General features: G+C 71.5%; 40 protein-coding genes. 26 read left to right on the forward strand and 14 right to left on the reverse strand.

What is annotated here, in order from left to right; translation table 11 throughout:
• From ACFUK0_RS23975 to ACFUK0_RS24005, 7 genes are all read left to right on the forward strand, one after another.
• The coding region (locus ACFUK0_RS23975; RefSeq protein ID WP_380253467.1) for a WD40 repeat domain-containing protein at positions 1-1,148 on the forward strand (1,148 nt) is incomplete at its 5' end.
• Between the two features lie 810 nt (positions 1,149-1,958).
• Positions 1,959-2,645, forward strand: coding sequence for a hypothetical protein (locus ACFUK0_RS23980; RefSeq protein WP_380253469.1), 687 nt, complete (start codon positions 1,959-1,961; stop codon positions 2,643-2,645).
• A 56-nt stretch (positions 2,646-2,701) separates the two neighbouring features.
• Positions 2,702-5,050, forward strand: coding sequence for a Helicase associated domain protein (locus ACFUK0_RS23985; RefSeq protein WP_380253471.1), 2,349 nt, complete (start codon positions 2,702-2,704; stop codon positions 5,048-5,050).
• A 32-nt stretch (positions 5,051-5,082) separates the two neighbouring features.
• Complete coding sequence (locus ACFUK0_RS23990; protein ID WP_380253473.1) at positions 5,083-5,445, forward strand: hypothetical protein; 363 nt, start codon at positions 5,083-5,085, stop codon at positions 5,443-5,445.
• A 52-nt stretch (positions 5,446-5,497) separates the two neighbouring features.
• Complete coding sequence (locus tag ACFUK0_RS23995) at positions 5,498-5,755, forward strand: hypothetical protein (protein ID WP_380253475.1); 258 nt, start codon at positions 5,498-5,500, stop codon at positions 5,753-5,755.
• A gap of 68 nt (positions 5,756-5,823) precedes the next feature.
• The gene (locus ACFUK0_RS24000; RefSeq protein ID WP_380253477.1) at positions 5,824-6,534 is read left to right on the forward strand and encodes a hypothetical protein; all 711 of its coding nucleotides are present in this window, start codon (positions 5,824-5,826) and stop codon (positions 6,532-6,534) included.
• A 73-nt stretch (positions 6,535-6,607) separates the two neighbouring features.
• Positions 6,608-7,579 carry a hypothetical protein gene (locus ACFUK0_RS24005; protein ID WP_380253478.1) on the forward strand — a complete coding sequence of 324 codons (972 nt, stop codon included), beginning with the start codon at positions 6,608-6,610 and terminating at the stop codon, positions 7,577-7,579.
• 103 nt (positions 7,580-7,682) lie between these two features.
• Here ACFUK0_RS24005 and ACFUK0_RS24010 read toward each other — a convergent pair whose 3' ends face one another.
• Positions 7,683-11,435 (reverse strand): HEAT repeat domain-containing protein, encoded by a 3,753-nt coding sequence (locus ACFUK0_RS24010; RefSeq protein ID WP_380253480.1) that lies wholly within the window; start codon positions 11,433-11,435, stop codon positions 7,683-7,685.
• 302 nt (positions 11,436-11,737) lie between these two features.
• Between ACFUK0_RS24010 and ACFUK0_RS24015 the strand changes: the two genes are divergently transcribed.
• The 3 genes from ACFUK0_RS24015 (at position 11,738) to ACFUK0_RS24025 (ending at position 14,695) form a co-directional block, all read left to right on the forward strand.
• Positions 11,738-11,992 carry a hypothetical protein gene (locus ACFUK0_RS24015; RefSeq protein ID WP_380253482.1) on the forward strand — a complete coding sequence of 85 codons (255 nt, stop codon included), beginning with the start codon at positions 11,738-11,740 and terminating at the stop codon, positions 11,990-11,992.
• A gap of 729 nt (positions 11,993-12,721) precedes the next feature.
• On the forward strand, positions 12,722-13,696 hold the full coding sequence (locus ACFUK0_RS24020; protein WP_380253484.1) for a hypothetical protein: 975 nt from the start codon (positions 12,722-12,724) through the stop codon (positions 13,694-13,696).
• A gap of 456 nt (positions 13,697-14,152) precedes the next feature.
• Positions 14,153-14,695, forward strand: coding sequence for an SMI1/KNR4 family protein (locus tag ACFUK0_RS24025; RefSeq protein WP_380253486.1), 543 nt, complete (start codon positions 14,153-14,155; stop codon positions 14,693-14,695).
• A gap of 444 nt (positions 14,696-15,139) precedes the next feature.
• On the opposite strand, the gene ACFUK0_RS24030 is transcribed toward ACFUK0_RS24025, so the two are convergent.
• Positions 15,140-16,066, reverse strand: coding sequence for a hypothetical protein (locus ACFUK0_RS24030; RefSeq protein ID WP_380253488.1), 927 nt, complete (start codon positions 16,064-16,066; stop codon positions 15,140-15,142).
• 16 nt (positions 16,067-16,082) lie between these two features.
• Positions 16,083-17,264 carry a Ku protein gene (locus ACFUK0_RS24035; protein WP_380253490.1) on the reverse strand — a complete coding sequence of 394 codons (1,182 nt, stop codon included), beginning with the start codon at positions 17,262-17,264 and terminating at the stop codon, positions 16,083-16,085.
• 263 nt (positions 17,265-17,527) lie between these two features.
• Here ACFUK0_RS24035 and ACFUK0_RS24040 point away from each other — a divergent pair, with 263 nt between their 5' ends.
• A complete protein-coding gene (locus ACFUK0_RS24040) occupies positions 17,528-18,568 on the forward strand; it encodes a hypothetical protein (RefSeq protein ID WP_380253492.1) in 1,041 nt (346 codons plus the stop codon).
• A 711-nt stretch (positions 18,569-19,279) separates the two neighbouring features.
• On the opposite strand, the gene ACFUK0_RS24045 is transcribed toward ACFUK0_RS24040, so the two are convergent.
• Positions 19,280-19,483: a hypothetical protein gene (locus ACFUK0_RS24045; RefSeq protein ID WP_380253494.1), complete on the reverse strand. Its 204-nt coding sequence runs from the start codon at positions 19,481-19,483 to the stop codon at positions 19,280-19,282.
• 358 nt (positions 19,484-19,841) lie between these two features.
• On the opposite strand from ACFUK0_RS24045, the gene ACFUK0_RS24050 reads away from it, so the two are divergent.
• Positions 19,842-20,303 carry a hypothetical protein gene (locus ACFUK0_RS24050; RefSeq protein WP_380253496.1) on the forward strand — a complete coding sequence of 154 codons (462 nt, stop codon included), beginning with the start codon at positions 19,842-19,844 and terminating at the stop codon, positions 20,301-20,303.
• A 256-nt stretch (positions 20,304-20,559) separates the two neighbouring features.
• Here ACFUK0_RS24050 and ACFUK0_RS24055 read toward each other — a convergent pair whose 3' ends face one another.
• Both ACFUK0_RS24055 and ACFUK0_RS24060 read right to left on the reverse strand, forming a co-directional pair.
• Positions 20,560-20,880, reverse strand: a complete 321-nt coding sequence (locus ACFUK0_RS24055; RefSeq protein ID WP_380253498.1) for a hypothetical protein — start codon at positions 20,878-20,880, stop codon at positions 20,560-20,562.
• A gap of 1,235 nt (positions 20,881-22,115) precedes the next feature.
• On the reverse strand, positions 22,116-22,673 hold the full coding sequence (locus tag ACFUK0_RS24060; protein WP_380253500.1) for an SMI1/KNR4 family protein: 558 nt from the start codon (positions 22,671-22,673) through the stop codon (positions 22,116-22,118).
• A 101-nt stretch (positions 22,674-22,774) separates the two neighbouring features.
• Here ACFUK0_RS24060 and ACFUK0_RS24065 point away from each other — a divergent pair, with 101 nt between their 5' ends.
• The 3 genes from ACFUK0_RS24065 (at position 22,775) to ACFUK0_RS24075 (ending at position 25,330) form a co-directional block, all read left to right on the forward strand.
• Positions 22,775-23,158: a hypothetical protein gene (locus tag ACFUK0_RS24065; protein ID WP_380253502.1), complete on the forward strand. Its 384-nt coding sequence runs from the start codon at positions 22,775-22,777 to the stop codon at positions 23,156-23,158.
• 445 nt (positions 23,159-23,603) lie between these two features.
• Positions 23,604-24,203, forward strand: coding sequence for a DUF6193 family natural product biosynthesis protein (locus ACFUK0_RS24070; protein WP_380253504.1), 600 nt, complete (start codon positions 23,604-23,606; stop codon positions 24,201-24,203).
• Between the two features lie 653 nt (positions 24,204-24,856).
• A complete protein-coding gene (locus ACFUK0_RS24075; RefSeq protein ID WP_380253506.1) occupies positions 24,857-25,330 on the forward strand; it encodes a hypothetical protein in 474 nt (157 codons plus the stop codon).
• A 68-nt stretch (positions 25,331-25,398) separates the two neighbouring features.
• Here the strand turns inward: ACFUK0_RS24075 and ACFUK0_RS24080 are convergent, their stop codons facing one another.
• Positions 25,399-25,983, reverse strand: coding sequence for a GNAT family N-acetyltransferase (locus tag ACFUK0_RS24080; RefSeq protein ID WP_380253508.1), 585 nt, complete (start codon positions 25,981-25,983; stop codon positions 25,399-25,401).
• Positions 25,980-27,278, reverse strand: a complete 1,299-nt coding sequence (locus tag ACFUK0_RS24085; protein WP_380253510.1) for a hypothetical protein — start codon at positions 27,276-27,278, stop codon at positions 25,980-25,982. The genes ACFUK0_RS24080 and ACFUK0_RS24085 overlap by 4 nt, the downstream gene beginning before the upstream one ends.
• Before the next feature lie 325 nt (positions 27,279-27,603).
• Between ACFUK0_RS24085 and ACFUK0_RS24090 the strand changes: the two genes are divergently transcribed.
• The 4 genes from ACFUK0_RS24090 to ACFUK0_RS24105 are packed head-to-tail and all read left to right on the forward strand — an operon-like array spanning position 27,604 to position 31,668.
• Complete coding sequence (locus ACFUK0_RS24090; protein ID WP_380253512.1) at positions 27,604-29,193, forward strand: DNA polymerase subunit beta; 1,590 nt, start codon at positions 27,604-27,606, stop codon at positions 29,191-29,193.
• Positions 29,190-30,455: a hypothetical protein gene (locus tag ACFUK0_RS24095; protein ID WP_380253514.1), complete on the forward strand. Its 1,266-nt coding sequence runs from the start codon at positions 29,190-29,192 to the stop codon at positions 30,453-30,455. The genes ACFUK0_RS24090 and ACFUK0_RS24095 overlap by 4 nt, the downstream gene beginning before the upstream one ends.
• The gene (locus ACFUK0_RS24100; protein ID WP_380253516.1) at positions 30,452-31,288 is read left to right on the forward strand and encodes a class I SAM-dependent methyltransferase; all 837 of its coding nucleotides are present in this window, start codon (positions 30,452-30,454) and stop codon (positions 31,286-31,288) included. Before ACFUK0_RS24095 ends, ACFUK0_RS24100 begins: the two co-directional genes overlap by 4 nt.
• Positions 31,285-31,668 carry a hypothetical protein gene (locus ACFUK0_RS24105; protein WP_380253518.1) on the forward strand — a complete coding sequence of 128 codons (384 nt, stop codon included), beginning with the start codon at positions 31,285-31,287 and terminating at the stop codon, positions 31,666-31,668. The genes ACFUK0_RS24100 and ACFUK0_RS24105 overlap by 4 nt, the downstream gene beginning before the upstream one ends.
• A 107-nt stretch (positions 31,669-31,775) precedes the next feature.
• Here ACFUK0_RS24105 and ACFUK0_RS24110 read toward each other — a convergent pair whose 3' ends face one another.
• Positions 31,776-32,513: a hypothetical protein gene (locus ACFUK0_RS24110; RefSeq protein WP_380253520.1), complete on the reverse strand. Its 738-nt coding sequence runs from the start codon at positions 32,511-32,513 to the stop codon at positions 31,776-31,778.
• Between the two features lie 205 nt (positions 32,514-32,718).
• Here ACFUK0_RS24110 and ACFUK0_RS24115 point away from each other — a divergent pair, with 205 nt between their 5' ends.
• A complete protein-coding gene (locus ACFUK0_RS24115; RefSeq protein ID WP_380253522.1) occupies positions 32,719-32,883 on the forward strand; it encodes a hypothetical protein in 165 nt (54 codons plus the stop codon).
• 63 nt (positions 32,884-32,946) lie between these two features.
• Complete coding sequence (locus ACFUK0_RS24120; protein WP_380253524.1) at positions 32,947-33,657, forward strand: hypothetical protein; 711 nt, start codon at positions 32,947-32,949, stop codon at positions 33,655-33,657.
• 148 nt (positions 33,658-33,805) lie between these two features.
• Here ACFUK0_RS24120 and ACFUK0_RS24125 read toward each other — a convergent pair whose 3' ends face one another.
• Complete coding sequence (locus tag ACFUK0_RS24125; RefSeq protein WP_380253526.1) at positions 33,806-35,110, reverse strand: UDP-glucose dehydrogenase family protein; 1,305 nt, start codon at positions 35,108-35,110, stop codon at positions 33,806-33,808.
• Positions 35,111-35,275: 165 nt separating this feature from the next.
• Here ACFUK0_RS24125 and ACFUK0_RS24130 point away from each other — a divergent pair, with 165 nt between their 5' ends.
• Positions 35,276-35,806, forward strand: a complete 531-nt coding sequence (locus tag ACFUK0_RS24130) for an NUDIX domain-containing protein (protein ID WP_380253528.1) — start codon at positions 35,276-35,278, stop codon at positions 35,804-35,806.
• A gap of 627 nt (positions 35,807-36,433) precedes the next feature.
• Positions 36,434-37,747 (forward strand): hypothetical protein, encoded by a 1,314-nt coding sequence (locus ACFUK0_RS24135; RefSeq protein ID WP_380253530.1) that lies wholly within the window; start codon positions 36,434-36,436, stop codon positions 37,745-37,747.
• A gap of 33 nt (positions 37,748-37,780) precedes the next feature.
• On the opposite strand, the gene ACFUK0_RS24140 is transcribed toward ACFUK0_RS24135, so the two are convergent.
• From ACFUK0_RS24140 to ACFUK0_RS24150, 3 genes are all read right to left on the reverse strand, one after another.
• Positions 37,781-37,918, reverse strand: coding sequence for a hypothetical protein (locus ACFUK0_RS24140; RefSeq protein WP_380253532.1), 138 nt, complete (start codon positions 37,916-37,918; stop codon positions 37,781-37,783).
• A 672-nt stretch (positions 37,919-38,590) separates the two neighbouring features.
• Positions 38,591-39,133, reverse strand: a complete 543-nt coding sequence (locus ACFUK0_RS24145; RefSeq protein ID WP_380253534.1) for a helix-turn-helix transcriptional regulator — start codon at positions 39,131-39,133, stop codon at positions 38,591-38,593.
• Complete coding sequence (locus ACFUK0_RS24150; protein ID WP_380253536.1) at positions 39,133-39,669, reverse strand: hypothetical protein; 537 nt, start codon at positions 39,667-39,669, stop codon at positions 39,133-39,135. The genes ACFUK0_RS24145 and ACFUK0_RS24150 overlap by 1 nt, the downstream gene beginning before the upstream one ends.
• Before the next feature lie 535 nt (positions 39,670-40,204).
• Here ACFUK0_RS24150 and ACFUK0_RS24155 point away from each other — a divergent pair.
• From ACFUK0_RS24155 to ACFUK0_RS24165, 3 genes are all read left to right on the forward strand, one after another.
• Positions 40,205-41,239 (forward strand): helicase associated domain-containing protein, encoded by a 1,035-nt coding sequence (locus ACFUK0_RS24155; RefSeq protein ID WP_380253538.1) that lies wholly within the window; start codon positions 40,205-40,207, stop codon positions 41,237-41,239.
• Positions 41,240-41,273: 34 nt separating this feature from the next.
• Positions 41,274-41,423: a hypothetical protein gene (locus tag ACFUK0_RS24160; RefSeq protein ID WP_380253540.1), complete on the forward strand. Its 150-nt coding sequence runs from the start codon at positions 41,274-41,276 to the stop codon at positions 41,421-41,423.
• Positions 41,424-41,496: 73 nt separating this feature from the next.
• Positions 41,497-42,762 carry a hypothetical protein gene (locus tag ACFUK0_RS24165; RefSeq protein WP_380253542.1) on the forward strand — a complete coding sequence of 422 codons (1,266 nt, stop codon included), beginning with the start codon at positions 41,497-41,499 and terminating at the stop codon, positions 42,760-42,762.
• Positions 42,763-42,788: 26 nt separating this feature from the next.
• Here ACFUK0_RS24165 and ACFUK0_RS24170 read toward each other — a convergent pair whose 3' ends face one another.
• Positions 42,789-43,382 carry a ferredoxin gene (locus ACFUK0_RS24170; RefSeq protein WP_380253544.1) on the reverse strand — a complete coding sequence of 198 codons (594 nt, stop codon included), beginning with the start codon at positions 43,380-43,382 and terminating at the stop codon, positions 42,789-42,791.
• Positions 43,383-43,748: the final 366 nt, after the last annotated feature.

Consider the following 43,748-nt stretch of genomic DNA (forward strand, 5'->3'; position numbering starts at 1 on the left):
GCCGACGCCTGCACACCCTGACAGGCCACACCAGGGGCGTGACCGCGGTGGCGGTGGTCGACGGGCCGGACGGCCCACTCGCCATCACCACCAGCGACGACCGGACCGCCATCGTCTGGAACCCCGCCGCAGGCCGACGCCTGCACACCCTCCAAGGCCACAACGACAACGTGAACGCGGTTGCGGTGGTCGACGGGCCGGACGGCCCGCTCGCCATCACCACCAGTTGGAACACCACCGCCATCGTCTGGGACCCCGTCACCGGCCGACGGCTGCACACCCTGGCTAACCACACCGATCGGGTGACGGTGGCGGCGTACGCGGTGGCGGTGGTCGACGGGCCGGACGGCCCGCTCGCCATCACCACCGTGTGGGATCGGACCGCCATCGTCTGGAACCCCGTCACCGGCCGACGCCTGCACACCCTGACAGGCCACGCCGGGAGCGTGACCGCGGTGGCCGTGGTTGACGGGCCGGACGGCCCGCTCGCCATCACCACCAGCGACGACCAGACCGCCATCGTCTGGAACCCCGTCACCGGCCGACGCCTGCACACCCTGACAGACCACGCCGGGGACGTGAACGCGGGTGTGGTGGTCGACCGGCCGGACGGCCCGCGCGCCGCCTTCCGTCGCCAGCCCGGGGGCGTGACCGCGGTGGGAGCGTTCGACGGGCCGGACGGCCCGCTCGCCATCACCACCGTGTGGGATCGGACCGCCATCGTCTGGAACCCCGTCACCGGCCGACGGCTGCACACCCTCCGAGGCCACAACGACAACGTGACCGCGGTGGCGGTGGTCGACGGGCCGGACCGCCCGCTCGCCATCACCACCAGCAACGACCGGACCGCCATCGTCTGGAACCCCGTCACCGGCCGACGCCTGCACACCCTCCGAGGCCACAACGACAACGTGACCGCGGTGGCGGTGGTTGACGGGCCGGACGGCCCACTCGCCATCACCACCAGCGACGACCGGACCGCCATCGTCTGGAACCCCGTCACAGGAGAAACCGTCCATCGCTTCCACTTGCCCTACAAGGGAGGATCCGTAGCTGTCTGCGGCCCAGGCCTCTTGTTGGCCTACGGCAGCGAAGTCGCCTACTTCGAATGGCCCCCACCGCACCTTGGATCTCCTTCCACGTGGTGATCTTCGCCGGCCTCCTGTGGCAGGTGATGATGGGGGCGAGGTTGCAGAGGGGCAGGTAGGACAGTTGGTCGTATTCGTAGCGGCAGGCGATCCGGCGGTAACCGGTGAGCCGGGCCGTGGTCCGCTCGATGGCCCTGCCCAGGCGCCGCTGGAGTTGAGGTGCTCGGTCCCGAGCAGTCGGGTGTTCTCCACCATGAGGCGTTGAACAACGTTGCGCAGTGCCAGCAGTTCCGCGTCTGCGCGTCGTATCGCGGACAGGGCCTGGTCGCGCTCCCCGCATAGGGCCTCGACCTCGGCGTCCTGGCCCGGTGTCGACACGAGACCGCCCAGCACGCTGTCGGCGAGGTCGCGTACGCGGACGGCGTGGAGTTCCGCTCTGGCTGCCTTAAGGTCCCGGCGCAAGGCGGAGTTCTGTTCGAGTCGAGCAGCATGCGGTTCGCCGTCTCCAGCGTCGCGTCCTGGCGGGCCAGTGCCGCCGCTGCGGCGCGGGGTCGGTCGCCGGCGAGGTACGCGCGGATGGCCTCCGCGTCTCGGCCCGCACGTACGCCTGGTTGACCCGGACCGGCCGGACGCGGGTGAGCGCCGGTACGTTCGGCTTGGCCGAGTCGGCAATGAGACCGGGAACGCCCAGTCGACGTGAACGCTCAACTGGCCGACTGAAGGCTTATCAGGTCTTGCGGCCCGGTTCCCGACCGCAGGCCCCTCTCCTGCCGGCCGGTGACTTTCCGTGGCTTCCAGTGGACGCTTTGCGACCAATTCTCCAGTCCTGCTAACTTTGGCAGATATTCAGCTGCCACTAGCGAAGCGGTGTTGATTGTGGCCACCTACTACCCGTTCGTCACGGCCGCCGGGCCTGGTCCTCACCTCGGCCTGACGCCCAAGCAGACGTTCTGCCGTCTGCCCGTCCTCGCCCCGACCGGCGGGCAGTTCCCCGCGGACGGTGACCTCGCCGACGTCCCCTGCCGGCACTGCCGCGAGGCTCTGGACACCTACCGGTTCCTCGCCTCCCGGGAGGACGAGCACACGCTCACCTGGAACCCCGAGCTCGTTCCGCACGGCCGCACCAGCGCACTGCACGCACAAGCCGCGCTCACCGCGACCGAGCTGCTGGCGCGCCAACGCGAGCGCTGCTGGGAGACGCCGGAGACACAGCAGCCGGAGATCCTGCTCGGCCTGCTGCGCGAGATCACAGGGGCCCGGCTGCTGCTGGGCGCGCTCAGCGACGACCTGACGCTCGTCCTGCGCGACCTGTGCCGCCCCGTCCCGTCCTGGGAGCGCATCGGCGAAGCACTCGGTGTCAGTCCCACCCCCGCCCGCCACCGCTACAACCGCGCCGCCGAAGGACGTCCCGACCGGCCAGTCGCCTGCAGCATCGGCACAACCGGATGCGGCGAACGGCGCCGCGCCCAGCTGCCCGACAACAGCAATCCGTGGAAGCACCACGACGAAGACCACGAAGCCAACCCGGAACTGCCGCAGAGGGACGACGACAAGTAGGCCCGGACCCGCCCCCCAACCACCCACCACCCGACAGACGAAGGAGAGCCCGCGCCGTGGACACCACGACCACCGCAACCGAGGACATCCCGGCCGGGCTGCGCGCCCAGGCCTCCCTCCCCGCCCAGGCCGAGCCACCCGTCCTCGCCAACCCGCTGCCGCTGCACTGGTTCCAGAAGGACGCGGTCGCCGCCGCCGTGAAGGCCGTGAAGAACGGCGGCCGGGCGACGATTGTCGCGGCGACCGGCTCGGGCAAGACGCTGATCGCCGCCGGCTGCGCGCGGCGCCTGGCGGCGAGGGGCCGGGTGCTGGTGCTGGTGCCGACGATCGAGCTGTTGGAGCAGACCGCCGCGTCCTGGTCGTTGAAGGGCGGGCGGCGCGGGTTGGCGGTGGCGGCGTGCTCGCGGGCCGAGGCGTTGGAGAGCGCGGAGGCCGGCGGCCGCGTCCACGCGCAGGTGACCACGCAGGCTGCCCGGATCGCGGACCTGGTCGCGGGGGAGAAGGCGGGCGAGCCGGTCACCGTCTACGCCACCTACGCCTCCCTGGAGCGCATCGTGGCCGCCCACAAAGACTTCGCGCTGCCCGCCTGGGACGCCGTGATCATCGACGAAGCGCACCGGACGGCAGGCGCCGAAGGGAAGGCATGGGCGGCGATCCACTCCGACGACAAGGTCCCCGCCCTGCGCCGCCTGTACTTCACCGCCACTCCGAAGATCGCCGACGACTCCAAGGCAAAGGCCGGGCTGGCCGACCTCACCGCCGACGGCGACGGTCAGGACGCCGAGGAACTGCCCGCGCTCTGCTCCATGGACGACCCGGCCGTCTACGGCGAGACCGTCTTCACCTGGACCCTCGGCCAGGGAATCGAACACGGATTCCTCGCGGACTACCGCGTACTCGTGCCCGTCGTCACGGACGAGGACCTGCGCGAACTGCTCAACCTGCCCGCCGTCGCCGACCTCCGCTCCCAGCGCTCCAACGAGGAACTGCTGCGCCTGGCCCTGCAGATCGCGGTGCTGCGCGCGGTCGCCGACCTGCAGCTGCGCCGCGTCATCACCTTCCACTCCCGCGTCGCTGGCGCCCGCGAGTTCGCCGCGACCATGGCGGCCACCGCCGAGCTGCTCCCCTTCGCGGACCGCCCGGAGCGGGTGACCGCCCTCGCGGTGGCCGGCACCGACAAGCTGAAGGACCGCCGGGCCGCGTTCGCCACCTTCACGGCCTCCACCGGCGTCGAGGAGGGCGAGGAGGGCGAGCAGTGCTGCATCATCTGCAACTCGCGCCTGCTGAACGAGGGAATCGACGTGGCCGCCGTTGACGCCATCGTCTTCGCGGACCCCAAGAGCTCGGTTATCGACGTCGTCCAGGCCGTCGGCCGGGCCCTGCGCCAGTCCTACCGGCAGGGCAAGGTGTCCTGGGTCATCATCCCCGTCTACCTGCCCACCCCGCTGGTCGGCGACGACACCGCGGCCGCCGACCCGGCCGAGATCCAGGACGCGGGCGAGGCCGTGAAGGCGGAGGCCGAGGAGGAGATCGAGGCGTCCTCCTTCCGCACCATCTGGCGCGTCCTGCGCGCCCTCGCCGCCCACGACGCCCGCGTCGTCGGCCGCATCACCGAGCTGCGCACGAAGCGGGCGGGGGAGAAGGACCACACCGTCGTGTCGGAGACCGGCGAGGACTCGGACACCGAAGCCGACCGGGACGGTGCCGAGCAGCCGGCGGGGGAGTCGCCAGTGGACTGGCTGCGGATCAACGCCCGCAAGCACGCCGCGCAGATCCTCCAGACGGTGAAGCTGCGCGCGTTCAACCCCCGCGCCACCGAGTGGCAGCGCATGCACGCCCTCGCGGCCGCGTTCCGCACCCGCCACGGGCACCTCGACGCCGCCGACAAGACCACCGACGGCAGCCTGGTCAGCTGGCTGGACCGCCAGCGCTACCTGAAGAGCACCGGCCTCCTCGCCCCCGTCCGGGTCAACGAGCTCGACCAGCTCGACATGATCTGGGACAAGCACGCCCACTCCTGGGAACGCGGCTACGCCCACGCCCGCGCCTGGGCCGCACTCCACGGACACCTCGCCATCCCGGCCCTGGAAAAGCTCGACGGCCACGGCGTCGGCGCCTGGATGGCCCGCCAACGCAAGAACACCAAGCTCACCGCCACCCAGGACGCCAAACTCACCGCGCTCGACGCGATGTGGCGCACCGACCCGGACTGGAACCGCTCCTACCGCCGCCTGCTCGCCTACCTCACCGCAGGCGGCACCCTCAACGGCCCGGCCAAGCGCACCGGCGGCGAAAGCGACCCCACCTTCCGGCCCGGCGCCTGGCTCACCCGACAGGCCAAAGCCCGCGCCGACGGCAAGCTGACCGACCAGCAGACCACCCTCCTCGACGCCCTCCAGCCCTGAACCGGCACCCACCCGCCCGAAGGGAACCACCCGTGGACGACGACCAGCACAACCAGCCGTTCCCACTGGCGCTCTACCGCCACAACGGCGAGCTCATGATGCCCGCCACCCACGTCACCGCCCTGCTGCGCCACACCGCGGAGACCTTCCGGATGTGGCGGGTGCGGGGCGAGGTCCGGATGGACCTGCTGACCACCGCCCGGCTGTACGACTCCCTGGTGCAGTACGCCGCCGATCTCGATGCCTCCATCGCCGTGGCCGGCGCGCACGGGCAGCCCGGTGCGGACCCGGCGGCGGACCGCGCGCGGGCGGACGAACTCGCCCGGTACCTGGCCGAGGTGACCGGCGACTATCTCGCGGCCGGCGACCCGTCCCCCGCACCGGCTGCCGGCTGACCCCGCCGTCCCGGTGCCACGGCCGGGACGGGCCGCCTCCCGAAGGAGACGCGTGACCACCACCCACACCACCCAGCAACCGCCGACGATCTCCTGGTACGCACAGTGGGAATGCGGCTGCGGCGACGGAGGGGACGCACTGTTCGAGGACGGCACCATGGTCGACGCCGACCACGACTGCGACGCCGACGACGGCCCCGACATCAGCTGGGAGGGCCGCGCCGAGTGCACCTGCGGCTGGTCCCTGGAGACCCAGTTCACCGACGGCGACTACGTCGAGGCCGACCACGACTGCGACACCGACCAGTAGCACCACCACCCACGGGGCGGCCCGAGGCACGGGCCGCCCCCTCCCCAGTCCGTGAAGGAGAGACGCGCATGCGCGGCCCCGGCTACAACCTGGTGACCGACCTCCTGGTGGCCGCCGGCCACACCCGCGAGCAGGCCTCGGCAGCCGTCGCCCGGATCGAGTGGGACGTCCTCGACTGGGCGCAGGGCACCGTCGACAGCACCGGACTGCACTGTCCTGACGGCACGTCCGACAACTACGTCGACGGCTGGTACGACGGCAGCGTCGCCGCGAAAGCCCGGCTGGCCGAGCACGCCGAGCGGGCCCGCGTCGAAGCCCGGCGCGGCGGCATCGCGGTTCCCCCCGGTCCGACACCACCCGATCCCGCGCCGGTCGTCCCGGCCCCGGCGAATCCCGGCCAGGTGCTCGGTACGGCGCGGGAGCTGTTCGCGGGCCTCGTCGGAGAGCAGCCGCACGACGACGAGACGACCGACGCGGTCTTCGACGTGATCCAGTGGCTCTTCGACGGCCCCGACTACACCGCCACCCTCACCGGCTTCGTCCGGGACCGGGAGCGGGACCTGCGCGCGATGTACCGCGACTACGGGCACGGCACCAGCCACGACCGCGACCCGGACGGGTGGCCCGGACCCCGCTACGTCCTGGTGCGCCAGCCCGAGAACCTGGCCCTCGCCGAGCTGCTCACCCGCCGGCCTCTCGCCCTCGCCCAGGCCTGGAACGGCACCCTGCCCGACGTCCTCCTGGACGACATGGCCACGGCCTGGCCTCACCGCAGCTGACCCGGCCACCAAGCGGCCCGCCACCGGGCTGTTCTCACCTCTGATCCCGCCGACCCGGAAGGCAGCACCCGCGATGACCGACACCACCCGCCCCACCCCGGATCCCGCCGCCGTGCCCGGCCGGCTGGAGCTGTCCCCGCACAGCAGCCGGCCCGCGCCCGCCGACCGTGACCTGGGTCGGGCGAACCTCGACTCCCTGCTGCTGCGCGGCGCGATCTGGCTGCGCTGGTCCGGCCACGACGGCATCCGCACCCTCCACCACGGCGCCGGCCTCGCCCGCGGCTGGACCGAGCGGGACGTCGACGGCCTGGACGGCTGGGTGGCCCTGGTGGAGGGCCGGATCGTCCTCGGCGCCCGCCCCGGCCACACCGCGCCGGAGCCCCTCGTGCACGCCGAGGCGTGGCAGGCCGGCGCGACCCTGTACGACGCCCTCGCCCAGCACCCCGCCGACCAGGCCCAGGGCGAGGACGACGGCGACCGGGAGCACCCGCTGCTCGGCGACGTCCGCAGCAAGGTCCGCCGCCGGGCCGCCGGGACGACCCTGGAAACCATCCAGCAGGCCCTGCACGAGGCCCGGGACGACGAGCGGATGGCCGACCGGTACGCCGACGCCGGGGACGAGAGCGCCGCCGCCCTCGACGAGTGGCAGCGCGTGCACGACCACACCGCCGAAACCCGCGCGGAGCGCTACGACCCCGCCCACGACACCGCCCTCCAGCACGCACTGCGCTTCGAGCGCCACCGCAGCGACGTCGCCGCCCTCGCGGGGGCGGCCGAGTACCTGGAGATGCAGCGCACCGACAGCGCCCACCGCCACCTCGCCGGCCCCGCCGCCCAGCCCCTCTACACCGCCCTCGACCGCGCCGGCCTCCACCCCCTCAGCGAAGCCGACCACCACGCCGTCCGCGACCTCACCCACCACCTCGACCCGGCCACGCTGCACCAGGTCATGACCTGGCTGGAGCGCACCCGCACCACGGCCCTCGCCCTGCGCGGAGAACAGGCCCCGCCCACCCGGCCCACGGTGCGCCGTAACCACATCTAAGGGGAACCACCCCATCCGATCGCCCGCCGGCCTGGAAGACTCTGATTCAGGTGATCACCGTGGCCAGGCAGACTGGCATGGTGGTAGTCGTCGTCCTCGTCCGTTACACCTGCCCGGACCCCGCGGAAGACGACCAGGCCTCCACCACGGCCAACGCCTCGCGCGCGGTGCCGCGCACCATCTCGTCCTCGTCATGCTCCGCCACATCCGTGAGCACGGTGACGGTCCCGGCCTTCTCAGGCCACAACAACGCCAACAACTTGACCCCCGCCACCCGCAATACCCCTTGCGGGGCGCGCCGCGCATACTCACAAGCGATGGGGTAGGCCACATCCGGGAACCGCACCGCCAGCACGTGCAGGGCGTTGCTGCGCACCATCTCGGTGGTGTCGGTGGTGGCGGTGAGGACGGCCTGCCGGGTGTCCTCCCGGTCTGGCCAGCTCTCCCCCAGCACCTGCAGGGCGGTGCTGCGCACGTCCTCGTGGGTGTCGGTGGTGGCGGTGAGGACGGCCTGCCACGTCTCTTCCCGGTCTGGCCACCGATCCCCCAGCACCTGCAGGGCCTTGCTGCGCACCATTTCGTGGGTGTTGTGGGTGTCGGTGGTGGCGGTGAGGACGGCCTGCCACGTCTCTTCCCGGTCTGGCCAGCTCTCCCCCAGCACCCGCAGAGCGTTGCTGCGCACCATCACGTTGGTGTCGGTGGTGGCGGTGAGGACGGCCTGCCACGCTTCTTCCCGGTCTGGCCAGCTCTCCCCCAGCACCTGCAGGGCGGTGCTGCGCACGTCCTCGTGGGTGTCGGGGGTGGCGGTGATGACGGCCTGCCACGCTTCTTCCCGGTCTGGCCACCGATCCCCCAGCACCTGCAGGGCTTTGCTGCGCACCATTTCGTGGGTGTCGGGGGTGGCGGTGATGACGGCCTGCCACGTCTCTTCCCGGTCTGGCCACCGATCCCCCAAGGCGTGCAGGGCGTTGTTTCGCACCATTTCGTTGGTGTCGGTGGTGGCGGTGAGGACGGCCTGCCGGGCGTCCTCCCGGTCTGGCCACCGATGCCCCAAGACGTACAGGGCGTTGCTGCGCACCATCACGTGGGTGTCGGTGGTGGCGGTGAGGACGGCCTGCCGGGCGTCCTCCCGGTCTGGCCACCGATGCCCCAAGACGTGCAGGGCTTTGCTGCGCACCATTTCGTGGGTGTCGGTGGTGGCGGTGAGGACGGCCTGCCACGTCTCTTCCCGGTCTGGCCAGCTCTCCCCCAGCACCTGCAGGGCGGTGCTGCGCACCATCACGTTGGTGTCGGTGGTGGCGGTGAGGACGGCCTGCCACGCTTCTTCCCGGTCTGGCCACCGATCCCCCAGCACCTGCAGGGCGGCGCTGCGCACCATTTCGTGGGTGTCGGTGGTGGCGGTGAGAACGGCCTGCCACGCTTCTTCCCGGTCTGGCCAGCTCTCCCCCAGCACCTGCAGGGCGGCGCTGCGCACCATTTCGTGGGTGTCGGTGGTGGCGGTGAGAACGGCCTGCCACGTCTCTTCCCGGTCTGGCCACCGATTCCCCAACACATTCAGGGCGGCGATACGCAGATGTGAGTTCCAGGGCAGATATGCCAGGAGAACGGCCTCGTGGGAGTCGCGGCTCAGCGCTGCGGCAACCTCCCCCGGAGAAAATCTCTGCGGCACCGTGGAGCACGCAATGGCCGCGTGGTGCCACCGCAGGTAGCGCTCCCGGCCGTTCCAGAAGCGGTCGAAGGTGCCCAGAGCCGGCACCGCCTCACCGACTTCCAAGTACGGGCGACGGCGCAGGGTAGCGGTGAGGTGGTCGATGACGGCGTCGCTCTGGGCGGCGACCGACAGGTGGGGGTCCGTGGTGCCGGGAGTGGGGCCGATGTCCTTGATCTCGGCGAGGACGCGGATGGCGAGCATCAGCATCGGAGCCCACCATGAGTCCGGGTTCCTGCGGTGCTGGTAGAGGAGGCGGGCGAGGAGCGCCGCCACGTCGCGCTGTCTGAGGCCGCCGGCGGTCAGGAGCAGGACCTCGTGCCAGGCCGGGTCGCTGGCGCGTTCGGTCAGCAGGTCGACGAGTTCGTCGCGGGTCCATTCCTCCTCGGCGCGGCGGCGTAGGAGGTCTCGGGCGGCGAGGTGTTCGAGGAAGGTGCGGTGGACGAAGCCGTAGATCCCGCCGCCGTAGTGGGCGAGGAGGAAGTTGCGGGTGCGCAGGTGCTCGACGAGCTGATCGGCGGCGACGTCGGCGGCCGGGCGGCTGATGCCGTGGTCGGTGAGGAAGGCACTGATGAGGCCGGTCAGCTCCTCGTGCCGGATGAATGTGCCGGCGGGCCGTCCGGCGCCCTCCTGCATGCGCCGGGCGACGCGCTCCAGCAGCATCAGGCGCCGGCTGACGTCAAGCCACTCCAGCGCGGCGGCGGCCTCCGCGCCGACGGGGGACGGCGGTTTGAGGAACTTGGCCTCCTTGTCCCACCGCTCGATCAGCACCTCCACCGCGTGGGCGTAGACCTCGCGCCGCTCACGCGGGATGGTCCGGCCCAGCCCCATGGACGCCAGGACGGTCAGCAGCAACGGATTCCCCGCCAGTTCCGCAACCGCCCGCACCTGCCGTACCGCGCCGAGGAGGCGCTGGGTGAGCTGCGAGGCCAGGGACGGGTTCTGCGGATGGGCGGCGGTGTACCAGCGGCGCACGAACTCCTCGACCTGCCCGCGCTCCAGGTCCTGCAGGATCACCTGAGCGAAGCCGCTGCCCGTGAACTCGCCGGCCCGGTAGCCGTACTCCCGGGAGGTCACCACCGTGCGGACCTCGGGGTGGGCGGCCGCGAACGCGGTGATCCGGCGTGCGGTGTCCGCCCGCACCTCCGGGTCGAAGACCTCGTCGAGACCGTCGAACAGCATCACCACCCGCCCGCCCGCGAGCAGCTCCGCCAGCACCGCCTGGGGCAGGGCCATGCGCTCCTGGACGTGGATGTGTTCCAGGAAGTCCTCGAAGGTCCGCTCCCGCCACTGCGCCTGGGCGTACTTGCGCAGCTCCACCACCACCGGCACCAGCCCGGCCAGACCCGCCAGCTCCGGCGGCGTCTCGTGCAGGCCGCCGGCCAGCGCGAGCGCCAGGTACTGCGTCAACGTGGACTTGCCCGCCCCCGGATCGCCGAGCACCACCAGGCGCCGGCCCTCCTCGCCCGCCAGGACCTCCAGCACCGGCTTCGCCACCTGCGCCCGGTAAGCCTCCCGCAACCGGGCCGCCTCCGCGGCCTCCGTCCCCGGTGGCAGCCCAGTACTACCCTCGCCCGGTCCGTCGGCGGCGAGCAGGCGGCGCCACTCGCCCGGAACCTGCGCCGTGTACGGGCGCGCCAGCTGCGGCATGAACACCTGCCGCAGCTCGATCACCGCCTGCTCACCGGCGCTCCCGGACGGCCCCAGCACGTCCAGGTTCAACCGCCGGTACACCTCGCGGACCCGCCCCCGGTACGTCTCCACCGCCGCGGCCACCTCGGCTGCCTGTGCCTCCGCCAGCGCGGCGGCTTTCCGTCCCTGGGCGCCGCGCTCGGCGTCGCGCTCCGTGCGGGCGTCCTCCAGCAGCTCGTCCCACTGCGTTCGTCGCTGCTTGAGCCACCGGGCCTGCACCGTCCCGTTCTGCTGGAGGGAGTCCTCGCCGGCCCACGCGGACCACACCGCCACCACGGCCAGCAGCACCTCGCTGTCGTGCGGCACCACCATCGCCGCCGCCCGTCCCGCGGGCGGAACCCAGGCGCTGATCCGCTGCCCGCTGAAGTTTTCCGCCCTTGTCAGGCCGGTGCGGTGCACCGCCTTCTGCAGCTCCGCCTGCCCGCAGTTGCCGCCTACGGCCTTGCGTGCCCGCACGGCACGCTCCCGCAGGTCCAGCAGCCTCGAATGCAGCGCCTGCCGCTTCGGTCCCGCTGCCCGCCCGTGTTCCGCCCCTGCCATCGCCCCGCACCCCTCGTCTGCCCGCATCCGGTGCCCGCCCTGCCCGCAGCGGGCACCCGAGCCCTCAGCGGTCCGATACCGCTGACCAGCAGCGTAAGGCCCACCATGCCCTCCCCGCCCGCGACTTCGGACACCCGCACCCTCTGGATGGGAGCTTCGGACCAACGCCGGGCCCGGCATCCGACAGTGCACCGACCACCCGAAGGGGGAGCACTACCATGAACGACGACCTCACCCACAAGACCCGCCCCACCACCGAAGCCGACAACGACGCCGGAACCGGACCCGGACCCATCGCGCAGGCCGGCCCGCTCGGCCCGACCGAACCGGCCGTGCCCACGACGGGGGAGCAGGACCAGCCGGCCCGCGACTCGCTGCTCCGCCAGGCCGGACGCGCAGCCGTCCTCTCTCTCGCCGGCACCCCCGCGCTGCTCGTGGCCGCCGTCGTCGAGCGGTGGCTCAGCACCCGCTGACCCTGCGGCCCGGGAGGAGGCGTTGGTCGTCAAGGCCTCCTCGGATGACCGGTTCATGCTGGAACGGCTGGTCAGAAACATGAGCGTGGCGGGTCGCAGGTACTCCTCCCGAACGGGGCTGACCAGCCGTGTCGAGGACCTACGGTCAGTCAGCCGGCCGGGGCCGCCGGGAGGCGCCCATGGACATCACTGCTGTCAGGCGCCGACGGCTGCCTTGCGCTTGGCGGTGGTGGCGGCAGGGTGCAAGGACTCGGTGCCTGCCACCGGCTGCTCGGCGTCGCGAGGGAGAGGGGCGCCGGGTGGTTGGTGCCTCGGTCGAGGCGCCAGCGTCGCTCCCGGCCCGCCGTCACTCGGCAGCTCCACCCCTGACCCGCACCGAACCCGTGCTGCCTCCCGCCGAAGGGAGGCAGCACCACTGCGGCCCGGCTTCGCGGGCGGTGCGGTCCGAGCGGCCCTGGTCGCAGTGCCCATCTTCGCGAGCCGGCCGGTCGTCCGTCCGTCCGTCCGTGTGAACCGTGCGGCGCGTTGCCCGGTGGTTCGGAGACCCGGCTGCTTGGCTGTCCGCGGGCAGACAGAGCGCCCGACCGTCGTCTGCCGCGCGGCCCCGAACAGGCAGCCGAGTTCGGTCCCAAGCCTCGGCACTCTGGCACCACCGCAGCATGATGCCGTCGACCCGCTCACACAGCGCGTCGCCGCCCGGGGCCCGGCTGCGCGTGCACGGGATCGGCGATGAACGACACCACCCCCCAGCTCCAGCACCTGGCCAAGCTGCGCACCAAGGTCACCGGCGAGAAGTACCGCGCCGCACTGGAACGACTGCTGCACACCTGGGAGCCCGGCCAGCCCGTCATCCCCGCAGCGTCCACCGTCGAGCAGGCCCGGCTGGAGAGCACCGTGCTGCACCGCGGCCGGGGCCTGTCCACCGTCTCGGCGCACCCGATGGGCATCCGGTCCCTCCACCCGGAGGCCGGCCTGCTGACCATCACGCTGGAGCCCGAGCCGTACGCCGTCTCGCACTGGGCACAGGCCCTGCTCCCGGTCGACCCCGGCCCGGACAACCTGATGCACGGCGCCGGCGGACTGCGCTACACCACCACCAACCACCACGTCCTGCTGACCCAGCTCGCCACCGGCGCCACGATCAAACTCACCGGCTTCCCCGTCCACTGGTGGGAGCGCGCAGCCGCCGCCCTCGCCGAACAAGCCCTGAACACCGGGGACCACCCCTGCTTCCGGTCCCCGGACATCTGCCCGGCCGAGCGCGACATCGAGCAGTGGCGAGCAGCCCGCAGAATCGACCCCCACTTCAGCAGCGCCCTGCTGCGCCGGATCAACGTCACCGCGTTCCCGGGCGGCTACGGCGGCAGCGACCTCTGGTCCGACCCGATGCGGCCGGGATGGAAGTGGAAGCTGGAGATGATCGGCGCCCCCGATCACGCCCGGATCCTCAAGCTGCTCACCCACCCCCTGGTCGGCCTCGATCTCACGGTCACCAGCCGCCGATGCCACTGCTCCGAGCCCGACACCGATCGGTTCGGGCTCGGCAGTGACCGCTCCGGCTGCACCATGCAGCTGGCCAGCGCCGACGGGCTCCGCAGGTTGGAGGTGCGGGACCTGCGGTGGACCTCGGGCCGCAAGGCCCAGGAGCGGGCGGCCGGGAACAGGGTGGAGGAGAACGCCTTGGCGTTCCAGGCCTACGTGTAGCCGGACGGCAGGGGGCGGCGAGCCTGCCGGCCCGCCGCCCCCTGGACTGCAGGGCGTTGGCGGATCGCTAGGATCGGGCACCCGCATCAGGTGGAGGAGACATATGGCCGAGGTGCCGCCAAGCCGCGTCGAGTGCTGGTGTTGCTCGAACGGGTTGGTCGTCTTCTGCGTCGACACCGGGGCGATCGCTTGCTGCTGGAGTGCGAGGAATGCATGTCCGGCAGGTGGGCGCCTCCGGGCGAGGGAGAGCAAGAGCCCGGTTTCCTCACGACCGATATGCTCACGCGCCCGGCGGCCCTCGCCGAGATCCAGGCCATCGGCTGGGAACACCTCGTCGACGGCTCCTGGGACTCGTGACCGCGTGTCCGTCCGGCCCCTCGGGACACGGCATCGGGCGTCAGGCCCACCGGAGGAGAGCGGGCATGTTGCCGGCACAGCGAAAGTGAGACGACAGCGGTGAACGACCCTGTTCGCGAGCTGGCCCGCCTGCTCTCCCGGCCCGCCACCACGGCACCGCCCAAGGACTGGGCCGCCGTCGCCCGGCAACTGGGCACCGACCTGCCGTCCGACTACAAGGCCTTCATCACCACCCACGGCGGCGGCTACGTCGACAGCTACCTGTGGATCCTGGAGCCGGGCTGCGCCAACGGCAACTACGACCTCGTCGACAACGTCGAGGAACGCACCGAGGCCTTCGAGTACCTCTGGGACGGCGACGAGGACAGGCCCCGCGAGATGGAGGAGGACGGTGCCCGCCTCATCCCCTGGGCGTCCACCGACAACGGTGAATTCCTGTACTGGCTGGCCCGCCCCGGGCAGGACCCCGACACCTGGACCGTCATGGTCAACGAAGCCCGCGGCAGCGACTGGGAGCACGTCGACACCGGCTTCGCCCCCTTCCTCCTCGCTGTCCTGGGCGGCACCCTGCGCTCCGAGATCCTCAGCGACCGGTTCCCCACCACCCCCCACGACTTCCGCCCGGCCGGCGACTTCGTGTAGCTCACAAGGTGACCGAGGCCGGGGATGGCGTTGCGGCAGCGTCGGGCGCCCGTCGGTGAGGAGCGCTCTGGTGTGACTCAGCACGCTACTTGTCGCTAACCGCGCTACTCGACGTGCGGTTCTCCGGGCGGGTCAGCACGACAACTGTCGACGATTCAGCGAGGTACCTGACGGCTGGCGGCTTGTCAGCTCGCCGACGGCCGTATGTGGGGGGCGGGGACATGGATCCCATTCCAGCCCCGAGCTGGATGCCGGGGGCCTTCCACACCCGCCCCCCATAGCCGCGAGTCCCTTACGATCTCCGTCCGGCCCAACATGAGGAACCGTACAACGAGGTACCGACAAGGCCGTCGGGTCGGACTCACCTCGTCTGCGAGATGACGCCCGCCCTGGACGACAGATTCCGCGCCGATACGACAGTTAGCGTGCTGAGTCACATCTGGGCTACTCGGTGCATTCCGCGATCCGGGAGTTCAGCTTCGCGATCTGTGCGGTGAGTCCGGCGACGTGGGCGCGGGCCTGGCCGACGGTGCGCGCGCCGGCCCCGGCCAGCTCGTGCGCGTCCCGGGCGGCGGCGCGGGCGTCTTCGAGGTGGCCTTCGGCCGCCGCGAGTGCCGCACGGGCGTCTTCGACGGCGGCCTCGGCGAGGGCGGTGTCGTGATCAGCCTGTTCCGCGCGGGACCCGAGGTCCCCGGCGCGCTCTTCGGCGTCCCGGGCGGCCTCCTCCGCGGCCTCAGCCTCGCCGCGCAGCCGCTCGGCGTCGCGCCGCAGTTCCTCCCGTTGTTCGGCGCGCCGCGCTGTCGCCCGGGACGACTTCCTTTCGGGAGCGGCCCGCTGCGGGGTGGCGGCAGGAGCCGGCGCCTGCGCCCTGTGGGGAGAGGCGTCCGGCGGGGCCGGGAGGGCGGGGGAGGAGCCAGGGTGGAGCGCGGTGGTGAGGCGTCCGAGGGCTAGTCCGCGGGCGGCCTGCTCGTCGGCGAGGGCGGCCTGCAGCGTCTCGGCCAGCTCCTCCTCGGGGCCGCTACCGACCTGGTGCCCGGCGGCCCGGGCGTCCTCACGGGCCTGGTCCACCAGCGCCGCTACGACCTCACGGCGCTGGACGAGGAGATCCCGTAGCTGCGCGCCGGCGAGGTCGTGCTGGGCGCGGCGCAGCGAGTGGCCGAGGCCGGTGAACGCGGTGATCTGGTCGTGGTGGTTGCGGGTGAGTTGGTTGGCCATCCAGGCGGCCGTGGTGGGTTTGCGCAGTCTCTTGATCCGGCGGGTGAGGTCGCGGTCGCCGGCTTGCCGGGCCCGGCCGGCGGCGGCGTCGCGGGCCTTGGTGAAGTCGGCGGGCGCCGGGGCGTTGAGCTGGTCGGCCACCTCGTCGATGTCCACTCTTCGGTCCGCGCGGTCAGGAGGCGGATCGCAGGTGGCGGCCGCGTGCGGCCTTCTCCAGGGCGTGCTGGAGTTCGTCGCGGGTCATGGTGGAGCGGTGGGGTAGGTCGAGTTCGGTGGCCCGCTGGTACAGCTCCGTCTTCGTCAGGGCGGACAGGTCCTCGCGCCGTGCCGCGGCGGCGCCGGTCTGCTTGCCCGTCGCGCTGGTCGCCGTCCGGGCCCGCGCGGTGGTGGCGGTGGTCTTCTTGCCGTCGGCGTCCTTCGGCCGGCGCTGCGCGGAGCGGCCCGCCGTTGTTGTCCGCTGCTCGCCAGCGGTCCGCCAGCCTTCCGCACCGGTCCGTGCGTTCGGCCGAGCTTGTTCCCCGGCGGTCTCGTCCTCGGCGGTTGCGGTCCCGGACGCTGCCGTGCCGCTGGGCTTGGCGCTTTCCAGGCTGCGGCTGAGGACCTCCATGAGGTCGAGGACGTTGCTGGGCTTGGGGGCGGCCTCGGGGGCGGTGACCGTCTGGCCGGCCTGTTTGGCGGCGATGAGTTCGTGGACCTTCTCCTCGAAGGTGTCCTTGTACTGGTCGGGGTTCCAGTCGACGGCGAGCATGTCGATGAGCTGCCCGGCCATCGCGAGCTCCCGCTCGGACACGGTCGCGGCGTCGGCGGCGGGGAGGGTGGGGATCTCGGTGCGGGGGTCGCGGACCTCGTCGGCGAAGTGCATGGTGTGCGCGGTGAGGATTCCCCGGTCCGCGCGGACGGCGGTGAGGTACTCCTTGCCGCGCATCGCGAACAGGGCGATGCCGGCCCGATTGGCCTTCTCCAGGGCCTGCTGCAGCAGCGAGTAGACCTTGGCGTAGCCCTTGTCCTTGGGGCCGAGGTAGTACGTGGTGTCGAAGAACGTCGGGTCGACCTGGTCGAGGTCGACGAAGCCGCTGATCTCGATCGTCTTGGAGCGGCCGGGGGAGAGCTGCTCCAGTTCCTCCGGCTCGACGATGACGTACTCGCCCTCGGCTACCTCGTAGCCCTTGACGATCTCCCCGAAGGGGACTTCCTCGCCGGTGCGCTCGTTGACGCGCTTGTTGCGGACCCGGTCGGAGGTGCCGCGCTGGATCTGCCGGAAGGACACGGTGTGGTTCTCCGTCGCCGCGTAAAGGGAGACGGGGACGGAGACCAGGCCGAAGGTCAGGATCCCGCTCCAGATGGGCCGGGCCATGGCGGGGCTCCTCTCGGACGGGCACCGGCGGCCGGCACCCGGGACGGGACCCCCCTTCACCTCCAGTTGTGCCACGCCGCCGGGCCGTGCGCCACGGATCGCGGCCGGAAGTGGCTGACGTTTGATCAGTCGAACAATTGATCGAATAATGTGGGCATGGCCTCCACCGACCCGCTCTCCCGCACCCGGCAGGCCGGCAGCTTCACACTGCCGGGCCTGCGGTGCGGGTCGGGCCGGATGCGGCAGCGCCGGGGGAGTGCGGGATGACGCGCGACCGGGCGATCCTCCACCTGCACTTCACCCGGCCCTCGTTCGAGGTGTACGCGCAGCTGTTCACCGTGCTCGCGGACGTCTGCCCGGTCGTTCAGGCCCTGCCGCCGGAGGATGCGCTGATGGACGTCACCGGTGCGCTCGGCTACTACGGCCGCACCCCGGCCGGCCTCGCGGACCTGCTGCAGACCCGGCTGCTCGCCCGCTACGGCCTCACCACCGTGGCGATCGGCGGCGGTCCGAACCGGATGCTCGCCACGATGGCTGCCGAGACCTGCGCGCCGGGGGAGGCCCTGATTCTGGACGCCGATCCGGTGGCCGTCGCCGGGTTCCTGCGGGCCCGGCCGGTGGAGGCGCTGCCGGGGGTGGGCCCGGTGCTTGCGCGGGGCCTGCACCGGTACGGGGTCGGCAGTGTCGGCGACGTCGCCGGCCTGCCGCTCACGACGCTCCAGCGGATCGCGGGCGCCAGCACCGGCCGGCTCCTGCACGACCGGGCCCGGGGCATCGACCCGCGCGGCGTCACGGTCGCGGGACCGCCGGCGGGCATCGCAGCCAGCCGCCGCTTCGAGCGCGACGTCCTCGACCCCGACGTGCTCCGCCAGGCGCTGCTGGCCCTGGCCGTCGACCTCGGCGCCCGCCTGCGGGCCGCCGACAAGACCGCCCGCGCCGTGGAACTGCAGATCACCTACGCCGACCGCTCCACCACCACCCGCTCCCGGACCCTGCGCGAATCAACCGCCCACACCCCGCTCCTCCAGGACACCCTCTACGCCCTGTTCGCCGGACTCGGCCTGCAGCGGGCCCGGATCCGCGCGGTCACCGCCCGTGTGAACGGCCTCGCCGCCGCCGAGCACGGCTTCGTCCAGCTCACCCTCGACGCCGCGACCGAGAACAACCGCCTCCTGGAACCCGTCATCGACCGCGCCAACCACCGCTGGGGCACCGGAACCGTCCACCCCGCCACCCTCACCAGCCCCGAGCACCGGACCACCCAGCAGGACCGCCGGCCCTCCCGCCACCGGGCCGCGTCATGAGGAACCGACCGCCGAAACCGGCAGCCCGGCGAAGCGGGCGCTCACGGGTTGCGCGGGTGGCCGAGCAGCGTGGGCGGACCCAGGCCGAAGAAGAACGCGAGCGCGTACGGCGCACTGTCGGGATCCCGCGGCCGGGCGTCGAAGCACGCCCAGCTGCAATACCCCGTCGGATTCCACCTGCACAGTTCCCGGCACTCACCGCAGGTCATGACCGGCGCCGGATCACCGGTGGCACGGTTCATCGCGATCACCCGCTCCGCGTCTCGCCCCGCCTCAACGGTACGACCCGCCGGCGCCCCCGCCCGGCAACGACCGGACACCCGGTGGGCACCATAGACCCTCCGATCCGCCCGCCCGCGGGCTGCGCCCCTCACCTGGACGCCCCGCTGCTGCCGGATGTCGCGGTGGCGGGCGTGCCGGACCACGGGGTGGCGTTGTGGCGGATCGTGGAGGTGCGGGTGGGCGGCTTCTGGGTTCCGGGGGTGCTGAGCGCGTGGCGGCGCCTGCCGCTCGGCTGGGCCGGCCACGTCCGCTGGAGTCCCGGACCCTACGGCGACGCCTGGATCCTCTATGCGCCGTGGTGCCTGCGCCCGGCCGTCCTCCTCCATCCCGCGCCGCCGGCGCCGTCCGTGTCCGTGGCGCGGTCCCGGCCGCCGGGCCCCGGCAGCGCCCGGCAGGGACGGCGGCCGGGGCCCGGCGGCGGGGATGGCGTCAGCGGGTGAGTACGTACAGAACCAGCAGTTGCAGCCCCGAGTTCAGCAGGTTGCCACCGGCCTGGGCGAGTACGCCCTCGGCGATCCGCTGCACCGACCGCCGCACCGGCCCGGCCGCCGCCGGCACCGCGGGCGCCGGACCGGCCGGGTACTTCCTGCGCTCGACGCCGTCCCAGACCGGGGTGTTCTGCGTGTCGTCCATCGTTGTCCTCCGTTGCGTCGGTACCTGCGGGCAGGCCGGTCTCCGAGGGCAGGGCCCGGGCGCAACAGGGCGCCGTGGGCCCGCTCCTGGCGGCCTGTGACACCGGAAGCTAGACGCGGGAGACAGCCGGTCAAGAGGGTTCCGCCACGAGTTTTCCGGGACCACGGCCAGACGCCGGGGCCCGGCGGCGCGGGCGGAGGGTACACCCGTAGTTGCGCGGGTCAACTCCCTGTGAGCAGGCCGTTCGCTGCGCGCCGGTTGCCCCGGGCCGGGCCGTGCACGGGGCGCCGGCGATCCGCGGCGTCCGGCGTCGTGCCGGTGGCGGGTCCGGTGTTAGAACGGGGATACGGTTGCGGCCATGACTCCCGGCGATCTTCAGCAGACACTTCTGGCCCGTCTTGTGGAGATCGGGGGTGTGGAGTCGGCGGTGGTGTGGCCGGGCCGCCCCTACGGCCTGGTCGTCACGCTCAAGGACGCGGGTTCGGTGTTCTGGATGGTGTCCGGGGCCTCCGGCGTCGCACCGGCGGCCGGCGAGGGCGAGCGCCTGGCGCCGCAGCCGATGCCGGACCTGGGCGGAGGGAAGGTCGCCACCGCCCAGGTCGAGCAGGCGCTGCTGACGGCGCTGGCGGCCGGTGACACCGACGGGCAGATCATCCGCGCCGACCGGTTCAGCACCAGGCCCGTCCCGCCGGCCGTCGGCTACGGAATTACCGTGGACATGACAGATGGATGGCGGCTCTTCGTGGCGTGCGTCGGCACGGCCCGGCGGGGCGAGGAACTGCGCACCAGCCGTCACTTCCAGCCGGAGTCCGAGGTGTAGGCGCCGCCCTCCGGGCCGGTACCTGCGGGCAGGCCTGTCCCCGGGAGCGGGGGCAGGCCCAACCGAGGGTGCCGTGGGCCCCCGGATCCTGCAGCGGGGCCCGCTCAACAGACCGTCATCGGCCTCGGCCAGCTCCGCTACGTCGTCGAGCAGACTTTCGCCCGGCTCCACCGGTTCCAACGCCTCGACAAGCAACCGGCCTGACCGTCGTCCTGGCCCGACCGGGCTGCACTTCAGGAGGCTTCGAGCGTGCTGACTACGGCTCCGTTCCTGCCCGGGAGCCGGCGGGTTCACCCGGTTCGAAGGGGCTGAGGACGAGAGATTCGTCGGCTCCTGCGGCGATGACGTCGACCAATACGGTGCTGTCGTCCGCGAAGCGCAGAGTGAAGACCGGATCGAGCTGCATCAGGAAGTCGAAGCCTTCCCTGTCGGACTCCGACAGGGGGCTGTCGGTCATGGCAGCGCCCTTCCATCTCCCACCGGCCACAGAGGTGGTCAGGGTCACGCGGAAGCTGCCTAGGCATGTCGATGGGTTGGCCCACCATTCGAGCGTCGCACTGCCGTCGTAGCCGTCCATGCCGAAAGTATGGCGGGGAGCGCATCTCCGGCAGACAGGACCATGACCCGCACCCACAAGATCGCATTACGGGCTCTTAGCGCGGTCACCGCCGGCCTCACCCTGGAATGGAACTCCGGGAAGGTCGAAGGCCACGTCAACAATCAAGACCCTCAAGCGCGCCATGGTCGGCCGGGCTTCCTTTCGGCTCCTCCGGATCCGTATCCTCACAAGTCGCCGCTGAAGTGCGACGGTGCGACTCCCGGAGGAACGATGGGATGGTCGGTTGGACCGCGATTCCGCGCCTGGCGTGCACGGAGGCGGGGATGGGATGCCGATCTTGTAAGGGCCATGCGCCTGCCTGTCCCACGGGCAGTTCAGGAACGTGCCCGTGAGCTCGTCCACCAAGGAGCGATCAAGGAAGCGATCGAGGAGATCCGCACATCGACGGGTTACGACCGCCAGGACGCAAGGGGCGTAGCCCTCGCCTTGCTGTTCTCGCTGACGGTGCCGGCCGGACGACCGCGCCCGCTCGGGAACAAGCGAGCCAGCACCGCCCCTTGATCATTCACGCAACTCCGGTCAGAGCCGTTTTGAACCTCACTCCTGGGCCCGGCTGCACCGCGTACCTCGACCAGCTCGGTGCGAGGGCACGTGGTCTTCCCGCCGAAGCCCGCAGCGGCATCGAGGCCGCGGCGGCCCGGGTGACGGAGGATCCGACGCCGGAGGCGGCCCAAGCCCTGCTCGAAGCACGGTGGGTGGCGGGAATCGCGTAGACGGTCCGGGCTTGGCGGTCAGCGGGCGGACCAGATCGGGCAGCCGGACACATGGCGGGTCAGCACGACCACGGTCCCGCCGTCGGTGATCTGCCGATCGTACGAGGGCCTGCAGCAGGCCACCGGCGCCGGGGGCGTCGCCCGGACGGCGGCAGGGGGCTCGTCCCGGTCCGGCAGAGCGGTGCGCGGCCACACGGCCTCCACGCTCAGCGGCCCGGACCGGCGAGGGGAAGCCCGGCGGTCGACCTGCTCGATGGGCACCCCGAGAGCTCGGGCCCGGGCGTGGAGACGGCGGCGGTCGCGGCGTTCGGACATGGAGATACCCTGCACCCTCCAGGCCCGCTCACGCCAACAGCCCACGCCGCCCGTGTCCGCGGCCGGAGCGTTGGTCGCCTTCCCGATGCCGGCGCCCCGAAGAGAACCGTGAGCATGCCGGGGATGACAGCGCCTGCGCCAACGGGACGAGGCGCTGGTGTTTCGCTATGCGCCGGAGGACAGTCGGTTTGCGGCCTGGTCCCATGGCTGGGGCTCGATCAGGTCGTCCCTGTCGAAGGCGTCCTCCTCGAACCAGCCCGTCCCCGCGAGCCATGTCTCCAGCCACGCTGCGAGGCCGGCGGAGTCGAGGAACCAGCACTGATCCCACGATCCGCCGCTGTACGGGTTCGGCTCGAAGAGCAGGACCTGACCGTCCTCACTGAGACAATCAACGCCTGCGTACATGGCGCAGCCCCAGGTCAGGATCGGTACGACGCCTTCGGGCCACTCCGGGTGCTCCACTCCAACGGACGCCTCACGTCGCGTCAGGTATTCGCCGGCGACGCTGGAACCCGGACCAAGCAACGGCAGCAGGCGATAGTCAGGGCCGAAACCGCCGTCGGCGACCTCGCGATAAAGGCGCGAAAGTAGGGGATGCAGTGCGAAGCCCAGTTGCGCCTCGGCCTCCGCGATCCGGGCATCGCCGGCAGGCGCGGGAAGGCCCGTGCTGTCGGATGCAGCCCGGATGGCAACGCGTTGCACGAGGTCATCAATGTCGATCATGACCGTGATGCTGCCAGAGCCCACCGACATGCCGCAGCAGGCGACGTTCGCCCCGTTCTTGCCGGCGGAGTGGGGACCGCAGGGACACGTAGTCTCGCGGGATGCATTCTCACCTGAGCTTCGAGAACCCTCCCGCGCTGCCTCATGGGGTCGCGGCCGAGACGGTGGAGCGGGCCCTGCGTGACCGCTCGCACGAGGGCGAAGCGGCGGAGGCCCTGGTCGGAATCGCCTTGAGCGACGACGACCGGGAGTTCGTCGAGCACTGGTGCGTGGAAGTCGGGAGGCGCGCCGTGTCGGGCAGTCCGCTTCTCGGGCTGGCCGGCCTGTGCCTGGGCCATACCGCTCGACGCTTCGGCCATCTCGGCGACGACGCCCTCTCACTGGCGAAGTCGCTTGCGGCTCGTGCTGAAACGGACCCGGCAGACGTGGATGGTCGGGCTCTCGACGGTTATGACGACGTCCGGAGCTTCCTGCGCCTTTGGTGACGCCGGCTGGCGCCGTCGCCGGTCAGCCTCGCGCTTTCATGACGGCCATGTCCCTGGGCTTGTCGCGAGTCCCTGCCAATGCCGGTGAGCTGAGCTGATATCTGGGGTCCGATCACAGCGTGAAGCATGTGGGGTACGGGGCCCGACGGGAGCTTGCCCGCACGATATCTGGGGGGTGTTCAGGAACGGTTGCCACCTCTGGCGCCTGTCGGCGGTCGAACGTCAGATCCAAGAGTTTCGACCGAAACGCTCCGAGACCTCGGGGCCGCGAGCGGGACAGCGGTTTCAGGCACAATCACATGTCGTGCCTACCCCTCCTGATCCCTCCGTTCTGTACCCCGACGTCGCGGCCTGTGGCAGCCTCGCCACAGCGCTCCGGGCCAAGGCGAAGAGCTGCCTCGATGCCGTCCCAGTCACGTCCCCAGATTCCGCTCCGCTGCTCCACGTGACCGTCGCGAGCACCCTGCCGCACCGCGAGCCGCTGCAGATCAGCGCCTGGTCGCACGAGCGCCGGTGGTCGATCCGCGGCACGGAGCCGTTCCAGGGCATGCCCCTAGTCGACGGCACGACGGACGACCTGGCGGAGGTCGCCAGAGCCGCCCGAGCGTGGCACGACGGCGCGACGCTGGACGACCTCCGCCAGGCGGCACCCTTCGTACACCTGACCGGCCGGTTCGAGGTACCCGACCACGATCCCGCGCGCCTGACGGAATCCGAGTGGCAGGGCAGGCGCCAGGAAGCGGCCGAACTGGAGTACGACTGGCAGGAGCCGTACCAAACCCTGATCGAGGCGGCGTACGCCGAGCCTGCACTGCGCGCCCTCTACCCGTTCACAAGCCACTGGGCGCTGCGCTTCTCGACCACCACCCGCCCGCACCTGACCGTCGTCGGACCGTGCCTGACCGCGGGCAGCGACGGCACCTACGGGCTGGGCAACGGCTTCATCACCCCCGACCTCGGCCTGTTCCCCACAGCACACGAGGCCGTGGCCCTGGCCGTGCACCACCTGCCGACTGGTCTCCGCCCGATCAAGCTCGACGGCTGATTGACCAGGACAAACGTTTCGGTCGAAACGTTTCCTGCACCTACCTCACGTGCCTGCAACCTCTACGCACAAGATGACGTGCGCAGATGCCGACTGGACCCCAGATAACAGCGGCCCACCCCGACGTACAGCCGTTGTCCACCGCGCGACAGGTGGTCGCCGAGACCGACCGCGTCACCCTGGCCCTCGCTGCGGCCAGCCCGGCAGGCGGTCAGCGGGCGGACCAGATCGGGCAGTGGGCCATGTGCACGGTCAGGACGTAGACGTCGCCACTGTCCCAGGTCCGGCGGACGCGGGGCGCCAAGCAGCACCCCGTCTCCGGTGCTGCCACCTCCGCCTCCACCGATTCCAGCTCGGCGGCGCACTGCGCTGCCGTGGCGCTACCGGCAGGCGGTGGCACGGGTCGGGCACCCACGGCGGGCGCCGGATGTTCGCGGGCGTCCGCGCCGGCCGTCCTCTCGACCCCCGCGCCGAGGACGGGAGTGAGGGCGCGGACGCGAGAACGGCGGCTACGTCGTTGGGCCAGGCCGACACCCTGCCCGCTCCCGTCCGCTCCACCGCCCGGCCGCGTCCCGACAGGCCGTCCGTGTCGCGCCGCTGAATGATCGTGGCGGGCGGGCACCACTGGCGGTGGCCCGCGGTAGCGTCCACGGATGAGCACCGCTGGCCTCCCCCTGGATGACCTGGTCGAAGCTGCCGTCGAAGACCTCGTCGCGACAGCGAAACCCGACGCGGGCCGCTGGCTGATCGCCGAGCTGGAGCACCGGGGGACCGAGGCACTGTGGGCAGCGGCCCTGCAACTGCTGCGCCCGCTCGCCGCGCGGCCTGCGTACGGCCTGCCCGAACGCGAAGGCGCCGTCCGTCTGCGGGCCAACGCCAAGGCCGCCGAACCCGCCACCGCCCTGGTACTGGAGATCCGACTCGCCCTCTGGGAGCACGGCGAGAACGAAGCCCGCCGGCTCTGGGACGAAGCCGCCCCCGAGCTGCGCCGGATGGCGGTCATGCACTGGCTGATCTCGTACTCCTGGGTCTTCGGGCATCACGGTGTGATGCTGACCCCGCCGCAGGCCGTCTCCCTGATCCGGCGCGCCATTCAGCGCCCTGATGCCGGCAGCACCGAAGGCTGACCCGGTGGTAGGCACGGCGGCCTTGACCAGCTCCAGGTGCCGGGAGTCGAAGAACTCGACCGCGGGGCTCACTGCGGGGCCCCTGCGGTGCGCAGTAGAAGGAGGTCGAGTACCGGGCCGTCGGGGCCGGCCCGGTACGGCCCGGCGTGCCGGTAGCCGAGCCGTCGGTAGAGGCGCTGCTCCGGCCGCTCGTCGCCGGGCATGGCGAGAAGGGAGACCCATTCCGTTCGCAGCGTCTGCAGGAGCGCGGCGTGGATGAGGGTTCCGGCGCCGATGCCCTGCCAGCCGGTGCGCACGGCGAGTTCGCAGATCCCGGCCAGTGAGCCGGTGGTCTGTGCCTCCTGCGGCTCGATGTGCGGCAGGAGCTCCTTGCCGTACCAGTAGGTGGGGGTGCAGCGGAATCCGTAGCCGAAGCCGATGATCTGCCCGGCCGCGTACGCGGTGACGAGAGTGAAGTCGTCGTGGCGGGCGTGACCGGTGATCTGACGGCGCAGGGTGGCCGGGGTGAAGCCGGCCCGTGCGACGTCGTCGTGTCCGGCGTGGGCTTCGGCCCAGATGTCGGCGAGGGTGTCGAGTAGAGGGTCGGCGCCGCTCGCGCCGTAGCGCTGCAGGGTCAGCTGGGCGTGGGACGCGTTCAGGGGCTTGTCCTTCACACTGCGGGGACGGCGGATCGGTAGGAGTCGAGGTAGGTGGCCACGCACCGGACTTCGCGGTGGCTCTGAAGCGCGCCGGCGATGTCGCGCAGGGAGCGGATCAGCCGCTCCGAGCGGACATCAGGGAGGTAGGCGAGGGTGCGGTGAGCGGCGTCGGTGGCGGCGTCGAGGTCCGGTGCGGCCCGACGGGCGTGGTGCAGGGCGATGTCGGCGGTGTAGAGGGATCGGTTGCGTGGGTGCCCGTCGGCGAACAGCATCACGGCCTGCTCGGCCCCTGCTGCGGCCCGGTCGTGCTGGCCGAGGTCGGCGCGGCACAGGGACTCCAGCCCGGCCAGTTCGGCGGGGACGAAGAAGGACAGCCATTCGGGGTCGGCATCCCGGGGACCCTTGGCGTAGAGCTCGTACGCCCTCACCATGGCGTGCTCGGCGAAAGGACGGTCGCCTTGGAGCGCCCAGCCGCGGGCTTCGCGCATCGCCAGCAGGGCGAGCCAGCGCGGTGAACCGAGACCGCTCGCTGCGCGCTGTGCGACCTGGGCGGTGGTGACGGCTTCGCGGGGCCGGCCGGTGGCGTGGGCGAGCAGGGACAGGCAGGCGAAGGCGTGAGCCTCCAGGCCCGGGTCGTCGGCCTGGCGGGCGCTGGCGAGGGCTTCGGTGTAGAGGGAGCGGGCGTCGGCAGGCCGGCCGGCGTCGAGGGCCAGCCAGCCGGCGGCGACCGACAGCATGCCGGTGGCGGTGTGGAGCCTGTGGCCGAGCTCCTCGCTGTAGCGGCCCTGGGCGAGCCAGGAATGGGCGGTGTGCAGCGCGGTGACGGCCTGCTGGCCGAGGTCGGCGGAGCCGTGGTCGCGGTCCTGGGCGTACAGCCGCTGTTCGGCCTCCCGCAGCGCCCGAAGGTGGTCCTGGCCCAGAGCCGGACGGGCGGTGTCGGCGCCCGGGGCGGCGGCGCTCAGGACAGCCGCCCCGGCCCCGAACAGGATGCTGCGTCGGCGCACCTCATCCCCTCCTTCTTCCGCTCGCCGGCCGGCGTCGGCCTCTGCCGCAGCCCTTACCCGCCGTACCGGGGGTGTGAAGCCCAACTCGTGGGCCGTCCGGCCGGTCACCTGGTGCAGGAGGCGCCGGTACCGGGCCTGCGGCCACGAGGTCATGCCGTCCTCCCAGGTAGCGATCGTCCGTGCCACCAGGAAGAGCGCCTCGCCGCGTTTGACGCCCTCGGCCACCAGGAATTCGGCGGCCTCGGTGCGGCTCATGTCCCACTCCTTCTCGCGAAGGTGCCGGAAGGTGTCGTTCGGGCTGCTCATGTCCGCCCCCTCGGAGTGCACGAGCACAGCAACTACACCCAGACGGTAGCGACTCGGGCACGCTCAGCGACAGTGCTGGTGAGTCGAAAATTGCCGGCGCCGGGCGGTTCTTCATCCGATTTTCCGCCCGCCTGACATCGCTTCGACGCGGCCCGGAGCGGTTCTCTGGTGAACCCGAGAGGCAAACCCGTACCGCCGGTGAGTCCTCGCCAAGGGGCCGTGTTCCCACCTCGGACCCGGAGACCGAACGAGCCGGCAGCGAAGCGCTGCCGCAGCTCCTCGCCCAGACCCGCGACCTCAGTCTCACCTTCCCGAAGGGACTGTCATGCCGTCACCCACGATCTCGAACTCCCGCCGCCCGCAACCCGGACCGGCTGCCCCGAGCGGCCGGCCGGAGCACGTCGAGCACTGGGATGTGGTCATCGCCGGGGCGGGCCCCGGCGGCCTCGCCTGCGCCCGCGCCATCACCGAGCAGCACCCCGACTGGCGGGTCCTGCTGCTGGAGGCCGGCCGCGCCCACCGCCGCCGCCCCTGCCCCGTCGACAAGGGCTTCGCCTGCACCGGCTGCGCCGGAATCTGCAACGTCGTCTCCGGATTCGGCGGCAGCATGCACTACGGCGACGGCGCCAAGCTCAGCCTGCTGCCCTCCGGGCGCCGCCTGATCGACCACTTCGGCGCCGCCACCGCGCAGGACCTCTGCGCCACCGCCTACGCCTGGCTCACCGAACCGCTGGCCACCGCCCCCGAGCTGCTGGGCCAGGACCTCACCGACCGCGCGATCGACGCGTTCGACGCCAACTCCCTCGCGATCCGCGAGTACCCGGTGGCCGTCCTCGGCGAGAGCACGCTCGGCCGCGTGATCGAGGGCTTCCACGACTACCTCGCCGACGCTGTCACCATCCGGCACACCACCGAGCTGGACGCCGCCGAGCCCGACGGCGCCCGCCTGCTGCTCACCTGCCGCTCTGGACGCACCCGCCGGCGCCTGAGCGCGGACCACCTGGTGCTCGCCACCGGGCGGCGCGGCGTCACCTCCACCACCGCCCTGCTCCACTGCCTGGGCGTGGCCACCGACCTGCCGGACATCTCTCTCGGGGTCCGCTTCGAGATGGCCGCCCCGCTGCTCGCCCCGATCGGCGAGGAGCACCCGGACCTGAAGATCACCCAGCTCGACGCCGGGGCCCGCAAGGTCAAGACGTTCTGCTTCTGCGGCGGCCCCAACGGCGGCCGGATCAAGTTCACCAACTACGAGGGCGCCTTCGGCGAGCCGGTCATCACCCTGGACGGACACGAGACCACCGAACGCCCCGCCCCCGCCGACGGCCGTGCGCTGGCCGCCAACTTCGGCCTCCTGTGCCAGGCCGTCGGCCGCGGCAACGCCCTGCAGGCCCGCGACTCCTTCCTCGCCACCTACCGCGACCTCACCCGCGGCCACCCCTTCACCCAGAGCCTCGGCGCGTTCCTCGACCGCCGCCCCGACACCGCCCACTGGCCCGAGCTGGCCGCCGCCCTGCCGTTCCAGCCCTCGGTGGCCGACCTCACCACCGGCCGCGTCGACCAGCTGTTCACCGACGACGAGCACGCCAGTCTCACCGCCGGCCTGCGCCGCCTGCTCGCCTCGATCCTCGACCACGGCGGCCACCCCACCGCCCTGGAGGACCTCGCCGACCAGGTCCTGGTCGTCGGCCCCGAGCTGGAGTTCCTCTGGGACAAGCCCGCCATCGACGCCGCCTGCCGCGTGCCCGGCCTGCCCGTCTACGTGGTCGGCGACAGCGCCGGCATCGCCCAGGGCATCGTCCAGGCCGCCATGATGGGCATCGCCGCCGGCCGCGACATCGCCCGCTGCCGCCCCCTGACCACCATCCCCACCATCCCCACCACCCCGGCCACCGGCCGTACCGGCGGCCGCCCGTGATAACCACCTTCGACGACCTCTACCCGCCCGACGCGATGCTGCTGCCGGTCAACACCGCCGTCATCGCCCCCCGGCTCGCCACCCCGCCCGCCGAACGGGAGAACCTCACCGGCTACCGCGACCACTACGGCCCGTTCCTGATCGGCGAGAAGCCGGCGGACAGCGAGCCCGAGCGCATCGCCCTGATCGACAAGGCGTTCCCTCACACCCTGTACGACCTGATGCTGCTGGTCGGCCGTGACGACGTCCTGCGCACCTGCGTCGGAGAACTCCCCGACACCGTCCTCGCCGCCCTGCTGGACATGGTCACCGACTTCGTCGACCACTGCTCCGACCCCGCCACCGTGCGCACCTTCGGCCTGCACCGCGGGCGGCTGTCCATCGGCTGGAACTACGACCCCACCGTGGACCGGGACAACGGCCAGTGGTGGGACAAGCGGATGCACGTCCACCTCAACTGCTGGAGCCCGCGCACCTGCCGCACCCTCCACCCGGTCCCCCTCGCCGACGTCCCCGACCCGACGCTGCGCCGCTCCCTGGTCGACCCGACCGCCTATCTCGCCCACCGGGTCATGGTCGACGCGATCCGCACCGACCGCGTCCCCGCCGCCTGCCGTCTCCTGACGCCGGACGCCACCCGCGACGCCAGCCAGCACCTGCCCGTGGGCCTCAAGGTCCGCCTCCCCGGCTTCCCCTACCTCGCCACCGCCGAATTCCGCGCCCTGCTGCGCATGCTCCACGGCACCGCAGCCGCCGCCTACCGCCTGCTGCGCGCCGTCTTCACCGACAGCCAGAGCCCCACCGGGCCCTGGCGCCGGCCCGCCCTGCGCCCGGCCGGCCACGCCGAAGCCGCCCTCGCCGCCCTGCCCTGGCTCACCGCCGAATCCCGCGCCCTGCTGATACGCCTGCGCGCGGTCCTGCACGACCTCCCCGAGCGCCAGATGCTCCTGCTGCGCGCCCGCTCCGACCTGGCCAACCGCTGCCTGGCCCTGGACGGCCTCAGCTACAACCTCAGCCTGTTCACCCCCGACGAGGTCTCCGCACGCCGCCCCGTCAACGACACCGGCGAGCTGTACCTGGTCATGCAGCTCAAGACCGTCAGCTCCATCGGCTCCAGCCCGGCGCTGGGCGGCGCCGTCGCCACCGCCGCCGACCGCACCCACGGACCCGCCATGACCTCCGGCGACCTCGCCATGCGCCACGCCTTCCAGCACGCCTACGCCCACCGCACCGGCATCACCACCGAGAGGACCAGCCCGTGACCGGCACCCTCGAACCCGCCATCCTCGACTTCTACAACCTCGGCCAGGAGCAGCAGCGCCTGGCCGACCCCCGCCGCTCCATCGAATACCTGCGCACCACGGACATCCTGACCCGCCACCTGCCGCCGGCGCCCGCGAGCGTGCTGGACATCGGCGGCGGCCCCGGCCGCTACGCCCTCGCCCTCGCCGCCACCGGCTACGACGTCACCCTGCTGGACCCCGTCCCCCTCCACGTCCAGCAGGCCACCGACGCCTCCGACGCCGCCCCGCACCCGCTGGCCGGCGCCGCCCTCGGCGACGCCCGCGACCTGCCCCACGACGACGCCACCTTCGACGCCGCCCTGCTGCTCGGCCCGCTCTACCACCTCACCGACCCCGACGACCGCCACCGCGCCTGGACCGAGACCGCCCGCGTCCTGCGCCCCGGCGCCCTGGTCGTCGCGGCCGGGGCCAGCCGCTACTACACCGCCTGGGAGATGCTCGCCGCCGGCAAGCTCGACCTGCCCGGCGCCCTCGACACCCTCACCGGCCACCTGCGCACCGGCCGCCACCACAACCGGTCCGGTGACCTACGACTGTGGACCACCGCCTACTTCCACGACCCGCACGAACTCGCCTCCGAAGCCGCCGCGGCCGGCCTCACCGTCCGCGCGCTGCTCCCGGTGGAGGGCCCGGCCAAGCTCATCGCCGGGATCGGGGACATGCTCCAGGACCCTGCCCGCACCGAGCAGGTCCTGCAGTTGCTGCGCCTGCTGGAGGGCCGGCCGAGCGTGCTGGGCACCTCCGAGCACGTGATCGTGGTGGCGACCACCGCCAGGGCGGCCCGACTGTGAGCGCCGGACCGGCGACAGCCGCTGCCGCACCGGGCGACCCGCAGGAGCTGGGGGAGCTGGTCCACGCGGTGTCGCAGTGGATCAACGGCTCCCCCGCCAACCGGGAGCGCCCGGCGCAGGCCCTGCTGTGGAGCCGGGTCGCCAAGGTCGCCGAGGAGGCGGGAGAGGCGGTGGCCGCGCTGATCGGCGCGACCGGCACCAACCCCCGCAAGGGCGTCAACGCCACGATGGCCGACGTCGAGCGCGAACTGCTGGACGTCGCCTTCGCGGCGCTGTGCGCCGTCGACCACCTGCGCACCGCCACCGGCCAGGGCGGCACCTCGATGACCCAGTTGGCCGACCACATCCGGACCGTCACCGAACGGGCCGCCCTCGCGTAGACGACTCTGGCCGCGACGCAGTTGCCCCCGGCGGAGGTCCTCCGCCGGGGGCAACTGCTGTCTGTAGTCCGGGTTCGGGCCGGCGCCTCAAGTGCGAAGAGAGCCGGTCACGGATTCGGAGCCTCGTCCGAAAGCCCGAATACATCGCGGGGCGGGCCCCAGCCGTCTGCGAACCGCCCGTTCGCTGGCGCCCGCTTCCACGCCTCGACCGTGTCCGGATGGTCCGGACCGAACAGCACCTCACTCATTCGGGCCACGTCCAGCCACCGACGGCGAAGCTCCTCCAGCTCCTCCAACCAAGTCGGGGGAGTGTCGTCGAACAACTGCTCACTAGGCGTCCGAGAGGGCTCCGGCGGCTTCGGGAGGTACCTCTCCTCCTCAAAGCGCTCGATCGCCTCGTACGCCTCCGCGAGCCGGTGATACCGGGCCCCGGTCTCCCGCAGTGACTGCACGCGGGGGTACTCCGAGGGCTTGAGGCGCTTCGCGGCCTCGCTCCACAGCCCCAGGAACCGCTGGGTGCTCGCGTCCACGCTCCTCTTATGCATGCCGCCGTGCACGGGGTAGCGGTGGGTCACGATGGCGGCCACCACCTTCTGCAGGGCCGCGAAGTCGGGCACGCGGGTTGAGGTCATCAGCGCGCCCACGCTGCTCTTGCTGATGAACCCCGGACCGCTGGTACCCGCTGCGGGCCGCCCCTTGAAGACCTGGCCGGTGCGGCTGGCCCGGCTGATCTCCTCGTAGCTCGGCCAGCCGTGGTCGACCCGCAGATTCCACAGCGCGTCGATCAGCCGCTGCAGCGCCAGATCGGCAACCCACGGCTTCCCGCTCCAGTCAGGTACCCCCACCGCTCCCCCTTCGCCGTCCAGGATCGTCCGAAACCATCCGTGATCCGGCCCTGATCGTAGAGGATTCATCCAACCGCGTCATGTCCCCCGACCGATGCGGGAGGGCTGCGGACACAGCCCCGCAGCCGGCTGCGGCAGCCGGGACAGTGGTGCGAGTGCCCACCACGGCACCCGGACCGAACTGGAGCTCACCGTGCACCACTTGATGGACCTTCTCCTGCAGGGACTCGTCACCGAGCTGCCCGCCACGATCATCGGCATCGGCCTGGCGGCCAGGGTGCCCGCCCTCGTCCGGCGGTGGCGCCGCCCACCGGACGGCGGCCCCGGCCGCTCTGCAGCCGAGCAACCGGAGGGTCCCGGCGGGAACTGAACCACTGTCCAGCCACGCAGCCCTGGCCTCAAGTCCGCACGCCCCGACGCCGACACCATCCCCATGACCACCGTCGCGCTTCACCACCCCGGCCACGCCTTCGACGGCCGCCGGGTTCTCACCGCCACCACCGAGCTGGTCGACTCCTACAGGCATTCGGGGCAGACAGTCGAGCAGGACATCGCCCGCATCTTCGTAGCCGGCGGGAGGTGGACCCGCATCGGCCCGGACGTGCACACCACCGGCCTGGGCAACTACGAACTCCGCCTGCGGTCCTCGGCGGAGGGTTGGCACGCCGACACCTTCGGGGCCGGCTGGGGTGAGCACGAAGAGCTCGGCACCGTCCCGCCCGAGCACCGCCACGCGGTGGCGGTCTACATCGACGCCCGAGACCGACTGACGCCAGATCGGTGGCCCCACACCACCGATCTGCACGAACGCAACCGAGATGGTGGGATCAGCGCCGCGCACGCGCTGATCACACACCATCTGGGCCTCCTGGACGACCAGCTCCGGACCATCGACGCCCTGCAGACCTCGATCCCCGAGACGGAGCGGCGCAAGCCCTGGGCCGCGCGCCTGCTCACCACCGAGTGCCGGCACGTCGCCGAACTGCAGGGCCGCTTGGCCACCACCCTCCTGGAGTTCCATCTCGGCACCACCGGCCTTAGCCCGAACCTCGACCGGTTCGTTCCCGGCTTCGACCTTCCGGGCGGGTTCATCCCACTGGAGTACCCCCGGCCCGCCCGGAATCCGGAGACCAACGAGATCTAACGATCCGTCAGCGCAGAGCCGGCCGGGCAACAGTCGCCCGGCCCGCCCACCATCTGGCCCATCCAGGCCAGGTTCATGCGGTCAGGAAACACGGCGGCGGTCATGTGGTCCTGTCCGGCGCGAGGGCGGAGTCGGGGCGGTGCGCGACTCAGGCCCGGCCCACCGACAGGTAGGTGAAGCCTGCCTCCCGCATCCGGGCCGGGTCCAGCAGGTTGCGGCCGTCGAACAGCACGGCGCTGCGCATCTGTCCGGCCGCTGCCTCCCACGCCACGTCTAGGAGCTGCGGCCACTCGGTGAGCACGATCGCCGCGTCCGCTTCGGCCACCGTCTCCAGCACGGTGTCGTACCGGGTGGCGGCCGACCAGACCTCTGTCTCGGCCGCGCCCACCCGGGCCAGCGGGTCCCAGCAGGTCACCTTGGCGCCCTCGGCCAGCAGCCGGGAGGTCACCACCGTGCCCGGGGCCTGGCGCATGTCGTCCGTACCCGCTTTGAACGCCATCCCGAGCAGCGCCACCCGGCGCCCCGCGAACCCGCCAAGCTCGTCCTTCAGCCGCTGCAGCGCCCTGCGGGGCTGGAGGTTGTTGACCTCGATGACCGCGCCGAGCAGCTGCAGGTGCAGACCGGTGTCGGAGGCCAGCTGCTTGAGCGCGATGCTGTCCTTGGGGAAGCAGGAGCCGCCCCAGCCCAGGCCGGCGCGCAGGAAGCCGGGCCCGATCCGGGGGTCCATCCCGACCGCGCCCATCACCTGCTCCACGTCGGCGCCGGTGGCCTCGCACAGCCCGCTGATCTCGTTGGCGAAGGAGATCCGAGTGGCGAGCATCGCGTTCGCGGCAAGCTTCGTCAGCTCCGCCGAGCGCACGTCCATCCGCACCACCGGCCCGTCCACACCCTGGTGCAGAGCGGCGACCAGGTCGGCGGTGTCCGCCTCGAAGGTGCCGACGACGATCCGGTCGGGCGCGAGGAAGTCGCCCACGGCCTTGCCCTCGGCGGTGAACTCCGGGTTGGAGGCGTAGCCGACGTGCGCGAGCCCGGCACGGTCGAGGGCCTCGCGGATCCGGTCGCCGGTCCCGACCGGCACCGTGGACTTCACCACCACGGCCTTGAGGTCCGGCGCCGTCCTCAGCTCCTTCACCACGGACCACACACGGGAGAGGTCCGCATCCCCGGCCGGGCCCGGCGGGGTGTCCACGCACACGTACGCAACCTCCGCCCCGGCCAGCGCGGTCACCGGGTCCAGGGTGAAGGTCAGCCGTCCGGCGTTGCGCAGGATCAGCTCGCCCAGCCCCGGTTCATGGAAGGGCACCTCACCGCGGGTGAGGGCCTCGACCTTGGCGGGCACGATGTCGCGCACCACCACGCGGTGGCCGAGCTCGGCCAGGCACGCTCCGGTCACCAGGCCGATGTAGCCGGCGCCGAACACGGCGACGGTACGGGAGTCGGGGTGGGTGTCCATTCGCTCAGATCCGTTCTCGAAGGCATCCACTGCAGGGACTGCCCAGCACTGTAGACCACCGTCCGCCCACGACTGAAATGATCAGATGACAAGTCAACTAGCGTTCTGAGCAAGCTCGTTGATCGCGATACGCTCGACTCCCGGACACCCGAAGGAGCGATCCGCTTGACCAGCCCGACCACCACCATCGCCCCCGCCGACTTCGCCGCCGCCCTCCCCCCGCACGCCGTCTCCGCCACCGTGCTAGTCACCGACCTCTCGGGCCGCATCCTGATGCTCCACCAGGCCCGCCCCTACCCCGGCCACCCCGCCTGGTGGCAACTGCCCGGCGGGCTCGGCGACCTCGGCGAGCAGCCCACACACACCGCCCGGCGCGAGGTCGAGGAGGAGACCGGCCTGCGCCCGACCGGCATCCTGCGCCCGCTCGTCATCGACTACCGCTCCGCCGCCGACGGCTGGCCCCCCGTGATCGACTTCGCCTTCGACACCGACCCCGTACCCGACGGCCAGCCCATCCGCCTCAGCCCCGAACACGACACCCACGCCTGGCACACCTACGACCAGTGGCTGCCCCACCTGCAGCCCGAACAACGCGACTGGTTCGCCTCCCTCTGGCACGCCCACACCACCCGCACAACCGCGCTGCTCACCGACGGCCTGAACGTCGCAGGCTCGACGGCCGCAGCGAGCTGCTGACCGAGGCCGTCGAACTCCGGCTCACAGACCGAGCCGCTCCCGCTGCTCCCCCAAGAAGGCCGCAGCTCGCCGGACGGGCCCGGTCACGAGACCGGTGGGCGCCGCCCCCGCCGCCGGAGTCCTGTGCCGGCCCCCGTTCGGATGAACGACGCGGGAGGTGCGGTGGGGCGGCCTGCAGTCTGGTGACGCGGCTGCTCCGCAGTCCCGAGCGCGACCTCGCGCAGGCTCAGGCGTGGCTACGGCTGCGCGGCCGCACCAATGCCGGGGAGCAGCACCCGGGCGAAGGGACCCTCACGGAGGGACGCACCCTCACCCTGCGGCGGCCGGTCCTGCGGAGGCGACTGGCTACGAGCCCCGGTGTCCCCCAAGGTGGCGCCAGTACGCCTCCCGCAGCGGCACCCAGCCGCCACCGCGCCGGTCCGGGTTGCAAGTCAGGCCGATGATCCGGTGCTGCGCCACGGTGATGGTCCGGTGGCCGTGCGCCGACTGGAGGCAAAGGGCACCCTCCGGTTCACCTGCTGCTCCCTCCAGCAACGCTGGGCTCAGCGTAGCCGCGTCAGCCGAGGTGTTAGTGCGCTCCGCTAGTTTCGATCTTCGCCATCAGATCATGGGCAAGGTGTGAGCAGCGTGAAGGACCCCTTGCAGGCCAAGGCCGACTTCGAGGAGATCGGAAGGGTCCGGGCGCTCTGCGACTACCCGGGAAGCCTGGCGTCGTGGCCAGCGATCTGTTTGGAGTGCGGTGCCCTAGTGACACCCAGGTACTCCAACGTCGTCGTCGCCAAGCCGAGACAGAGGGCCTGCAAGTACTGCGGGCGCCGGGCGGCCGGCCGAACGCGCGAGCAGAACCTTGCAGAGGCAGCGGTCCAGACGATGCTCGATGCAGGCCTAGAACCGCTCACCGACTATGCCGGTTCGAAGCGCCACTGGCCCTGCACGTGCCGGGAGTGCGGGCTCGTGGTCACGCCCAAGCACAGCGACATCAAGCAGGGGAGGGGCGGCTGCGAATCGTGCGCCCGCAAGGTCCGGGGTGCCAAGCGGCGCATCTCCGCCAGCCAGGCCCGGGGTGCCGCCGAAGAACGTGGGCTGGAGCCACTGGAGGACTACCCCGGTGATTCCCAGGTGGAGTGGCGCTGCCGGTGCCTGTCGTGCGACGGGGAGGTGACCGCCAAGGCCATCAAACTCGTCGGCGGGAAGGGGGGCTGCGCACCGTGCAGCTTCGCCAGGGCGGGCCTGGCCCGGCGCAAAGATGCCCGGGAAGCCGAGGCACTGATGAACCTGGCCGGCTACTTCCCCCTGACCCCCTACAACACGATGAGCGAACCCTGGCCGAGCCTCTGCAGGAAGGGGCACGAATCGGCTCCCCGACTGCTGTCCGTGATGCGTCAGGGGACCCGCTGCCTCTACTGCTCGGGACACGGCCCGGTCGACCCGGAAGCTGCCGAAGCGATCATGTTGTCCCGCGGGCTGCAGCCCACCGAGGACTTCGCCGGGACGAACAGGCCCTGGCGGGTGCGCTGTCTGCGGGAGGGGTGCGGCCGGGAGTCCACTCCCCAGCTCGGAGCGGTGCGGCGGAAGACTCAGCCCGGGTGCCGCTTCTGCGCCAAGTACGGACTGCACCTCGCCGCGCCAGCGCTCGTGTACGTGATTCTCAGCCCCGACCGAGCCACTCGCAAGATCGGCATATGCGGTACGAACAGCAGCCGCATCGCTGTCCACCGGCGGCACGGATGGACAGAGGAGTTCCATATCAGGGTCGAGAGCGGTGAGGAGGCGTTCCGCATCGAGCAGGGCGTCCTCCGTCACATCCGGAAGACGCTCAACGTTCCGGCACGCCTCGGTGAGTCCGAGATGCCGCAAGGAGGCTGGACCGAGACGTTCGACGCCGAGATGGTGAGCATCGCGGCCACCAAGCATCTGGTCCTCACCGCGCTGACGGCCTGAGCAGCTGCAGTCAAGCTCGCCACCGTCCCAGTATCAACCGTCCAGCGGATCGCCGGCGCTGCGGCCGGACGGCTGCTGGCCGAACGCGCCACCATCACCTCCACCCACCGCCTCGACCGCGACGTCCTCGACCCCGACGAGATCCGACGCGAACTCCTCGCCCTGGAGCATCGACGTGGGCGCGCCAGCGGGGGAAGGCCGGGACTGTCAGGTGGCGACCAACAGCGACGGCCTGGCGAACGTCATGGCCGCAGCCGCCGTGAAGCACCGACTCTGACCGGGACCGGGGAGGGCACGCGCGCCACTGAGAACAGGTCGTCGGGACAACCCCGGCGGTGGGGCAGGAAGCCAGGCAGCCCGTAGGAGCGGCATCACGCTGGAGGGCGCACGGTCCTCCCGTGCCAAACGTAGAGAAGGCTCCCGCCGCACCCCGGCCCCACTTCGGGGCAAGTCCCCAGCCGCTCGCCCACGCTCGTGAACGAGGCGCGAACATATCAATTCGCATATGTTCCGGCATGTATCCCCGGGTGCCCCACTGCCGTCACCAGGTCGGTCGTGTTCTCCGATACTCCTCGTCCAGCGCGGGCTGGCCCGCGCAGTAGCGGTGGGGCAGCCCGCTGAGGTCGGTGATCCGGTGCTGCGTCCTGGTACGCCAACTTCCGGACCACGTCGACACCGAACCCAGAGCCTGGGTCCTGTCAGTCCCGACGAGGGCCCGCTCCGGACCATATGTTGTCGCATATGGTCCGGAATGCATCTGTCGAGCGCGCTAGCAAACCCTGCAGGTCAGCGGGCCGACGACTCCACAATATATGTGAACTCATATGCTTTGGAATGTGGGGCTCAGACCACCCGGAGTCGAGGTCGACCAGCCGCCCTGCGCTCACCAGCCTTCAATGCCGACTTCGACCTAGCTGTCGCACCGGACCCGGACGGTGACGGCCCCTGCGCCTCCGAAGCCGCACTGACCTTGGCCGCTCCTGTCGATGCCGTGCGGGCCGGCCGTGTCTCACTGGTGGGGATCGACAACGGCCAGTCCGGGATATTGGGGTCGTGCATCGCGGCGATAGCCTGCCGAGGGCCCTCATAGGCCGCGAGGAACTTGTGCAGCCGAATTCGCCCACGGCGACGGAGCTCGGGCGGCTCGATGATGCCTCTCTCCGACAGCCCAGCCAGCGCCTTGCTGATGTTCGGCTGCAGCACGCCCAGGCGCTCGCTCAGCTTGGCCTGAGTGATGAAGACAATCCCACCCGGCTCCTGCCGGGAGAGAAGAATGTCCAGGATGTCGCGTTCAGTCGGAGTCAGGCCCGCGTTCGGCAAGTACTCGAAGAACATGCTGTTGAACCAGAACGCCGCGCTCGGAGTGGGAACCGCTGCTGTCGTCATCAGGCCGCCTTCCGCGTCTCGTACGGGATCTTGATCCTCTTCATGTCCATCACGGCCTTACCGATCTTCTGGATCGACCGCAAGTGCGCCTTCGAGCCCCACCCGAAGGCCCAGTCGGGGTTCACCTGGTACAGGCAGCGGACGAGCTTCCACGCGAAGTTCGTCGACTCCAGCTTACTGATGGCCTTCGAGACCGAGCCCTGAGAACAGCCCAGCGTCCTGGCGAGCTCGCTCTGCTTCCCGTGCCACTGCCCCTCCTCATTGATCTCCGCAGTCATGATGTCGAGCACCGCCCGCTCACGCTGCGAGAACTCGAACCGCCACACGTTGGCAAGGAGCTCACGATCCGTGGCAACCCAGGACCCGCCGTGCGTGTGAACCGCCTTCTTCGGCTTGTCCGAGTTCGCAACAAGGGTGAACCCAACACTGGGATTCTGCGCCTGAAGCTGCTCCAGCCCACTGCCGATCAGATCAGCCAGGCCCCGCGCGAACGCCTCCTCCGCCCCGCTGCGCCCCGATGGCCTCTTGGCCGCCACCGGCTCTCCCTTCTCCAGGTTTGGGTAGACGGCCTCAACATATCAGGGCTCATATGTTTGGTGATGGATGTCTGGGTGCGTCGTGTCGCGAGGGCTCTCGGTACGCGGCACAGACTTGGTCGCTGAGGCCCGAGTATCGCGGTATGAGGGCGATATATCTGCACACCCTGTGGACAGATATATTCCACCCATGAGCTGATGCAATTTCAGCGTTTGCCCAGGTCAGGAGGGTTCCGCCTTCTTTTCCAAAGAAGCTGGTGTGCCGTCCATGCGTCACCACCACTGGCCTCCGGCCAGTACGAGCGCCAGCTGGAGGAGTTCGAGGCCGGGCACCGGCTACCTGCCGACTGAGACCGCCCGGGCCGTGCCGCTTCCGCCGCCCGGGCCGTGCCCGTCTTTTGGCCGGCGGCTCGGAGCAGGGACGGTTACGGCGCCGATCGCGAACTTCCGGCTGCCGCCGGAATCGGGCCCGAGGGGCCCTGTTCGCGCTCCTTAGTTGTGATGGTCGGCGTCAGCCGTGGTTCGTCTGGGTGGGTTGGTCATCGATGTCGTACAGGCCGTCAGCCGGGCGCTGCACCAGTCCCACCGGCCGGGCAAGGTCACCTGGGTCATCATCCCCGCCTACCTCCTCACACCCGACAGCAACGACACGCTCGCCACCGAGCTGGCCACGGTCAAGGCCGAGGCCGAGATCGAAGCCTCCTCCTTCCGCACCATCTGGTGTGTCCTCGCCGCACAGAACGCCCGCGTCATCGGCCGCATCACCGAGCTGCGCACGAAGCGGGCTGGGGAGAAGGAGGACGTCACCGAGTCGCAACCGGCCCCGAAGGAGTCGACGGTGGACTGGCTGCGGATCAACGCCCGCAAGCACGCCGCGCAGATCCTGCGGACGGTGAAGCTGCGAGGATTCAACCCGCGCGCCACCGAGTGGCAGCGCATGCACCAGCTGGCCGCCGCGTTCCACACTGGGCACCACCACCTCGACCCCACCGACAAGACCCGCGACGGCGCGCTGATCTCCTGGCTCGACCGCCAGCGCTACCTGGCCGGCACCGGCCTCCTCGCCCCGGTCCGCACCAACGAACTCGACCAGCTCGACAGGATCTGGGACAAGCACGCCCACGCCCGAGCCTGGGCCGAGACCCACGGCCACCTGGCCATCCCGGCCGCCGAGAAGCTCGACGGCCACGCTGTCGGTGCCTGGGTCGGCCGCCAGCGCAAGAACCCGAAGCTCACGGCCGCCCAGGACGCGAAGCTGACCGCGCTGGACGCGATGTGGCGGATCGAGCCAGACTGGAACCGCTCCTACCGCCGCCTGCTCGCCTACCTCGGCGCCGGCGGAACCCTGGACGGCCCCGCCAACCGCACCAGAGGCGAGGCGGACCCGGCGTTCCGGCCGGGAGCGTGGCTGCGCAAGCAGGACAAGGCCCGCACTGACGGCAAGCTGACGGGTCCAGCAGATCGCCCTGTTGGACGCGCTGCCCGCAGCCCTGGCTCGGCAGCGGTCCGGCGGTCTGGCCGAGGGCTCGGTCTCCTGGTTTGCCGAGTGGACGTGCGGCGCGTGTGGTGAGGGGGGCGACGCGCAGTTCGAGGACGGCACCGGCGTGGACGCCGGCCACGACTGCGAGGAGGAGGGCGGCGGCGAGATCAGCTGGGAGGGCCGCGCCGAGTGCACCTGCCACTGGTCCCTGGAGGCCCGGTTCGACGACGGCGAGTACGTCGAGGCCGACCACGACTGCAGCGCGGACCAGTAGCACCGGCCACGGGGGCGGTCCCACCACCGGGCCGCCCCTCACCCGTTTCCCCGACGCTCCGAAAGGGCCCGCGATGACCGGCACCACCCGCCCCGACCCGGATCCCGCCGCCGTGCCCGGCCGGCTGGAGCTGTCCCCGCGCAGCAGCCGGCCCGCGCCCGCCGACCGTGACCTGGGCCGGGCGATCCTCGACTCCCTGCTGCTGCGCAGCGCGATCTGGCTGCGCTGGTCCGGCCACGACGGCATCCGCACCCTCCACCACGGCGCTGGCCTCGCCCGCGGCTGGACCGAACGGGAGGTCGACGGCCTGGACGGCTGGGTGGCCCTGGTGGAGGGCCGGATCGTCCTCGGCGCCCGCCCCGGCCACACCGCGCCGGAGCCCCTCGTGCACACCGAGGCGTGGCAGGCCGGCGCGACCCTGTACGACGCCCTCGCCCAGCACCCCGCCGACCAGGCCCAGGGCGAGGACGACGGCGATCAGGAGCACCCGCTGCTCGGCGACGTCCGCAGCCAGGTCCGCCGCCGGGCCGCCGGGACGACCCTGGAAACCATCCAGCAGGCCCTGGCCGCCGCGCGCAACGACGAGCGCATGGCCGACCGGTACGCCGACGCCGGAGACGAGAGCGCCGCCGCCACCGCGGCCGCCGCCCTCGACGAGTGGCAGCGCGTACACGACCACACCGCCGAAACCCGGGCGGAGCGCTACGACCCAGACCACGACACCGCCCTCCAGCACGCACTGCGCTTCGAGCGCCACCGCAGCGACATTGCCGCCCTCGCGGCCGAGGCCGAGTACCTGGAGATGCAGCGCACCGACAGCGCCCACCGCCACCTCTCCGGCCCCGCCGCCCAGCCCCTCTACACCGCCCTCGACCGCGCCGGCCTTCACCTCCTCAGCGAAGCCGACCACCAGGCCGTCCGCGACCTCACCCACCACCTCGACCCGGCCACGCTGCACCAGGTCATGACCTGGTGCAGCGCACCCGCACCGCAGCCCTCGCCCCGCGCGGAGAACAGGCCCCGCCCGCCCGGCCCACGGTGCGCCGCAGCCACATCTGAGGGGAGCACCCCATCCGATCGCCCGCCGGCCTGGAAGACTCTGATCCATGCGACGGTCTGTGATGGCGCTCTGGGGCTCACCGGAGCGGCCCGCTGTGGCTGCGAGCGTGAGAGGACGTCAGTGCAAGACGGTCTCCGCTGGCCCCACGGCCACGAAGGCGGCCGTCAAGCGCTCAGCTGCCACGCTCGCGGTCACCGCGAAGAAGACCACCACCGAGAAGGCCGTGGCGGCGAAGTCCAGCGCCCCTGCCACGAAGAGGGCCGCCGCCGCGATCTCTAGACGAATAGATCCGAATGCCAGCGTGGCTACAGCTTGGGCAGGGCCTCCGTGAGGCCCGGGGAGCGGCGTTCTTCAAGCCAATAGAGGTAGAGCCGCAAGTCGGTTTCGAGTTCGCCGTTGAGGTACGCGAGGAGGTCGTTCAGTCCTGCGGCCGCCTCTTGGTGGTGCTCATCAGTGTGGACTGACCAAGCGGTCCTGAGATCGGTGGCCCATTCGTGCAGGCGGGCTCGTTCGTGCCACCAGGTACGGACGGAGCCGGCAGTCCAGTGCTGGTCTCCGTCCCAGCCGTAGCCGCTGAAGGGGTCGTTCCAGGCGGCGAAGAGCAGGCGATCGACCTCGACAGCGTTCTTCGGCTGGCGGTAGACGAACTCCTGGCCCGTCGCGTCGTCGTACAGTACGTGATCGGGTGCCGCCATCCGCCCGGTCCAGCAGGTGTCGGTGTCGGCGCCGAAGAAGGGCCCGGGCACGTTGCGCCAGTTTCGTTCCGCCCATTGACCCGTCAGGTATGTCTGGGGATTCGGCAATGCCAGGACCAGGTTGGGCACCGCGTCGGGCACTGGGGTGTCGGCGGCAGTCCGGGCCGCCGGCAGCGGATCCCAGTATCCAGCGTGATTGCTCATGCCCGCCTCCGGTTGTCCCTGCGTTCGCCTGCGAGAACGTAGCGAGGGTGTCCAGGATCGACGTTGCTGGGCAACGTTGACCAGGAGGCCACGTGCACGCTGCTCTGGACACCCTTGTGACCGCACTTTACGTCAAGGTCGATGACGAGATCGGGGGAACTTTGGTGCAGTTGTGGCGCCATCGTCGCTCCGGCCCGCCGTCACTGGGTGCCGCCACACCGGCGGCACCTGCGGCTCAGGCGCTGACCTGCCTGCGCAGCTGGTCCACCCGTGCAGTGAGATGACGCCCGGGCCGGCTGCTCGTCGGCCGGGGCGGTCCGATTCGGCCGGGTGCCGAGTGCCACCGGCCGGGCGGAGGGCCGTCAC

It is taken from the genome of Kitasatospora sp. NPDC057223, from assembly GCF_042669755.1.
Classification (GTDB): Bacteria; Actinomycetota; Actinomycetes; order Streptomycetales; family Streptomycetaceae; genus Kitasatospora.

What these genes read in the sequence shown, in the direction of transcription:
- ACFUK0_RS24000 (WP_380253477.1), top strand. Translation starts at nt 5,824, where the DNA reads ATGCGCGGCCCCGGCTACAACCTGGTGACCGACCTCCTGGTGGCCGCC.
- ACFUK0_RS24005 (WP_380253478.1), top strand. Translation starts at nt 6,608, where the DNA reads ATGACCGACACCACCCGCCCCACCCCGGATCCCGCCGCCGTGCCCGGC.
- ACFUK0_RS24015 (WP_380253482.1), top strand. Translation starts at nt 11,738, where the DNA reads ATGAACGACGACCTCACCCACAAGACCCGCCCCACCACCGAAGCCGAC.
- ACFUK0_RS24020 (WP_380253484.1), top strand. Translation starts at nt 12,722, where the DNA reads ATGAACGACACCACCCCCCAGCTCCAGCACCTGGCCAAGCTGCGCACC.
- ACFUK0_RS24035 (WP_380253490.1), bottom strand. Translation starts at nt 17,264, where the DNA reads ATGGCCCGGCCCATCTGGAGCGGGATCCTGACCTTCGGCCTGGTCTCC.
- ACFUK0_RS24040 (WP_380253492.1), top strand. Translation starts at nt 17,528, where the DNA reads ATGACGCGCGACCGGGCGATCCTCCACCTGCACTTCACCCGGCCCTCG.
- ACFUK0_RS24045 (WP_380253494.1), bottom strand. Translation starts at nt 19,483, where the DNA reads ATGGACGACACGCAGAACACCCCGGTCTGGGACGGCGTCGAGCGCAGG.
- ACFUK0_RS24050 (WP_380253496.1), top strand. Translation starts at nt 19,842, where the DNA reads ATGACTCCCGGCGATCTTCAGCAGACACTTCTGGCCCGTCTTGTGGAG.
- ACFUK0_RS24055 (WP_380253498.1), bottom strand. Translation starts at nt 20,880, where the DNA reads ATGGACGGCTACGACGGCAGTGCGACGCTCGAATGGTGGGCCAACCCA.
- ACFUK0_RS24060 (WP_380253500.1), bottom strand. Translation starts at nt 22,673, where the DNA reads ATGATCGACATTGATGACCTCGTGCAACGCGTTGCCATCCGGGCTGCA.
- ACFUK0_RS24065 (WP_380253502.1), top strand. Translation starts at nt 22,775, where the DNA reads ATGCATTCTCACCTGAGCTTCGAGAACCCTCCCGCGCTGCCTCATGGG.
- ACFUK0_RS24075 (WP_380253506.1), top strand. Translation starts at nt 24,857, where the DNA reads ATGAGCACCGCTGGCCTCCCCCTGGATGACCTGGTCGAAGCTGCCGTC.
- ACFUK0_RS24085 (WP_380253510.1), bottom strand. Translation starts at nt 27,278, where the DNA reads ATGAGCAGCCCGAACGACACCTTCCGGCACCTTCGCGAGAAGGAGTGG.
- ACFUK0_RS24090 (WP_380253512.1), top strand. Translation starts at nt 27,604, where the DNA reads ATGCCGTCACCCACGATCTCGAACTCCCGCCGCCCGCAACCCGGACCG.
- ACFUK0_RS24115 (WP_380253522.1), top strand. Translation starts at nt 32,719, where the DNA reads ATGGACCTTCTCCTGCAGGGACTCGTCACCGAGCTGCCCGCCACGATC.
- ACFUK0_RS24120 (WP_380253524.1), top strand. Translation starts at nt 32,947, where the DNA reads ATGACCACCGTCGCGCTTCACCACCCCGGCCACGCCTTCGACGGCCGC.
- ACFUK0_RS24125 (WP_380253526.1), bottom strand. Translation starts at nt 35,110, where the DNA reads ATGGACACCCACCCCGACTCCCGTACCGTCGCCGTGTTCGGCGCCGGC.
- ACFUK0_RS24140 (WP_380253532.1), bottom strand. Translation starts at nt 37,918, where the DNA reads ATGCTCCAGGGCGAGGAGTTCGCGTCGGATCTCGTCGGGGTCGAGGAC.
- ACFUK0_RS24145 (WP_380253534.1), bottom strand. Translation starts at nt 39,133, where the DNA reads ATGACGACAGCAGCGGTTCCCACTCCGAGCGCGGCGTTCTGGTTCAAC.
- ACFUK0_RS24165 (WP_380253542.1), top strand. Translation starts at nt 41,497, where the DNA reads ATGACCGGCACCACCCGCCCCGACCCGGATCCCGCCGCCGTGCCCGGC.
- ACFUK0_RS24170 (WP_380253544.1), bottom strand. Translation starts at nt 43,382, where the DNA reads ATGAGCAATCACGCTGGATACTGGGATCCGCTGCCGGCGGCCCGGACT.